This window comes from Pseudoalteromonas piratica (genome assembly GCF_000788395.1).
GTDB classification, from domain to species: domain Bacteria; phylum Pseudomonadota; class Gammaproteobacteria; order Enterobacterales; family Alteromonadaceae; genus Pseudoalteromonas; species Pseudoalteromonas piratica.
In genome coordinates this window covers 2,560,370-2,618,040 of the sequence record NZ_CP009888.1, presented here as the reverse complement: position 1 = coordinate 2,618,040, position 57,671 = coordinate 2,560,370, and the positions used below count along the sequence as shown (strand labels likewise).

49 protein-coding genes and 1 tRNA gene (1 of these 50 cut by a window edge) are annotated in these 57,671 nt (G+C 40.1%); 26 read left to right on the top strand and 24 right to left on the bottom strand.

The window, feature by feature from the left end; translation table 11 throughout:
• Positions 1-31: 31 nt before the first annotated feature.
• The 3 genes from OM33_RS12130 to OM33_RS12120 are packed head-to-tail and all read left to right on the top strand — an operon-like array spanning position 32 to position 4,360.
• On the top strand, positions 32-1,414 hold the full coding sequence (locus OM33_RS12130; RefSeq protein ID WP_038642065.1) for an MATE family efflux transporter: 1,383 nt from the start codon (positions 32-34) through the stop codon (positions 1,412-1,414).
• Between the two features lie 8 nt (positions 1,415-1,422).
• On the top strand, positions 1,423-3,438 hold the full coding sequence (uvrB, locus tag OM33_RS12125; RefSeq protein WP_038642063.1) for an excinuclease ABC subunit UvrB: 2,016 nt from the start codon (positions 1,423-1,425) through the stop codon (positions 3,436-3,438).
• A complete protein-coding gene (locus OM33_RS12120; protein ID WP_038642061.1) occupies positions 3,431-4,360 on the top strand; it encodes a class I SAM-dependent methyltransferase in 930 nt (309 codons plus the stop codon). The genes uvrB and OM33_RS12120 overlap by 8 nt, the downstream gene beginning before the upstream one ends.
• Positions 4,361-4,405: 45 nt before the next feature.
• Here OM33_RS12120 and OM33_RS12115 read toward each other — a convergent pair whose 3' ends face one another.
• The 3 genes from OM33_RS12115 to OM33_RS12105 all read right to left on the bottom strand — a co-directional run bounded on the left by OM33_RS12115 (position 4,406) and on the right by OM33_RS12105 (position 7,444).
• Positions 4,406-4,648 carry a hypothetical protein gene (locus OM33_RS12115; protein WP_038642059.1) on the bottom strand — a complete coding sequence of 81 codons (243 nt, stop codon included), beginning with the start codon at positions 4,646-4,648 and terminating at the stop codon, positions 4,406-4,408.
• Between the two features lie 79 nt (positions 4,649-4,727).
• A complete protein-coding gene (locus OM33_RS12110) occupies positions 4,728-6,077 on the bottom strand; it encodes a sigma-54-dependent transcriptional regulator (protein WP_038642058.1) in 1,350 nt (449 codons plus the stop codon).
• Positions 6,077-7,444 carry a HAMP domain-containing sensor histidine kinase gene (locus tag OM33_RS12105; protein ID WP_038642056.1) on the bottom strand — a complete coding sequence of 456 codons (1,368 nt, stop codon included), beginning with the start codon at positions 7,442-7,444 and terminating at the stop codon, positions 6,077-6,079. The genes OM33_RS12110 and OM33_RS12105 overlap by 1 nt, the downstream gene beginning before the upstream one ends.
• Before the next feature lie 324 nt (positions 7,445-7,768).
• Here OM33_RS12105 and OM33_RS12100 point away from each other — a divergent pair, with 324 nt between their 5' ends.
• From OM33_RS12100 to OM33_RS12090, 3 genes are all read left to right on the top strand, one after another.
• Complete coding sequence (locus OM33_RS12100; protein ID WP_038642054.1) at positions 7,769-8,314, top strand: hypothetical protein; 546 nt, start codon at positions 7,769-7,771, stop codon at positions 8,312-8,314.
• Between the two features lie 216 nt (positions 8,315-8,530).
• On the top strand, positions 8,531-8,866 hold the full coding sequence (locus OM33_RS12095; RefSeq protein WP_038642052.1) for a PadR family transcriptional regulator: 336 nt from the start codon (positions 8,531-8,533) through the stop codon (positions 8,864-8,866).
• Positions 8,859-9,533 (top strand): MotA/TolQ/ExbB proton channel family protein, encoded by a 675-nt coding sequence (locus tag OM33_RS12090; protein ID WP_038642051.1) that lies wholly within the window; start codon positions 8,859-8,861, stop codon positions 9,531-9,533. The genes OM33_RS12095 and OM33_RS12090 overlap by 8 nt, the downstream gene beginning before the upstream one ends.
• Before the next feature lie 64 nt (positions 9,534-9,597).
• On the opposite strand, the gene recR is transcribed toward OM33_RS12090, so the two are convergent.
• A complete protein-coding gene (recR, locus tag OM33_RS12085) occupies positions 9,598-10,200 on the bottom strand; it encodes a recombination mediator RecR (protein WP_038642049.1) in 603 nt (200 codons plus the stop codon).
• 58 nt (positions 10,201-10,258) lie between these two features.
• Positions 10,259-11,449, bottom strand: coding sequence for a hypothetical protein (locus OM33_RS12080; protein ID WP_038642047.1), 1,191 nt, complete (start codon positions 11,447-11,449; stop codon positions 10,259-10,261).
• 193 nt (positions 11,450-11,642) lie between these two features.
• On the opposite strand from OM33_RS12080, the gene htpG reads away from it, so the two are divergent.
• The gene (htpG, locus tag OM33_RS12075; protein ID WP_038642045.1) at positions 11,643-13,553 is read left to right on the top strand and encodes a molecular chaperone HtpG; all 1,911 of its coding nucleotides are present in this window, start codon (positions 11,643-11,645) and stop codon (positions 13,551-13,553) included.
• 72 nt (positions 13,554-13,625) lie between these two features.
• Here htpG and OM33_RS12070 read toward each other — a convergent pair whose 3' ends face one another.
• Complete coding sequence (locus OM33_RS12070) at positions 13,626-15,314, bottom strand: carbon starvation CstA family protein (RefSeq protein ID WP_038642043.1); 1,689 nt, start codon at positions 15,312-15,314, stop codon at positions 13,626-13,628.
• A 245-nt stretch (positions 15,315-15,559) separates the two neighbouring features.
• Here OM33_RS12070 and adk point away from each other — a divergent pair, with 245 nt between their 5' ends.
• Positions 15,560-16,204 carry an adenylate kinase gene (gene adk, locus OM33_RS12065; protein WP_038642041.1) on the top strand — a complete coding sequence of 215 codons (645 nt, stop codon included), beginning with the start codon at positions 15,560-15,562 and terminating at the stop codon, positions 16,202-16,204.
• Positions 16,205-16,257: 53 nt separating this feature from the next.
• Here the strand turns inward: adk and tpx are convergent, their stop codons facing one another.
• Positions 16,258-16,860 carry a thiol peroxidase gene (tpx, locus tag OM33_RS12060; protein ID WP_038642039.1) on the bottom strand — a complete coding sequence of 201 codons (603 nt, stop codon included), beginning with the start codon at positions 16,858-16,860 and terminating at the stop codon, positions 16,258-16,260.
• Positions 16,861-17,122: 262 nt separating this feature from the next.
• Here tpx and OM33_RS12055 point away from each other — a divergent pair, with 262 nt between their 5' ends.
• Both OM33_RS12055 and OM33_RS12050 read left to right on the top strand, forming a co-directional pair.
• Positions 17,123-18,127: a response regulator gene (locus tag OM33_RS12055; protein ID WP_038642038.1), complete on the top strand. Its 1,005-nt coding sequence runs from the start codon at positions 17,123-17,125 to the stop codon at positions 18,125-18,127.
• A 4-nt stretch (positions 18,128-18,131) separates the two neighbouring features.
• Positions 18,132-19,082, top strand: coding sequence for a sensor domain-containing diguanylate cyclase (locus OM33_RS12050; RefSeq protein ID WP_038642036.1), 951 nt, complete (start codon positions 18,132-18,134; stop codon positions 19,080-19,082).
• A gap of 45 nt (positions 19,083-19,127) precedes the next feature.
• On the opposite strand, the gene OM33_RS12045 is transcribed toward OM33_RS12050, so the two are convergent.
• Complete coding sequence (locus OM33_RS12045; protein WP_038643337.1) at positions 19,128-19,454, bottom strand: ribonuclease E inhibitor RraB; 327 nt, start codon at positions 19,452-19,454, stop codon at positions 19,128-19,130.
• Between the two features lie 142 nt (positions 19,455-19,596).
• On the opposite strand from OM33_RS12045, the gene OM33_RS12040 reads away from it, so the two are divergent.
• Genes OM33_RS12040 through OM33_RS12030 form a run of 3 tightly spaced genes read left to right on the top strand, consistent with a single transcriptional unit; the run spans position 19,597 to position 25,894 of the window.
• A complete protein-coding gene (locus tag OM33_RS12040; RefSeq protein WP_052140996.1) occupies positions 19,597-21,303 on the top strand; it encodes an autotransporter assembly complex protein TamA in 1,707 nt (568 codons plus the stop codon).
• A complete protein-coding gene (gene tamB, locus OM33_RS12035) occupies positions 21,300-24,998 on the top strand; it encodes an autotransporter assembly complex protein TamB (protein WP_038642032.1) in 3,699 nt (1,232 codons plus the stop codon). The genes OM33_RS12040 and tamB overlap by 4 nt, the downstream gene beginning before the upstream one ends.
• 2 nt (positions 24,999-25,000) lie before the next feature.
• Positions 25,001-25,894, top strand: coding sequence for a peptidylprolyl isomerase (locus OM33_RS12030; RefSeq protein ID WP_052140995.1), 894 nt, complete (start codon positions 25,001-25,003; stop codon positions 25,892-25,894).
• Between the two features lie 18 nt (positions 25,895-25,912).
• On the opposite strand, the gene queF is transcribed toward OM33_RS12030, so the two are convergent.
• A complete protein-coding gene (gene queF, locus OM33_RS12025) occupies positions 25,913-26,761 on the bottom strand; it encodes an NADPH-dependent 7-cyano-7-deazaguanine reductase QueF (RefSeq protein ID WP_038642030.1) in 849 nt (282 codons plus the stop codon).
• Positions 26,762-26,821: 60 nt separating this feature from the next.
• Here queF and syd point away from each other — a divergent pair, with 60 nt between their 5' ends.
• The gene (syd, locus tag OM33_RS12020) at positions 26,822-27,370 is read left to right on the top strand and encodes a SecY-interacting protein (protein WP_038642027.1); all 549 of its coding nucleotides are present in this window, start codon (positions 26,822-26,824) and stop codon (positions 27,368-27,370) included.
• Positions 27,371-27,402: 32 nt separating this feature from the next.
• On the opposite strand, the gene OM33_RS12015 is transcribed toward syd, so the two are convergent.
• Both OM33_RS12015 and OM33_RS12010 read right to left on the bottom strand, forming a co-directional pair.
• Complete coding sequence (locus tag OM33_RS12015; protein WP_038642026.1) at positions 27,403-28,176, bottom strand: Zn-ribbon-containing protein; 774 nt, start codon at positions 28,174-28,176, stop codon at positions 27,403-27,405.
• 6 nt (positions 28,177-28,182) lie between these two features.
• Positions 28,183-28,455, bottom strand: a complete 273-nt coding sequence (locus OM33_RS12010; protein ID WP_038642024.1) for a hypothetical protein — start codon at positions 28,453-28,455, stop codon at positions 28,183-28,185.
• 224 nt (positions 28,456-28,679) lie between these two features.
• On the opposite strand from OM33_RS12010, the gene OM33_RS12005 reads away from it, so the two are divergent.
• Complete coding sequence (locus OM33_RS12005; protein ID WP_038642022.1) at positions 28,680-29,342, top strand: GNAT family N-acetyltransferase; 663 nt, start codon at positions 28,680-28,682, stop codon at positions 29,340-29,342.
• Positions 29,343-29,941: 599 nt separating this feature from the next.
• Here OM33_RS12005 and OM33_RS11995 read toward each other — a convergent pair.
• Both OM33_RS11995 and OM33_RS11990 read right to left on the bottom strand, forming a co-directional pair.
• Positions 29,942-30,244, bottom strand: coding sequence for a DUF3301 domain-containing protein (locus OM33_RS11995; RefSeq protein ID WP_038642018.1), 303 nt, complete (start codon positions 30,242-30,244; stop codon positions 29,942-29,944).
• Positions 30,245-30,259: 15 nt separating this feature from the next.
• Complete coding sequence (locus tag OM33_RS11990) at positions 30,260-31,282, bottom strand: DUF3549 family protein (RefSeq protein ID WP_038642016.1); 1,023 nt, start codon at positions 31,280-31,282, stop codon at positions 30,260-30,262.
• A gap of 95 nt (positions 31,283-31,377) precedes the next feature.
• On the opposite strand from OM33_RS11990, the gene OM33_RS11985 reads away from it, so the two are divergent.
• The 3 genes from OM33_RS11985 to OM33_RS11975 are packed head-to-tail and all read left to right on the top strand — an operon-like array spanning position 31,378 to position 32,914.
• Positions 31,378-31,668, top strand: coding sequence for a YqcC family protein (locus OM33_RS11985; protein ID WP_038642014.1), 291 nt, complete (start codon positions 31,378-31,380; stop codon positions 31,666-31,668).
• A complete protein-coding gene (truC, locus tag OM33_RS11980) occupies positions 31,668-32,435 on the top strand; it encodes a tRNA pseudouridine(65) synthase TruC (RefSeq protein WP_038642012.1) in 768 nt (255 codons plus the stop codon). The genes OM33_RS11985 and truC overlap by 1 nt, the downstream gene beginning before the upstream one ends.
• 32 nt (positions 32,436-32,467) lie before the next feature.
• Positions 32,468-32,914 (top strand): flavodoxin domain-containing protein, encoded by a 447-nt coding sequence (locus OM33_RS11975; protein WP_038642010.1) that lies wholly within the window; start codon positions 32,468-32,470, stop codon positions 32,912-32,914.
• Between the two features lie 28 nt (positions 32,915-32,942).
• Here the strand turns inward: OM33_RS11975 and OM33_RS11970 are convergent, their stop codons facing one another.
• From OM33_RS11970 to OM33_RS11950, 5 genes are read right to left on the bottom strand one after another with little or no spacing between them, the layout of a single operon-like run.
• A complete protein-coding gene (locus OM33_RS11970; RefSeq protein ID WP_038642008.1) occupies positions 32,943-33,377 on the bottom strand; it encodes a DUF2069 domain-containing protein in 435 nt (144 codons plus the stop codon).
• On the bottom strand, positions 33,374-33,922 hold the full coding sequence (locus tag OM33_RS11965) for an NAD(P)H-dependent oxidoreductase (protein WP_407681039.1): 549 nt from the start codon (positions 33,920-33,922) through the stop codon (positions 33,374-33,376). The genes OM33_RS11970 and OM33_RS11965 overlap by 4 nt, the downstream gene beginning before the upstream one ends.
• The gene (gene arsC, locus OM33_RS11960; RefSeq protein WP_038642004.1) at positions 33,922-34,269 is read right to left on the bottom strand and encodes an arsenate reductase (glutaredoxin); all 348 of its coding nucleotides are present in this window, start codon (positions 34,267-34,269) and stop codon (positions 33,922-33,924) included. Before arsC ends, OM33_RS11965 begins: the two co-directional genes overlap by 1 nt.
• A gap of 51 nt (positions 34,270-34,320) precedes the next feature.
• Positions 34,321-35,769, bottom strand: coding sequence for a beta-barrel assembly-enhancing protease (gene bepA / locus OM33_RS11955; RefSeq protein WP_038642002.1), 1,449 nt, complete (start codon positions 35,767-35,769; stop codon positions 34,321-34,323).
• A gap of 1 nt (position 35,770) precedes the next feature.
• Entirely contained in the window at positions 35,771-36,439 is a 669-nt protein-coding gene (locus OM33_RS11950) for a hypothetical protein (protein WP_038642001.1), read from the bottom strand.
• Positions 36,440-36,820: 381 nt separating this feature from the next.
• Here OM33_RS11950 and OM33_RS11940 point away from each other — a divergent pair, with 381 nt between their 5' ends.
• Positions 36,821-37,891 carry an AI-2E family transporter gene (locus OM33_RS11940; RefSeq protein WP_038641996.1) on the top strand — a complete coding sequence of 357 codons (1,071 nt, stop codon included), beginning with the start codon at positions 36,821-36,823 and terminating at the stop codon, positions 37,889-37,891.
• A gap of 67 nt (positions 37,892-37,958) precedes the next feature.
• Here the strand turns inward: OM33_RS11940 and OM33_RS11935 are convergent, their stop codons facing one another.
• Positions 37,959-38,705 (bottom strand): YciK family oxidoreductase, encoded by a 747-nt coding sequence (locus tag OM33_RS11935; RefSeq protein ID WP_038641995.1) that lies wholly within the window; start codon positions 38,703-38,705, stop codon positions 37,959-37,961.
• A 207-nt stretch (positions 38,706-38,912) separates the two neighbouring features.
• On the opposite strand from OM33_RS11935, the gene OM33_RS11930 reads away from it, so the two are divergent.
• The gene (locus OM33_RS11930) at positions 38,913-41,360 is read left to right on the top strand and encodes a VolA/Pla-1 family phospholipase (RefSeq protein WP_038641993.1); all 2,448 of its coding nucleotides are present in this window, start codon (positions 38,913-38,915) and stop codon (positions 41,358-41,360) included.
• A 93-nt stretch (positions 41,361-41,453) separates the two neighbouring features.
• Positions 41,454-42,464, top strand: coding sequence for a protease SohB (gene sohB / locus OM33_RS11925; protein WP_038643335.1), 1,011 nt, complete (start codon positions 41,454-41,456; stop codon positions 42,462-42,464).
• Between the two features lie 49 nt (positions 42,465-42,513).
• Here the strand turns inward: sohB and OM33_RS11920 are convergent, their stop codons facing one another.
• Positions 42,514-43,845 (bottom strand): dicarboxylate/amino acid:cation symporter, encoded by a 1,332-nt coding sequence (locus OM33_RS11920; protein WP_038641991.1) that lies wholly within the window; start codon positions 43,843-43,845, stop codon positions 42,514-42,516.
• Between the two features lie 168 nt (positions 43,846-44,013).
• Here OM33_RS11920 and OM33_RS11915 point away from each other — a divergent pair, with 168 nt between their 5' ends.
• Both OM33_RS11915 and topA read left to right on the top strand, forming a co-directional pair.
• Positions 44,014-47,460, top strand: coding sequence for an Ig-like domain-containing protein (locus OM33_RS11915; RefSeq protein WP_038641990.1), 3,447 nt, complete (start codon positions 44,014-44,016; stop codon positions 47,458-47,460).
• Between the two features lie 364 nt (positions 47,461-47,824).
• Positions 47,825-50,485 carry a type I DNA topoisomerase gene (topA, locus tag OM33_RS11910; RefSeq protein ID WP_038641989.1) on the top strand — a complete coding sequence of 887 codons (2,661 nt, stop codon included), beginning with the start codon at positions 47,825-47,827 and terminating at the stop codon, positions 50,483-50,485.
• 277 nt (positions 50,486-50,762) lie between these two features.
• Here topA and OM33_RS11905 read toward each other — a convergent pair.
• Both OM33_RS11905 and OM33_RS11900 read right to left on the bottom strand, forming a co-directional pair.
• Positions 50,763-50,839 (bottom strand) — tRNA-Pro (locus OM33_RS11905).
• Between the two features lie 108 nt (positions 50,840-50,947).
• Positions 50,948-51,601 (bottom strand): arylesterase, encoded by a 654-nt coding sequence (locus OM33_RS11900; protein ID WP_038641988.1) that lies wholly within the window; start codon positions 51,599-51,601, stop codon positions 50,948-50,950.
• 10 nt (positions 51,602-51,611) lie between these two features.
• Here OM33_RS11900 and OM33_RS11895 point away from each other — a divergent pair, with 10 nt between their 5' ends.
• A complete protein-coding gene (locus tag OM33_RS11895; RefSeq protein WP_038641986.1) occupies positions 51,612-52,325 on the top strand; it encodes an ABC transporter ATP-binding protein in 714 nt (237 codons plus the stop codon).
• Positions 52,315-54,810, top strand: coding sequence for an ABC transporter permease (locus OM33_RS11890; protein ID WP_038641984.1), 2,496 nt, complete (start codon positions 52,315-52,317; stop codon positions 54,808-54,810). The genes OM33_RS11895 and OM33_RS11890 overlap by 11 nt, the downstream gene beginning before the upstream one ends.
• A gap of 11 nt (positions 54,811-54,821) precedes the next feature.
• Here the strand turns inward: OM33_RS11890 and OM33_RS11885 are convergent, their stop codons facing one another.
• Positions 54,822-55,718, bottom strand: coding sequence for a TIGR01777 family oxidoreductase (locus tag OM33_RS11885; RefSeq protein ID WP_038641983.1), 897 nt, complete (start codon positions 55,716-55,718; stop codon positions 54,822-54,824).
• Positions 55,719-55,807: 89 nt separating this feature from the next.
• On the opposite strand from OM33_RS11885, the gene OM33_RS11880 reads away from it, so the two are divergent.
• Complete coding sequence (locus tag OM33_RS11880; protein ID WP_038641980.1) at positions 55,808-56,857, top strand: AI-2E family transporter; 1,050 nt, start codon at positions 55,808-55,810, stop codon at positions 56,855-56,857.
• Between the two features lie 35 nt (positions 56,858-56,892).
• Here OM33_RS11880 and OM33_RS11875 read toward each other — a convergent pair whose 3' ends face one another.
• Positions 56,893-57,671: the 3' portion of a LysR family transcriptional regulator gene (locus tag OM33_RS11875; protein WP_038641978.1), read on the bottom strand. 106 nt of this gene lie beyond the right edge of the window; only the last 779 of its 885 coding nucleotides appear in the window; the start codon falls outside the window, past its right edge; the stop codon is at positions 56,893-56,895.

The window sequence follows — 57,671 nt, the reverse complement described above, 5'->3', positions numbered from 1 at the left end:
AGAATGTTGCAGTGCTTATATAAGGGTCCTCATGCAACAATCTAAATCGCAATCAGAAAATGGTGCCGCATCACTTCTTGAAGCGCCAATTGATAAAACACTTGTGAAAATGACCGTGCCAATGATCTTCGGCATGATCACCTTAATGTTATTCAATATTGTCGATACGTTTTTTGTCAGTATGCTCGGTACGGACCAATTAGCGGCGATTAGTTTTACTTTTCCTGTAACATTTACCGTTATTAGTTTGGCGATTGGTTTAAGTATTGCCACCTCAGCAATTATAGCGAAGGCTTTGGGTGCAAATAACAAAGCGGAAGCACGGTTCGATGGCGCAGTTGCATTAATAGTGTCTGCATTACTTGTGATTTTTACGTCATTTATTGGTTATCTATTAATTGATCCTATATTTAGCTTATTAGGAGCAACACCAGACCTGCTTGTCTACATTCGAGACTATATGGCTGTGTGGTTTATCGGTAGTGCATTATTAATTACCCCCATGATCGGCAATGCTGTTTTACGTGCCAGTGGTGACACAAAAACACCCAGTATTATTATGGGGGGAGCAGGGGTCATCAATGCTATTCTTGACCCTATCTTAATTTTTGGTTTTGGTCCCATACCTGCGCTTGGTATTCAGGGGGCCGCAATTGCAAGTGTAATTGCTTGGTCATTTGGTGTGGCATTTATACTTTATTTACTTATTATTAAACGCAAATTGGTGGCTTGGGAAAAGTGCCAACAAAGCTTTATGTCTGCCACCATGAAAATGCTTAAAATTGGTGTTCCTGCAGCAAGTGCAAATATGCTCACGCCCATTGCGATGGCAATTATGACCGCGATAGTTGCAACATATGGAGCACATGCTGTCGCAGCGTTTGGGGTTGGCAGTCGTATAGAATCAATTGCTAGTATTGTTGTACTAGCACTCTCAATGACCTTACCGCCTTTTATTAGTCAGAACTTTGGTGCCAACCGCTATGATCGTGTAGAACAGGCGTATTTGATCAGCCTGAAGTTTGTTCTCGTATGGCAATTTATCATTTATTTAGTGCTTATCGCACTCAGTGGTGTAATCGGCCATATTTTTGCTAAAGAGCAAAATGTTATCGATGTGATAAAGCTGTTTATTTATATTTTACCGCTGGGTTATGGCTTACAAGGTATCATTATCCTAACTAATTCTTCTTTAAATGCATTGCATAAGCCAATGCATGCACTGGTATTAAGTATTGTTCGCTTATTTGTATTTTATTTACCCTTTGCTTATGTAGGCAGTTTAATCGGTGATTTAAAAGGGCTCTTTATCGGTGCACTGATTGGTAATTTATGCACGGCTCTGGTGTCCTATAACTGGTTTAAAAAACAAATTACACAGTGCCAAAGTAATATTTCATCACAAACGGCTTAGGAGACACTATGAGTAAAGATGGAGTAACTGATTTTAAATTAGTATCGCCTTTTAAACCCAGTGGTGATCAACCAACTGCTATCACACAATTAGTGGATGGTTTAGAAGCGGGCCTTGCCCACCAAACCTTGTTGGGCGCAACGGGTACAGGTAAAACCTTTACCATGGCTAATGTTATCGCAGAGCTAAATCGCCCAACCATTATTTTGGCACATAACAAAACGCTTGCAGCTCAGCTTTATGGTGAAATGAAAGAGTTTTTCCCAGAAAATGCGGTAGAGTACTTTGTATCTTACTACGATTATTACCAACCAGAAGCCTATGTCGTTGCAAGCGATACCTTTATCGAAAAAGATGCTTCAATAAACGATCACATAGAGCAAATGCGTTTATCAGCCACCAAGGCTTTATTGGAACGCAAAGACGTTATTATTGTTGCATCAGTGTCTGCTATTTATGGTTTAGGCGATCCTGATTCTTATTTAAAGATGATGTTGCTAATCAAACAGGGCGATACGGTTGATCAGCGAGACTTACTGCGCAGGCTGGCAGAGTTGCAATACACACGCAATGATATCGACTTTCAACGCGGTACGTATCGAGTGCGTGGTGAAGTCATTGATATTTTCCCTGCTGAATCTGAAACCATGGCAATTCGGGTTGAAATGTTTGACGATGAAGTGGATAGGCTGAGCATTTTTGATCCGCTCACTGGTGCGGTGGAGAGGCATATTATTCGCGCCACGATTTATCCTAAAACTCACTATGTTACGCCGCGCGAAAAGATTTTAGCGGCCATTGACAATATTAAAGAAGAACTCAAGATCCGCCGTAAACAGCTGCTTGATAATAACCGTTTAGTCGAAGAACAAAGGGTTGCACAGCGCACCCAATACGATATTGAAATGATGAGTGAATTGGGGTACTGCTCTGGTATCGAAAACTACTCGCGTTATTTATCTGGTAGAGCACCTGGCGAGCCACCACCAACGTTGCTTGATTATTTACCTGATGAAGCTTTGATGATAATTGATGAATCACACGTTACAGTATCGCAGGTGGGTGCGATGTATCGTGGTGACCGCAGCCGAAAAGAAAACTTAGTTGAATATGGTTTTCGTCTGCCATCAGCGCTTGATAACCGTCCATTGAAGTTTGAAGAATTTGAAGCGATTTCACCGCAAACCATTTATGTGTCAGCGACCCCAGGGGATTACGAATTAGAGCGCTCTAATAACGAAGTGGCAGAGCAAGTGATTCGTCCAACAGGCTTACTCGATCCTGAGCTCGAAATTCGCCCTGTAGCCACGCAAGTTGATGATTTGCTCTCTGAGATTTACAAACGTGTTGAACTTAATGAACGCGTGTTGGTTACAACGCTTACTAAACGCATGGCTGAAGACTTATCTGATTACTTGAACGATCATGATGTCAAAGTACGCTATCTGCATTCAGATATAGATACCGTTGAACGTGTTGAGATTATTCGTGACTTACGTGCCGGTGTGTTTGATGTGTTGGTAGGTATTAACCTTCTTCGTGAAGGCTTAGACATGCCAGAAGTGTCTCTTGTTGCTATTTTAGATGCCGACAAGGAAGGTTTCTTACGCTCAACGCGATCTCTTATTCAGACGATAGGGCGTGCCGCGCGTCATATTAATGGCCGTGCCATTTTATATGCTGACAGAATTACAGATTCAATGAAACGCGCGATTGATGAAACTGAACGTCGCCGCAGCATTCAGCATCAGTACAATATTGATAATGGCATTACGCCACAGGCTCTCAATAAGAAAATCACTGATATTATGGATGTCGGCGAACAAGTTGACGAAAAAGACACTAAGCAACGTAAGTCGCCCACAGCGATTAACAAAGAAATTTTATCTGCGGATGAAATTAATAAGAAAATTAAACAACTGGAATCTGACATGTTGGCGTTTGCGCGCGACCTTGAATTTGAAAAGGCGGCAAAAGTACGTGATGAGATCCAGCAACTACATCAAGAACTAATTAATGCCTAAAATAGATTTAACCCATTTATTGGCCGCCATTGAAAAAGGTACGCCGTTTAGTGATGAAGTATGTCGCGTTTATCACGGTCGTGGTGATAGCCAAGGTGATACAAATTTCATTAACTTGGACTGGTATCCGCCGTATTTATTTTTAGCCTGCTACAACCCCATTGAAGATGATGTGCAAACTGAGTTAACACATGCCGTTTGGCAAGCACAGCAACAAGCTGGCTTTAATGCAAGTGGCCTAGTATTTCAATATCGAGCAGGGCGCGATACTCAGGTCTCTGTGCCATTTGGTGAAGTGCCAGAGCGGTTTGAGGTTAATGAGCTTGGTGCTAGCTATTGGGTGCAACTGACAAAAACACAAAATACCGGGATTTTTCCGGATATGCGCGAAGGACGTGCATTTGTTAAAAATAACAGTAAAGATGCAAAAGTACTTAACTTGTTTTCATATACCTGCGCATTTTCAGTGATTGCTAAATTGGGTGGTGCGCATCAAGTTATTAATATGGATATGAATAAGTCTGTGTTAAGAACCGGTGCTGATAATCATCGTTTAAACAATGTGGCTGAAAATATTAGTTATTTACCTCACGATATACTGAAATCCTTTGGTAAATTAAAAAAAGCTGCGCCATTTGATTTGATTGTGGTTGATCCGCCTAGCTTTCAAAAAGGCAGTTTTGTACTGACCAAAGATTATCAAAAAATACTGCGTCGTTTACCGGATCTGTGCCATAACGATACTCAGTTGTTGTTATGTGCAAATAGCCCAGATGTTAGCGAAAGCATGTTTATTGAGATGATAGAACTCGCCACTGAAGGTAAGCTAACACTGGTAGAGCGATTACCCGCGGCACCGCGCTTTGAAGAACAAGACGGTGCTAACTTAAAAGCCATGGTGTATCGGTTATCGATAAATTAGGATATTAGAATAAAAAAAGCGCTAAGTGCTTACTTAGCGCTTTTTTTATAACTTGTTAATCTCTTTGGCCACTTGGTAACCTTCATCAGTCACTATTTTTTCCAGTACTTGCACGCGTTCAGTTAGCTTGTTTATTTGTTGTTTTAGCTCATCGGTTTGTGCGTCACTTGCTTGATTATGCTTTAGGGTTTTTTCTTTAAACTTAATATGTTTGTTATACATATCAGCAAGTACACCAAAACCCACAGAGAAAAACACAATCATTACCACCATTGTTGTTCCGCTCATTGTCACTCCTAACTTTTTCTGAATGTTGTAATCAGCTTAATGCAAAACGGATTAGTAAGTGAAGTTTAATGATAAACGGCTATATTTGGTGTTTTTCGAGCCGATACAAAAAGGCTTTGTAGCTTAACCCTAATAATTTTGCTGCAGCGGTTTTGTTATTTTCGGCACGTTTACAAGCTTGCAGTAAGATAGCTCGTTCAAATTGATGCCAATCAATACCCTCATCTGGGATCACAAATTGCTCGCTTTGAGTAGCTGCCTGGCTGTTATGATTGAGGCTTTCGACTAATTCATTTTCATCACCAAGTAGGGCATATCGTTCAATACAATTAGACAGTTGCCTTACATTTCCTGGCCATGAATAACTGAGTAATTGTTTTAAAGTAGTTGCACTCAATTGCTGCTCTTGACTGCCATACTGCTGGCAAAATTTAGTTTTAAAGTGATGAATCAATTTACCAATATCTTCAGTACGCTCACGAAGCGCAGGCATATGAATAGGTACTACGTTTAAGCGGTAATATAAATCTTCACGAAAAAGGCCTTCTTCCACTTGTGCCAACAGCTGCTTATGGCTTGCTGCAATGACACGCACATCAACAGCGACTTCCTCGTGGCAACCAAGTGGGGTAATCACCCCCTCTTGTAGAAAACGAAGCAGTTTTGTTTGTAATTGTGGGCTTAGCTCGGCAACTTCATCCAAAAATAGTGTGCCACCATTTGCGGCGGCAAATTTACCGAGTTTATCTTGGTTTGCGCCGGTAAATGCGCCTTTTTTCGCACCAAATAGTTCTGCCTCTGCGATGGACTCAGGAATGGCGCCGCAGTTAATGGCTATAAAAGGGGAATCTTTGCGCGGTGATATTTTATGTAATGCGCGCGCGGCAAGCTCTTTACCCGTACCGCTTTCACCACTTATTAACACGGTTGCGCTGGTGGAGGCGACTTTTTCGATGCGCTGAAATACCTTTTGCATACAGGGCGCACTACCTATCAACTCGACCATGGTATCTTGCTGACTAAGTTGGCTATTGAGCGTTTGATTTGCCAAGCGAAGTTGATTGGCTTTGTTTGCTTTAGCCAGTGCCAGAAGCAATTCTTGGCGCTGAAAAGGCTTTGCTAAGTAATCATCTGCGCCTTTTTCAATTGCAAGTGCGGCGTGATCAATTGAGCCATAAGCGGTCGCAATCACAATACCAACAGGAAAATTATTGCTGCGCGCAAATTCAAGTAAATTAAGGCCACTTAATTGACCTAATTTCCAATCACTGAAGATTAAACTAATTTGGCTATTTGCTTTTAAAGCGACGATGGCTTCTTCTACGCTCGTTGTGGCCGTAACAATAAAGCCTTCAGCACTCAGCATTGATGCAATCAGTTCATTTTGCGCAATATCATCTTCTACCAATAAAATATGTGCATTTTCCATTACAGCTCTCTTTTAAAAATTGCGCGAAAGTGACTACCATGCTCATCACTATTGATGAGTAGAATATCACCACCGTAATATAAATTAATGATTTGCTTGGCAAGGTAAAGGCCGATACCAGCACCGTCTGGTTTATCACTAACGTGTGGGCTAAATAAATGGGGTTTTATCTCAGCGCATACCCCGTTGCCCTTATCCAAAACATCAAGGTGTATTTCATCACCTTGTTCACACACGTCTACTTTAATTGTGTTGTTATTCTTACCCGCTTCAACACCATTCACAATAAGCGTATGAAGAATACTGCGTATTTCTGTTTCTAATCCGGTTATTTTAAGGTCGTTATCACAATTAATGATGATAGGGGTTGCTTCGTTTAATAACTCTAATTTGATGTCATTAAGTACCGCATTAATAGGAACTGATAAGGTACGCTCAACTTTACCTTTCGATAAGGTAAGTAGGGCATTAATGTTTTTATCGATATGCTCAATTTTGGTATGTGCAATATGTTCAAGCTTAGCGCGATTTTTCTCTGGTGCTTTGAAATACTGATCAATGGTTAAATTAAGCGTATGCACTGGATTGCGAAGTGCATGGGCAATGCCTCGGCTTAGTTCACCGAGTTGAGCTAAATGCTTTTTCTGCTCCATTATGTGCTGCTCTTCAGCAAAATTGGCAAGCTTTGTACTCATAGAATTAAATTGCTGAGCACATCGTTTTAATTCGGTAACACCTTTGGGCGTAATTTGAATGCCTAATTTATCTTTGTCTAATTCATCCATGGCGCCGATTAATTGATTAATTGGTTGTGTAATTTTATTGGTAAGCCAAAGCGCTAATAACAGTGCTATTGCCGATGAAATTGCTATGCTCCAGAGAATCAAATGGGTAAAGCGCTCAAAGCTCGAGCTATCGGTTAGGTATTCTGTCGTCACTTGATGATGTAGTTGCATATTATCGAGGTTATCAACCGCCATAAATACCGCTTCAATCTGTTCCGCGTTTTTGCTAAAAATTTCAATACTGCGTTCGTTGTCTTGGTCGAGCACAATTTGTCGTTTCACAACGGTTGTATTGCCATCGACTAATTCATTTTCACTGTGTGAATCGCTTTCACTTTGACCGCTGATATGAAACTCAAATTTAACTTCTTTGTTGCTGCCATCGTTAGGTGCAATTTCAATTAACTTTTTGCGTACTTTATCTTTTGTGGTGGTTAAGATCTTTTCAGTTAATCGTTCACTTTTATCAACAATCTCATTTTCAATTTGTTGTTTAAAATAAATAGTCAAAGCCGTTTGCACTAATGCAACACTTGCAAACAAAAACACTAACGTAATGATCAACAGTTTACGAATACTCAAAAAGCTATTCCTTAAATTAGAAGAGGAGCAATCTACATTACAAACTTTGTACCATAATAGTTGCTCTCGTTTAAGAAGTTATAACACATTGAAAGTAAGATAATAATTCTTACAAAGCAAAGAAGTTATAGAACAAGCTAATCGTCACCAAGTTGATAAATCCCGATATCAGGATATTGCAACCGCATATCAGTATCTATTTAAAGATGCTCCCTAACTCATTTTTGTAAAAGCCAATAAAATCAACAGATTAAAACTTGGCATGGAATTTCCTAAAGAATTGGCTGTAACGATTTAACACAACCATAAAATAAGGAATTGATTATGTTACTGAAAAAAACACTGCTATTACCTTTTATTGCGACATTAACATTCGTAGGTGCGACTGCTATTGCTGGCGAGCAAGAGAAAAAAGTAAAAGTTGTTGAAATGAAAACAGACATTGAACTTGTGTCCGCTGATGGCGATCACGCACCAATAAAACTGGTGTTCGACGGTAAACCGAGTGAACAGGAATTAGAAGAGGCAATCGCCGAGCTCTCCCCTGAAAAACAGGAAAAAATACGTAACATTGTTAAAAACCTAGATGTTGAACACAGTGACGATGGTATTAAAGTATTTGCCTTTAAAACGGGTGATGCAGATGTTGAAAAGCATATTGAAATTCATTCAGATACAGACTTTACAACAACCGAAGGCAACAATGTGTTTGTAATGAGCGATGACACCAAGCATGCACAAGTGTTTAAGTTTAAATTTGAAGGAAATGAAGGGGATGGTGCGTTTAAAGCGATTAAACATTTGCTCGAGTCGAGTGATTTAACGCCGACTCAAATTGTTGAATTGCAAAATATCCTGAGCCAAAAGTAAAGTACACATCATAACGAATAATGCCAAGCTGCTTAAAAGCGCTTGGCTTTTTACATTTTCAAATTAGCTTCTTAATTTCTTTTAAGCGAAGTCGCTCACTTTTATTTAATCTCCGTTATCACGCTTTTTTCGTATATTAATACTACATTGTAGAATTAATTGGACGTATTACATTATTTACTCTACATTGTGATAAAAATAGCAATTCAATGCATTATGAAAGAAAAATATTTAGGCGAGTTCGAACAAATGGTGATGCTCGCCATTTTAAAATTAGCTGACAATGCGTATGGCGTTTCGATTCGAGAATTATTAGTCGAAGCCATTGAGCGAGATGTGAGTGTGGGAGCACTTTATACCACCTTAGAGCGCCTTGAAAAAAAAGGCTTATTAACAAGTTCACAAGGTGAGGCAATTGCGCAGCGTGGCGGGCGTGCCAAAAAATTCTATGTAGTATCTGGGCAGGGCAAGCAGGCATTAAACCGCTCTAAAAATGCGTTAGAGACACTTTGGCAAGGCATACAACTAAAACGAAAGGCTCTCTATGCATAACTCAGCGCCGATAAAACAGCGTGATGAAATGACGCTTGCGAACAAAATACTATCGTGGTCGCTCCCTGATACTCTGGTTGATGCGGTGATTGGCGATCTAGAAGAAACGTATTTTTTAAAACAACAACAAGGGCAAACAAGTATTGTTATTCAATACTGGTATTGGCAACAAACGTTGAATCTTGCATACCGATTTATGCCGACAACACAACGAGGGTTAATTATGTTTATACTGAGCTTAGTGGTATTTTTATCTATGATGGTATTTGGCATGGTAATGGGGGCGGATGTAACAGCCTTTATTGACGTACCATCTGCCATGTTGGTATTTCCGCCTGCAATTTTCTTTGCTATTGCTGCCACATCTTGGCAAGATTTTCTCTTTGCTTTTGGCTGTGTTGTAAGTGAAAAGGGGGAATTCAGTGAAGAAGAACTTATTCAATCTAGACGGGTTTTTTCAGTGCTGGGCAATACGGCGATTTGGTGTGGTGGTATTACAACGCTTATTGGTTGGGTTGCGATGGCATCAAATATTCGAGCGGAAGAATTTAGTAGTGTAATAGGGCCGGCATTTGCGGTGTCAATTTTGACTTTTTATTACGGTGCAATTGTAAAACTGATTTGTTATGTGGCTGAGCAGCGTATTGCGTCGAAAATGTTAAATTAATAGCTTATGTAACCTTTTATAAAAACCCATAACGTTTATCGCTATGGGCTTTTTTGTGGCAAATTTAGTTAACTTTTTTTCTGCCTGAGAAGGCATGCGATAAAGTCATGCCATCGACTAAATCAAGTTCTCCGCCAACTGGCACGCCATGGGCAATGCGCGATGCGCTGACGTCATGTTTTGCACACATGTCAGCAATAAAATGTGCTGTTGTTTCACCTTCCACTGTTGGGTTGGTGGCTAGAATAACTTCTTCAACAGCGCCAGATCTAAGCTGTTGTTCAAATATGTCTAAGCCAAGTTCCATCGGACCTATGCCATCAAGTGGTGATAAATGTCCCATTAACACAAAATAGCGACCTTGGAATTGACCTGTTTGTTCTATTGCAAGGATATCTGTTGGCGATTCTACTACGCAAATTAAACCGCTATCTTGTCGCTTTGCGCTTAAGCAGATGTCGCATTGCTCGCTTTCACAAAATGTGCGGCAACTTTTACAATGGCCAATATTTTCCATTGCAAAGGTGAGGCTTTGTCCTAATTGGCGACCACCATCACGGTCGTGCTCTAATAAATGAAATGCAATACGCTGCGCCGATTTTGGCCCGATGCCCGGTAAGCATCTTAATGCTTCTACAAGTTGGCTTACGCCTGAAGTTAATTTCATACAGAGTTTGTGTTTTTCAATTTTGCTATAACATACACTAAGTTAATACATCAGCCAATTATTCAAAGCTGAGATTGCTAGGGTTTGATAGTACGTTGCTATGTACTTTCACGGGAGTATACAGTAACTCAATGTGCGGGTTGCGCAGCCATAATTTACCACTACTTATCAGTAATGCACCAAATGAGATAATTTCTGCCTCTTCACTCAATGGCAGGACAACTTCAACATTTTGCCAGTCGCTGCTACCACCTGCACTTGAAAAGCGTAAATTATCGAAAGCCAGATTATTTTTGTCCTTATCTTCAATACGCAACCAAATACTTGCCATGCTTTTAACAAATTGATGTTTTATTTGAGCACTAAATTTTATGCCTTGAACATTCGGATTCTTAAACTGATAGCGTTTTAGAGCAACACCGAAGTGAGGTTCTTCTACAATACTTTCTAGTAATAATGCATTACCTTCTTGCGTGAGCGAATATTCACCTGCGAGGTCATCAGTTATCCACCAATCTTTTAGGTTTATGCTTTGATTGCCAACATTTAACTCACCAAAAGGGGGGGTGTTATAACCAACAATATTTAAGTACTTGGTACGTTCGGGGCTATCGCTTGCATGTTTAGGTTTTTGAAATCGAAGAGGTTCACTCGTGTCTTTAGCCCCGACAGGTGCGTCTGTTATATTAAAGTCATCAAACCAAACCTGACCTGAGCCAAGTAGCTGGGCAGAATAGCTTAGCGCTGATGCGTTGTCTGGAATTGATGCGATTACTGAAAAGCGTTGCCACTGTTGATCGGGGTCATTGGGTTGATAAACTGCCTTCGCTCTTCTGAATAATTCGTCATTGCCATCCATGATATCAAGTTCAAAAGTGACATCGCCTTTTAAATGGGCAGTTTTAAAATAACCAGAAAACTCAATTGTTTTACCTGAGAATTGCTCTGCTTTGATAGTTTGTCGTATCAAGCCAAACCCTTGTTCAATCGGTAATTTATTGACAATAAATACACTTGATTTACCGTGATAAATTTCATTTTTTGATACGCCGAAACGGTAATCGTTATATGGGTAAGCGTACAAAAGCCAATTTTTTACTTCTGGTTGGTTATTAACAGCAATAACTTGATGATTCGTTAAAAAGTTAAAATGACTTAGTTGCACACTGCGGTCGTGGATAGCAGTATAAATAATGGCTGTGCAGCATAAAATTATAAGGAAAATAAACGTACGAATAGCAGTTGTCATTATTGTTATTTTATCAATATGTAATAGCCAATGATTGTAGCGAGAATAGGAACCATTTAAAACAACTCGATGTTTGTTTGATGTTTAATTCAGCAATACAGTGAGAATTAAATTTTTTCCCTTGAAATCTAAAATCTCAACCTTATATAAGTTTGCATATTGGTTAAATACGAAGATTTTGACGGAGTTATCAATGTCTGCCCAAAAAGAAACATTCGGTTTTCAAACAGAAGTAAAGCAACTTCTACAGCTTATGATCCACTCTCTTTATTCAAATAAAGAGATCTTTTTACGCGAATTAGTATCAAATGCCTCGGATGCTGCTGATAAGTTACGTTTTTTAGCACTAGAAAATAATGACCTTTACGAAGGTAATGGTGAATTACGCGTTCGCATTAGTGCTGACAAAGACGCTAACACAGTGACGATTTCTGATAACGGCATCGGTATGACGCGTGATGAGGTTATCAGCTCTTTAGGTACCATTGCAAAATCAGGTACTGCCGAGTTTTTCCAAAACTTAACAGGTGACCAAGCTCGTGACTCACAATTAATCGGTCAGTTTGGTGTTGGTTTTTATTCAGCATTTATTGTTGCAGACAGTGTGACTGTTCGCACTCGCAAAGCTGGTGAAGCGCAAGCGACAGAATGGCACTCACAAGGAGAGGGTGAATACACGCTTGCTGATATTGATAAAGCCGAGCGTGGTACTGAAATTATTCTTCACCTACGTGACGATGAAAAAGAGTTCTTAGATGAATTCCGTTTACGTTCAATCGTTACTAAATACTCAGATCACGTTTCAATACCTGTAGAAATGTATCAAGCGCCAACAGAAGAGTCAGAAGGTCCTGATGGCGAGAAAATTCCTGCAACGCCAGGTGAGTGGCAAGCAATTAACAAAGCGACAGCACTTTGGACGCGCGATAAGTCAGAAATTTCTGATGAAGAGTACAAAGAGTTTTACAAGCACGTTGGTCACGATTGGGAAGAGCCTCTAACATGGGCACATAATAAAGTAGAAGGTAAAACAGAGTACACAAGCCTACTTTATATCCCGAAAAAAGCACCATTTGATATGTGGAACCGCGACCGTCAGCATGGTTTAAAACTGTATGTACAACGCGTATTCATCATGGATGATGCTGAGCAGTTTATGCCTAACTACTTACGTTTTGTAAAAGGTTTATTAGATTCAAATGATCTTCCACTTAACGTATCGCGCGAAATACTTCAAGATAACAAAGTAACGCAAGCAATTCGTAAAGGTTGTACATCACGCGTGCTTAAAATGCTTGACCGTATGGGTAAAAACAAGCCGGAAGAATATCAAACATTCTGGAATGAGTTTGGCCAAGTGATCAAAGAAGGTCCAGCGGAAGATATGACCAATAAAGAAGCAATTGCGAAGTTACTACGCTTTGCTTCTACTGATTCTGACCTAGAAACGCAAAATGTATCGCTTGAGCAATACATTGCACGTATGAAAGAAGGCCAGGATAAAATTTACTATGTAGTAGCGGATAGCTTCCAAGCAGCGAAAAGCTCGCCACATCTTGAGATCTTCCGTAAGAAAGGCATTGAAGTTTTACTGCTTTCTGACCGTGTCGATGAATGGATGATGAGCCATCTGACTGAATTTGACGGCAAACAACTTGCTTCAATCACCCGTGGTGATTTAGATCTTGGTGATCTGGATGATGAAGAGAGCAAAAAAGAGCAAGAAGCTTCTGAAAAAGAAGTCGAAGGCTTAATTGAGCGTGTTAAAACAGCATTAGGTGATAAAGTGAAAGAAGTTCGCTTTACTCACCGTTTAACTGACTCACCAGCTTGTGTGGTTGCCGATGAACACGACATGAGCTCGCAAATGCAAAAGCTCATGGAGCAAATCGGTCAACAAGCACCAGAAACGAAACCGGTATTTGAGTTAAATCCAGAGCACCAATTGGTGAAACATCTAAACAATGTTCAGGATGAGGATAATTTTGCACAATGGGCGGATGTATTGCTTGACCAAGCATTACTTGCAGAGCGCGGCAGCTTGAAAGACCCTGCGGGCTTTGTATCTCGCTTAAACAAACTAATGTTAGATTTAAGCAAGTAACCAGTTTTAGGTTAAAAGAAAAGGGCGCTTAGCGCCCTTTTTTATGAAACAAATTAACCCATTTGTAGTTTATTATTCAGTTGATTCATTTACGCTTGGCTCGATCTGCTTGTGTTGTTTTATCACGGTCCACGCTTCAAACATCACTAATACACACACTACAAGAACAATAATATCAAGACTTACAAGTAGCCAGTTACCTGCGCTGTAGTATTCTTGCAGCTTTAGCACACCTGCTAAAAATGCCATCACAAGTACAAACAGCATAGGTATTAAGGTATAACGGGCAGGGCGACCCATCTTAATCAGCATGACAGAAATAACCAGTAATGTAAGGCTAGCTAATATTTGATTTGTGGAGCCGAATAATGGCCAAATGATCATGCCGCCTGAGCCTGACGAACCGCCCGCACCAAAGGCCAATAGTAAACAACAGCCAACCGCAATTAGCGTTGCAATAATGCCATTTCTAAACGCACTGATTTGGTAAATTTCCCCCCATTCTTGAATGATATAGCGTTGAAGTCTGACACCAGAGTCCATTGTTGTACCGGCAAATAACACCACCATTACTGCAAGTAAGGTGGAGGCAAGTTCGGCAGGAATGCCCCAGCCTTGATAAATCAGGTTAGAGCCACCTTGAATAAATGCCCCAACACTGCCTGCGCCGAGGTGACTATATACTTCGTGCCATTCCTGTGGGCTCATTGCAAGCGTGACACCACTGACTGCAACAATAGTAATAAGCGCAAGCGAACCTTCGCCTACCGCGCCCAAGTAGCCAACAAAGCGGGCATCGGTGTCTTTATCTAATTGTTTAGAACTGGTTCCACTCGATACAATACCGTGGAAACCAGACACTGCACCACAGGCAATGGTAACAAACAGCAGCGGAATAATACTCGGAGTCGACTCCGCAACTTCGCTATTAAAAGCAGGCGCTGTGATGTCTGGCATAAACATAAATACTGCACCATAAAGTAATACCAAACCTACGAGCAGTTGTACGCCATTAATAAAGTCGCGCGGTTGCAGTAATACCCAAACCGGTAATAGTGATGCAATTGCGGCGTAAACAAATAGCAAAATAATCCAATTAGCTTTATCACTTAAACCAAACATTTCTTTTGGCAGTGCCATTGGCATTTCGCTGCCAGCATACACTGTGAGGTAAAGTGCAATGACACCTAACACACAAAGGAGCACAAGGTTGAAATTACGGCGAATTAACTGACCTATGATTAAGGCAAATACAATTGCAGCCCACGCAGGTAAAACCGCTGTTGGCTGGCTCACAAACGAGTTTGCGATAACTACGCCAAACACCGCGTTTACCATGAGCAGCACCAAAAAAACCACAATCATAAAAAGTGCACGGGTACGTTTACCGATCACCTCTTCAGACAACGCGCCAATAGACTTACCTTTATGGCGGCTACTTGCCCAAAGCGCGCCCATATCGTGAACGCCGGCAAAGAAAATGGTGCCTAATACAACCCAAATAACCGCAGGTACCCAGCCCCAGTATACAGCAATGGCTGGGCCGACAATTGGTGCAGCACCGGCGACGGAAGTAAAATGGTGACCCCAAAGAACGACTTTTTTGGTGGGAACAAAATCAACGCCATCATTAATTTGATGTGCAGGGGTAATGTATTTATCGTCCATTTGAAAAATACGCAAGGCGATGAATTTTGAGTAGACAAACCAGCCAAACAACATGCCGATAATGCCGAGTAACACTATAAACACGGATTGCATATAAGTTCCTTGTTATTGATTGTTATTTAATCCAAAGTCCAGCTTAAAGCAGCCTAAGATAAAAGCAAGCGAGAACAACTCGACTTTGGCATTAGTTAGCCTATTTAATTGCGTTCTTGTGCCGCAAAATGATGATTGCGTGATAGTAATTAAACAAAGATTAAACTTTTGGCTAATCACTATTGAGAATCAGTTGTCACTGTGAAAGAATCCACACAATTAAAAAAACATCTTGAGGAAAGGTCATGCGCATTATTCTTTTAGGAGCGCCAGGTGCAGGTAAAGGTACACAAGCACAATTTTTAATGGATAAGTACGGTATCCCACAAATTTCGACAGGCGATATGTTACGCGCTGCGATTAAAGAGGGTACACCACTTGGTCTTGAAGCTAAAAAAGTAATGGACGCAGGTCAACTTGTTTCTGATGAAATCATCATTGGCCTTGTTAAAGAACGAGTTGCAAAAGCTGATTGCGAAAACGGCTTCTTATTAGACGGTTTCCCACGCACAATTCCTCAAGCAGACGCAATGAAAGAAAATGGCATCACAGTTGATCACTGTATTGAATTTGATGTTGCTGATGAAATCATCGTAGAGCGTATGGGCGGCCGTCGAGTTCACCCAGGTTCTGGCCGTGTTTACCACGTTGTTTACAACCCACCTAAAACGGAAGGTAAAGATGACGTAACCGGTGAAGACTTAATCATTCGTGATGACGATGTTGAAGAGACAGTACGTAAGCGTTTAGCAATTTACCACGAGCAAACTAAGCCGCTAGTTGATTACTATCGTGCTGAAGCAGATGCGGGTAACACCCAGTACCACAAATTAGATGGTACACAAGCAGTTGAAGCAGTAAGTGCACAACTAGCCGAATTACTTGGTTAATAAGACCAAGCATAAAAAAACCGCCAATTGGCGGTTTTTTTTATGCTTATCGATTAGAGCTTTTTCAGTGCGGCTTCGACCGATATGTAATCAGGTTCTTTTGCAAGATTACTGACTAACTGTTTATAAACCAATTTATGTTCTTTATCTAAGATCATTACGCTGCGGGCAAGTAAACCCATATCCTCAATTAACAGACCATAGTTTTGTGCAAATTCGCGCCAAACAGCATCAGATAAGGTATGTAATTGCGTGATATTTTCTGTTTTACAAAAACGGCTCTGTGCAAATGGTAAATCCATACTAATCGTGAGCATCACGACATCACTGTAGTTATTCGCAATTTTATCATTAAAGTGTTTTGTTTGTAGGCTACAGATACCGGTGTCTAGACTCGGTACTGTGCTGATAAGCACTGCTTTACCTTCGAAATCAGAGAGTGATACAGGGGAAAATTTGTTATTTGCTGCTTTGAAATTGGGAGCAGGTTGGCCAAGCTCTACAGGGGTGCCGCGCAGCGTCAGTTTACTGTTGTTTGCAGACACTTTGCCTGAATCAATTTGATTTACGGGAAATTGAAATTGTTCTGCCAACACATTTGAAGAATAAATAAGAGTCGTGACTAGACTTGTCACAGAGATAAATTTTTTTAACATAATTCAACACGCCTAAAGTTAAAGTTGAATTAATTTAGCATAAGCCTAAGCTACTGTTAAAGGAATCGTTTTTTTAAAATACTCGTGTTATTTAGATGCTCAGGTCCTACCACATGATAATTATTAAGTTTTAGTTATTTTGTGAACTAATTTTTTGTAATTTGTTACATTTTTTAGCACAATAGTCGTAGATTTCATGCAGTGCTAGTGAAAACCAACTTCCTGCTCTAAACTTAAAAAGACTAATAACAAGAGTGATAGTATGGCTACCCCAGTTTTAATATGTGATGACTCGCGTTTGGCGCGACGACAACTTGCACGCTCTTTACCAGATGATTGGGACATACAAATAGAATACGCTGAGAATGGCTTGCACTGTTTAGAACAAATAAGAGCGATTCAACCAGAAATATTGTTCCTTGATCTTAATATGCCACAGATGGATGGCTACGAAGTGCTGCAAGCTATTCAAGAACAAAGTTTACATGTATTGGTCGTGGTTGTGTCTGGTGATATTCAACCGACTGCTCACGAGCGTGTTATGGCGTTAGGGGCAATCGATTTTATCAAAAAGCCTTGTGATGCAGCGAAACTGGAAGAAATCATTGAAAAGCATGGCATTAAAGATAAAGCCATGCGAGAGCGCCTGCAACATGCATTGGGTGAGCAACTCGACCCAGAGCTACGCGACATATACCAAGAGATTACCAACGTAGCTATGGGACAAGCGGGGGATTTATTAGCACGCTTGCTTAATGTATTTGTAGAGCTTCCGATCCCAAATGTTAATGTGCTGGAAGTGAATGAACTCTCCATGGCATTACAGTCAATTGATACCAACGCTTCGACATCAGGTGTATGCCAAGGGTTTATTGGCGGTGGTGTCTCTGGTGAAGCATTATTATTACTTAATGATTCCAGTTTTGTTGAGATTGCCTCATTAATGAATTATGAAGGTGAACTCAACCAAAAAGTTGAGTTAGAACTGTTAATGGATGTCGGTAACATCCTAATTGGCGCGGTACTAACAGGATTAGCAAAACAACTGGATATGCATTTCAGTCAAGGCCATCCTGTGGTGATGGGGCAACACTGTAACGTTGCCGATTTAGTCAGCACTAACCAAGACAGGTGGCAACGCACATTAGCCATTGAGATAAGTTATGGTATTGAAAACCATAATGTAAATTGTGACTTAATGCTGCTGTTCACGGAAGACTCATTAAAAACACTGAAGTTTAAAACTCAATATTTATTAGAAGACTAACACTATGAGCGCAGACTTTGAACTTAATGAAATTCACTGGATGATGGACATGTTTAACACCATCGATGTCGGTCTTGTGGTGTTAGATAGAAAATACAATATTTGTGTTTGGAATGGCTTTATGGAAGCGCATTCTGGCTTATTACCCAGTGCGGTTAAAGGGAAAGATGTGTTCGATGCATTTCCTGGTATCGATGAAGCGTGGTTTCGCTCAAAAGCAGAGTCGGTTTTTGTACTTAAAACGCGTTCGTTCACTATCTGGGAACAACACCCGTACATTTTTAAGTTTAAAAACTATCGCCCTATTACCGGTAAGGCCGATTATATGTACCAAAATGGTACGTTAATTCCCCTGACAAATACCACGGGTGAAGTGTCTCATTTATGTGTCATTATTTATGATGTAACAGACGAAGCGGTTAACAAGCTAGAACTTGAGCAGGCGAATGCGAAACTTGAAGAGCTAAGCCGTGTTGATAGACTCACTAACCTCTATAATCGTGGGTTTTGGGAAGAAAGCTTTAGTAAAGAATTTAAACGTCAACAACGCAGTCAAAACAAAAGCTCTTTGTTAATGTTCGATATTGATCATTTTAAGAAGATTAACGATCTTTATGGTCACCCGGGAGGGGATGCCGCGTTATGTTTTGTTTCTCAAACCTTGAAAAAAGTTTTACGAGAGTCTGATGTTGCTGGACGCTATGGTGGAGAAGAGTTTGCTGTCACCTTAGTTGATACAGATATTGAAGGCGCAAAAGTATTTGCTGAACGCCTGCGACAAACAATGGAAGAAGCAGTGATTCATTATGAAGAATCGGAAATCATGCTAACCATAAGTATAGGTATCGCGGAGTTTGACGGAAAATACACCAAATATGAACAATGGATTGAAGATGCAGACAAGGCCCTTTACCGGTCAAAAGAGTCTGGCCGTAATACCGTGAGCGTTGCTTAAAGGTTAAGAAGAGAGTAAGCGCAGTTTAGAATGCGCTTACTTAATTTACTCAGCTAAAATTCCCCAGCCGTCGCCATAGCCATTTAGTGGGTTGGCTATTGACTCTAAGTAGTTTTCCATATCAGTGATAAGCTGATGATCTGGTACCATTTCTATACTTACCAATACCTCAAACACGCCAGTATCTGGACATTTTTGATGTTTAGTCGCTGGTGCTAAGTCATCTTCACTAATTACCTTGGCAAATTTTTCTGCATCAGCTTGTTTTTCAAATAAAATGAAGAAATCGAGCGTGTGAGACTTATTTAAATCCACACCTTCTTGGTGCATCTCAGCTAATATTTGACCGTTATCGTCAGTTGGAAATTCCATCAAGCTACTCATGTATTTTAATTTAGGGGTAAGTTTACTGTGTGCGTTTGATGGGGTAAATAAGTAATCACGAATGTTTTTGTTTATTAGCATTATTTGTCGGGTTAGAATAATTTAACTTTATATTAATCGTGACTTTATCTTGTATCGCTATATTGTGTTTTTTGCTGTTGTTTTGTGGGGCTTTGCTTGTTCTGCATCACAAACAGTGACGCAAATCACCGTAAAAGCCAATGATGAAACGTTAAAACGAAACGTTGAGTTATACCTAAATGAGCTTAAACAACAAACATTCTCACCAAGCTTGCTTAAAAATGCCAAAACGCTTAGCCAAAATGCACTTAAACCATTTGGTTATTATTTGCCTCAAATAGACGTTAAAGCTGACGAAAGTGACGGTAAGGTCAAGTTACACGTTAGAGTTAAACCCAATCAACAAACTAAAATAAGCCAACTCGATATTCAGCTTTTAGGTGAGGGCGCGAAAGATCCCATCATTGAAGAACGAATATCAAAGCTCAACATATCTGTCGGTGATAGTTTAAATCACGGTGCTTATGAAAAGGCCAAAGCGTTAATAAACAATACCCTTTTTGATTTAGGCTATTTCGATACCAAATGGATAAGGCACACTATTGAGGTACGAAGAGGCACTGCATCTGCCATCATTCGTTTACATGTGGATTCTGGTAAGCGTTATCGCTTTGGTCCGATGATTTTAGATAGAGAAATAAAAGCAAATAACTTAGTTCATCGCATCAACCCAATGGTGGTTGGGAATTTTTACGATAACGCGATTGTCAGTGACTTTAATATTCGCCTTTCAAATATGCCCTATTTTAAAAGTGTGCGGGTTTACCCTGATATTATTAATCGCCAAAACGGGGAAGTGTCTGTAATAGTGCAACTTTTGCACAAACCTAAAAACAGCTTTGAGTTAGGTGGAGGTATTAGCACGGATGACAATGGCTTAAAGCTACGATTTAAGTGGACTAAACCATGGATTACAAATGAGGGTCATTATCTAGAAACCAATATTGAGGCCAGTCAGGTCGACCCTCAGGCGAGAATAAGTTATACCATTCCGGTGAACGATCCCAATAATGATGTGTGGCGTTTTGGCGCTGGGTATATTTATGATGACCTTAAAATGTCAAGAAAGCTAACAACACAAGCGCAGCGTCAGTGGCTTACTGAACACAATTGGGTGCGTACTGCGTTTGTTAAGTATGAAATCGAGAATTATGACATCAATAATATCAGTTATCACAGCAATATGGTGTTGCCGGGCATTAGCTACGCTCGTAAACACACGCTAGGAGGAACGACACCCTATTGGGGCGAACAACTGCTCGTGTCCACTGAATTTGCTAGTGAACATTTAGCCTCGGAAGTCGATCTCTTCAAGGTACAAATTTTAGGCCAACAGTTACGCACCTATGCCGATCGTCATATGTTCCTTGCGAGGGTAAATTTGGGCGCAATTGTGACGGAAGACATTAATGCTGTTCCTATATCAATGCGCTTTTTTGCCGGTGGTGACAAAAGTATTCGCGGTTATCGTTATGAGTCAATAGCACCAAAAATCGGTGATCAGGTTGTGGGTGGACAGTACTTAGTTACCGCCAGTGCAGAATACAATTATCGCTTCTTACCAAATTGGCGAGCAGCACTCTTTGTAGATGCGGGAACTGCAACCAATGACTTCGACGAAGAAATTCAAATAGGTACAGGTTTTGGTGTTCGTTGGCTTACACCAATTGGTCCAGTCAGGATTGATTATGCCTTTGCTGTTACTGATGAAAATCGCACAGGCCGCTTTAGTATTACCATAGGGCCTGAAATATGAATGATAAGGTGAAACACACACCATCACTAACAAAGCGAGTGCTTCGAGTTGTTAGAAATGCGTTTTGGGCGTTTCTAGTCTTATTGATAGGTGTAGTCGCATTACTTTTTAGTGGCATTGGTAACCAAGCACTTGTCTATGGCGTTAACCATTTAATACCTAATGTAACAGTTACGACAGACGGTAGACCGCTTCTGCGAGGAGGTATTTTCAATGTCGACTATGTTACCTCTGAAGTAACGTTGCAATTTAAAAACATGATGTTAGATGTGCGTTTTTTGACATGTGCAGATCTGTGTTTTGAAGCGTTAGAGGCAGAACTAGTTGCTGTTACCATACAAACAAATAGCCAAGCAGCTCAAAATGCAAACGCAGGGCCGCTCGAAGCAATAACATTGCCACTGTCAATTTCGGCTAAGTCAATCGCACTCCAGCAGTTCACTTTTTCGCAAGGTGATATACACGCATCCATTGATGATTTTTCATCGCGGTTCAGTATTTATGATAGTGATATCAATGTGCTTAAAACAGCGGTGCAAAAAGTAACAATAACATTACCGCCACAAAAAGATGAACAGCCTAAGCCTTCAGAGCCGTTACTGTTACCCGAAATTTCCCCCGTTACTTTTGTTACGCCTTTAAATTGGCAGATTGATGACTTAACGATCGAGCGGGTTGAATTGAATCGAGGGCAGCTCATTGAACACTTTGAACATATAAAACTCAAAGCGCAGCAGCAGGCAGACCAAATCAGTATTTCACAACTTTCTCTGGCCCATGAAGAGCTCAGCGCAAGCCTGCAGGGTAATATAGTACTGTCAGAAAATAACCCAATCTCACTTTTAGTGAACCTTGAAACAGATCAGCATCAACTGTCCAGTGAACTCAATGGTGACTTTTCAGAGCTTAGGCTAAACAGTGTGTTATCAGGTCTTTACAGTGCAAAACTTGAATTTCTGACCTCATTAGAAAACAAACAACTGCCTTTCACGCTATCAGTGGAGTCAGAACATCTTGAAATTGAAAAACAAGCCCAGAAAATTATTGTTGATGATATTGAAATAAAAGCGAATGGTGATTTAACGAGCTTTAAATACCAACTCAATACGGCTTTACACAATAATCAATTACCCGCACTACGAATTGAAAGTGAAGGCGAAGGCAGTTTTACGCAGCTTAATATACAGCATTTGTTGCTTTCGAGTCCTGCTAGCAATTTATCGTTAACTGGCACTGTTGATTGGCAACAGGGCATAGATGCATCATTTACCTTGTTATCCGATAAAATCAGTATTGAGGAATTTGAACCATCGATTGCTTCAGACGTCTCTTTAAAAGCGGCGCTTCAGTTTGTCTCAGATGGACAAAACTGGCGCCTTAACGTACCAGAACTCGCCGTTGCTGGGCAAATTAATAATGCACCGCTCGATGCTAATCTTGTGCTTGCGCTGGATGATAAATTACACGCTGAGATTTCAGAATTTACCATTGCAAGTGCGCAAAATGTGCTGAATCTATCCGGCAAGATAGATCAACAATGGCACATTAAAGGTGATCTTAATCTGGTGGATCCTGAAACAATCGACAGTCGCCTGTCAGGTCAAGGAAATGCTGATTTCACTATTACCGGTGAGGTTAAGACACCGTTATTAGGTTGGTCAATGGCACTCAAGCGACTTTCTCTTAAGAATTATCGCATTGATGAAATAGTCAGTAATGGCAACTTAGACGTTGCCAAAAATTACCTTGCAAATATTTCCCTTGAAGCTGCGGGTATTAATATCGATGAGCAAGCAATCAATCTTATTCAATTGGATGTAAACGGCGATTTGCAATCACACTCTCTTAAATTGAATCTAATCTCAGACACGCTAAATGTTAGTGCAAATTCACAGGGTGGGTTAACGCAACATCAATATAAAGGTCAAATTAATCAGCTTGCTTTCAAAAATGACAAAATTAACTTAAGCAATCAGCAAGCGATTAATTTTGATTATGATGTTAGCCAAGCAAGTGCAACTGTTGATCAGCATTGTTGGTTAGGCACCAATACATCATTTTGTTTAGATGCTTTAAGTGCCTCAACTGAGCAAGGTAATATCGCTCTAAACCTGACTCATTTAGATTTATCTGTATTAAGTTTAGTCATGCCGAAAACAATCTCACCTCATGGAGAGTTAAAAGGGCATTTCAATGCGAAGTGGCAACAAGGTAAGTTGTTAGCCATTGATAGTGAATTTCACTCAAATACGATCCACTTTGATATCAACGAAAGCTTTATTAAAACTGATGTACCCATTGAACAACTTTTCTTTAAGTTACAAGCCAATGAAGAGGCTATTGCGCTAGATACAGATATTCAGTCTTCAGTACTTGGTAATATCATCGGCGATATCGACATTAGCGAATTAACGGGCACGCGTCCATTAACAGGAAGGCTCGCTTTACAATCTCTTAGTTTTGCGAATTTAAAGGGCTTTAGCCAACAAATTGATAAGCTCAATGGCGAATTAAATGCCAATGTAACCCTCTCTGGCACGGCATTTTCACCGCAAATACAAGGTGAACTTACTTTAAGTGATTTGGCATTTTTGGCACCTTGGACACCACTTTTTATTGAGCAAGGTGATCTTAGTATTGCTTTTAACGATCACAGTGCCACTTTGACAGGTAAGCTTGCTGATAACAATCAGGGCACCTTAGCGCTTCAAGGAAATGCCGACTGGCAAAACGAGCCCGCGTTAAATGCACAAATCAATGGCGATAGCTTCAAAATTGCACTGGAACCTAACGTATGGTTTGCGCTATCACCTGATATTAGTATTGACTATGCAGATCAATTTGCCGACGTGAAAGGCAAGGTTCATGTGGTTGATGGACGCGTTAAAGTAAAAGAACTCCCTGAGGGGGCTGTCAGTGTTTCAGATGATGAACTCATTGTTGATGCCCCAAAGCAGCAAAAAAAATCAGCTCCTGTTGCTTATAGTGTTGATTTAGCAATTCTAATTGATGATAAAGTGCGCATTGATTCGTTTGGTCTGCGCTCAAAGTTGAAAGGGGATGTGCTATTTAAACAAGTTGATAATTCGCCGCTTATTGCTAGCGGTGAAATTGCCTTACTGGAAGGGGAATATCGCGCATTTGGCCAAGAGTTATTGATAGAAACGGGTCAGCTTATTTTTAATGGTGCCGTTGATAAACCGTTATTAAATGTGCGTGCTATTCGTAACCCAGACCTCACTGAAGATGGTGTAACTGCAGGTGTTAAATTAACGGGAAGTGTTGAGGAACCACGCTTAGATGTATTCTCGGACCCAAATATGGATCAAGCAATGGCGTTGTCCTATTTACTCTCTGGGCGAGCGCTGAGTGAATCCAACTCGGCCAGCGACGGTATGTTAACGCAATTATTGCTTGCAAGGGGACTTGCACGAGGCGAGGGAAGTATCAGTAAAATTGGTGAGGCAATAGGCATTGATGACGTTTCGTTATCCTCTCGTGGCAGTGGTGAAGACACCAAGGTTGAAATTTCAGGTTATGTGGCACCAGGTATTCAAGTGCGTTACAGTATTGGTATTTTTGATTCAATGAGTGAAGTTGCGGTGCGATATCAACTACTCCCTCGGTTATACATAGAGGCAATTAGTGGCCTCAACGATTCACTCGATATTCTTTATAAATTTGACTGGGATTAACAATGATAAAACTAACCCAATTTGTCTTAGCGACAAGTATTATTGCGCTCTTTTCATTACCTTTGTTCGCAAAAGAACGAGCGATGTCGCCAGCGGCAGTTATAGAAAACTCGACCAACGATGAGTGGCGTAGCCTTGATTTAGAAAACACGGTTATTTTATCGTTGAAAACGGGTGATGTGGTGATTGCTCTAAACCCGCAACTAGCGCCTAATCACGTTGCTAATTTTAAAAAGTTAGTGAGAGAGGGATTTTATAACGGGCTTAACATTTATCGTTTTGTTGAAGGGTTTGTTGCGCAAGGGGGCGACATTTCCGAGAAGAAGCAACCAAAAACGGGCAGTAAAACAGTCAATGCTGAATTTACAAAAGAAACTAAAAACCCAATTGCAATTCAATTAGTTGATGTAAATGATGGCTATGCTGATAAAACTGGCTTTTTAAACGGGTTTGCAGTTGCACAGAACGTCACAGGAACAGAAACTTGGCAAACTCATTGTACTGGAAATTTTGCCATGGCAAGAAGTAACAGTATCAACAGTGGGGGGACTGAGTTCTATGTGATTTTAGGTAATCACCGTTACCTTGATTTGAATATTACGTCGTTTGGTCGAGTTGTAACAGGTATGGAGCATATTCAACGATTAGCTCGCAAGCCAGAAACAACCATTGAAGATGTTAATTTCAATCCGATTGTTAATTTTGCTGTAGCATCGGACTTAGCTGATTCACCTGCCCATGATATTGAAGTTATGAAAACACAAAGCGCAAGTTTCAAGCAATATATTGAATCTAGGCGCAATCGTCCTGAGCCGTGGTTTCAACATCAAGCTAACTATATAGATGTATGTAGCTTGAGTGTGCCAATGCGTTCTAAAAAGTCTCTAAAAGGTTAATGTAAGGGTAAGTAACCGCTATTGGCGGTTACTTTTTAGTGTGAACTGAGTTGTGTCATAGTCGGTAGAGCGATAGGGGTTGATATCTAGGCCGCCGCGACGTGTATAGCGCGCATATACTTCAAGTTTGCTTAGAGCAAACTTACATTGCAAATCACAGAACAAACGCTCCACACATTGCTCGTGGAATTCATTGTGGTTTCTAAATGAGATTAAATACTTTAACAGGCTTTCGTGATTGATTTTTTTACCGGTATAACGGATCACAACAGATGCCCAGTCAGGTTGAGAGGTAATTAAACAATTCGACTTAAGTAAGTGGCTATAGAGTGTTTCTGTCACAACCTCGTCATTGTCATCTGCAGTGAGCAATTCAGTATTTAAATCGTATTGTGATACTTCAATGTCCAATTCATCTAAGCAAATACCATTAAAAGGTGTTGGCATTAAGCAGTCAAAGTGATCAGCATTAAATAACTTCACAATGACATTACAGTTTGCCGCGTTTGATAAATCTTGTGTAAGAACCGCTTCAACCTCAGCCATCGAATCAAACTTGGTTTGATTGAAGCTATTTAAATAAAGCTTGAATGACTTTGACTCAATAATATGACTGCTGGTGGCAGGAAAAATAAATTCAGCAACGGCAACAACAGGTTTTCCTTTTTGATTCAACCAAGAAAGCTCATAGCCTGTCCAAGTGTCTTCACCCTTAAATGGCAATGCGTTTTCATCTATATTTAAATCGTCGCGATTAAGTTTACGGGCAATCGGAAACAGTAAAGAGGCATCATAACTATCTTTGTATTCGGTTTGTTGGCCGAGTAAAGCACCTTTTAGCTCAGGTGCATCTTGGTAATGTGACATAATCAGATTAAAATCGATAAAATATTTACTATTGTAACGAATAAATTAGGCAAAGGCAGTATGTCAATTAGCGAAAACTTACAACGCATTTATACCGAGATTACCCAATTAGCAGAACAAAAAACGGGCGGTGCACCTCGTGTCTTTCATGATACTGAATGGCCGAGCCCATGTGAGATCCCAAATTCGGTTGAAAATAAGAGTGTGGCTTGGCAGCAAGTAGCGCAGCAAGGCAGTTTAGATAAACTGGAAAAAGCCCTCGAAACACAATTCCCACAACAATTAAAAGAATACTTTGCTAGCTTTTATAGTGATAATTTATTTGCTAATTATCAGGAGCATAACTTGTGCTTATTACAAGCGTGGAGTGAACAAGATTTTGATCGCTTACAGCAAAATATTACAGGCCACGTGTTAATGAAGCGCAGATTGAAGCAGGCGGATACTGTTTTTTTTGCAACCTGTGAAGAGGATGATCTATTACTTGTAATGGATTTAGCTGATGGCAGTATTTGGTTGGAGTATTTAGGTAAAGCACCGCATCACAAATTAGCAGATTCGATGGCTGCGTTTTTAAGTGAGTGTAAAGGGCTTTATTACGTTCAATAAATGCGTAATAAAAAATAAGGCGCATTTGCGCCTTATTGAAAATCCCATGAAATGTTTGATATCAACTCGCAATCATCGCAGCGAAAATCAAATAAACCAAACCATGGCTCAGCTAAACGCCAATCACCGTTACATTTAGGACATTTTCGACTTAGTTCTTGTTCTTTAGACAACCCACCAACACGGTATAAATAGTAATAAACCGGTTTCTTGGTTAGAAAGCGAATACGTTTAGAAAGATCCATTCCGCGTCTAAATAAGTCACTATCTACATCAGCCAATTCTTTGATGGCAGCAAATTCACAACGAGTAGCCCCATTAATTTGAATTTGATCGCATGCTTGCCAATCTTCTTGCCATTTTAATAATGCTTTAAAATCACCATTGGCAACTGCTGGCACTTTATAAAGTGGTACAGGCATAAAGTCGTCGCCACAGTAGAGAGGACTGCATGTGTGAAGATATGTCGTGTATAAAATATAGCTTGATGGTGACGTGCAGCTATCTGAGCCGTTAGAGTGAATATCTTGACCAATCACTTTCACTTTCGGTTGTAATAAACCGGCTTCATTTAATTTATCTAAACTAAATTTAACAAAAGGGCTATGGTTTAAAGGATGAAGTGCATCTTCTTCAGGGCACATTACTCGAGTAATAAAAAAGCCATCTTTTAACGTTGTTGGAAACTCTTCACCAATAATTTGACCGTTAAAGCGAAGCGCATTAACAAGGCGAACGATAGCTTGTTCAGCAGCTTCAAGGGTCGTGTCTTGGTAGCAGTCAAAGGTTAAATCAACAATATACATAAATGATTATTTATTTTCTAAAAGTGAAAGAAGTTTATCGAGTTTTGCCTCGATGCGGTCAAGCTGGCTCTGTGAGTGTGCTGTTTGCACAGTTGGCTTTGTCGTTTGTTCTGCAGCATTTTTTTCAAAATCTGAGGGGTTTTGTTTAAAGCGTGCTAACACATCAATAATGACTGGCATTGGTACGGGTTGGGATAGATTCGCTTTCACTAAGGCAACATTAGGTTGTTTCTTTGCCGCTAAAAGTTTGCTGATGGCAGCAATAACGATGTCTTGCATGTGCTTATCCTACAAAAATAATTGTCCAAGTTTACTGTAATCTAGCAAAGTTCGCTATTAAGCTGCTGCTGATTTTACATCTAATTCTTCAGTCAATGGGGAAATGGTTAAAGCGTCTTTTAAGGTAAATAGGATATGGTGCATTTAAAACACTAAATTATTGTAGAATAGCGCAAATTTTGTGCTAACTTGAGATGTGTAAAAACAATAATAAGGGGCACAACATGAACGATGAATTATTAGCACAGGATGGACCGACTACTGAGTTAAAAGCAAGTTATCTCACAGCTGAAGATTGTAACATTGCAGCTAGCGTATTGTATCAGGCATATCACGACGATGAATTGTTTCAACAAATTTTATCATTTGATAGTAAATCCCCTGCAACCTATGAAAAAAAGCTCAGACTGCTTATTAGAGAAGAGTTAGCAAGCTTTTGGCAAAGTCATCAGCACATTATAGGGGTCTTTTCAGGCAATAATTTAATAGCGGTAAGTTGTGTACAAAAAGCGAATGACTCGCTCGCAGCAGATAGAGTATGGCATTGGCGATTAAAGTTGATGCTTAATACCGGTATGATTTCAACAAAACAATTAATTGAAAAAGAAAAGGCGATTCATCAGGCCGTCACTCAGTTTCCTAATTGCTGCTTTATTAGTTTATTTGCTGTTGACCCACATGTGCAGCATCAAGGCATTGGCCGTTTTTTACTTCGTGCAATTGATGATTTGGTCAATACAGATAATGCCGATCACAGTGCGATATTTATTACTCAAGATAAACATTGCGCGCTTTTTGAAAGTGAAGGATACCGAAGTGAACAGGCGTTGACGTTCACCAAAGTGACAGGCCAATTGTTTGTAAAGTCAAAAGTAGAAAATGGGTAATTAGTGTGTAGGAAATATCTTACATCAATGTGAGTTTGTTATGTTTAAGTATGCTGAAATAGGTCTATAAAACCACCTAACAGCTTGTTTAATATAAAAAAGTTAAATATTACTAAAATATTTAGTAATTTTATTTCGTTTCAGCTTATTAAACTTAAGACCATTTGCTCCTATTATTTACACATCAAGGAAGCGGACATAACGGATTTATGTTCATCTTGCCAAGGAATGGACTTAGGCATTGATACAGGGCGTATCAAAGGATCAAAGGACAGGGACGCAAGGAAGACTGTGCGCTAAATGAATTAGCGTTTTGCTGGAAGCAATAAGGACAAACGCAGGAGCGTTTAATGGATGGTTTAGGATAAACCAAACTACATGGAAAGGCTTGGATGCGAAGGGACACCTCAGGAAGAGGTTTGGAATTGGGACATGGATAGCAAGGGGATCAAGGAATGGTTTCCTTCAATGGATGAAAAAGGAGTGCTTAGGCACGGTTTGGAAACGGATGACCATAGAAAAAAGGATATTTTTTCTGATTTGAGGCGCGACATTATGTTGCGCCTTAGTTTTTTGTGGTACTAGATAAAGCTAACTTATTAGCTGATTTTATGCGGTGGTACGTCAACACCGATAATTTTGTCATTCTCAAGATGGACGACTCCTGTATAGCTATCTTGCCCATTACTTGAAAACTCCCAAGCAAAGCTTGATTTTAAGCCTGGTTTACCATTTTTCAAAATACCCACACGCTTGTTTATGCATGCAATACTTAAAAACTGTACGTTAAGTTGTTTACTATGGCGATTGGCATACTCTCGTGCACTTTCTGCTGCTTGTCGGTCAATCCAAAAGAAATAAATAACACATGTTACACCGAGAATAAGCCAAATTGACGCCATAGAATTACCACATTTTTATTGTTGAAATAGTTTACCAATTGCTCGTGAAAGTTGTTCACTGCGATCTTGCATTCGGATCATAGCTAACATATGAGGGCGCAAACTTGGAATTGCAACTAGGTCGGCAAAAATACCACTGAATATATCTTGCGATTGTTCTGTGGCTAAGTATTCCATTAGGGCAACTAAATGTGACTCCAACACATGCCAGCAGCGACCTGTAAGGGTGAGCACTATATCGAGGTTAAGCGCTTTTTTATCAGCCATGATATCAGCTACAGCACGTTGTAAAATTCCGAGGGCTGTTGTGTTTGACATCATGCGTAAATAATTAATGATATTTTCGCTATCTTGATTTTTTAACGCTTTTTCAAATTCGTTATAAAGTGCCTCAGTTAAAATTACCGAAATATTGCTGTGCTCTAACGTTGCGGCAAGTGACTGGACTACAGGTTGCGGTAGCTTCCCAAAAGCATCAATAAGGTTTTGTTGATTAGGCTCAGTAAGGCGAATTGCAAAATCAGCGATACCTTGCAAACCAAGGTGCTGCCAATCATCAAATCCTAATTTACCACTAAAATAAAGTTCGACATGTTCATAATATGCAGACGCGCTTTGTTTTAATTCATTTTTAATAATTGCATTAAAAGCAGCAAGTTTATTTGCATTTGGCGTGAACACATAGGGGTTATTATCAAGTTCACTCTGTGCTTCGTCATTACCTGTAAGTTGATTTCCTAATGCTTCCATAACCATAGATGCAAAATGGTTACGGCTTGCTTGAATGAGTTTACTTTGTTCATCCAGTGGCATTTTTAAGAACCAGATATACGGTGTGTGTGATTCTTGGCTATTCCAAAACTGAATAGCTAAAAAAGCATGTTGTTGTAATGGGAAGGGATAGGGAATCTGATTATTTTCTATCTGGATAAACGTTGATTTATCAATTTTTTGGATTCGTCGTCCCATGTCGTAAACACGCCAGGTAGTACCGGCATTATCAAGGAGTTCGGCTAGGCTTGAAATAGATTGTTGCATTAAAAAGACCCATAACTGCGTTTTGGCTATTATACAATGAAATGCCCGCAATTTTTGATAAAATGCCGCGATATAATTTCAATTAAGGCGTGAAAATGATAGCCGCATTATTAATAGAACTTGAAGCAACCATGAAAGCTAGCGGTCTTTGGGCAAAAAACCCACCGAAAGCTGAGGCGTTTATGTCAGCAGCACCGTTTTGCTACGACACCATGCCATTTGAAAACTGGTTACAATATGTTTTTATTGAACGTGTGCAACAGTTACTCGCATCGAATCAGGCCCTTCCAACAGGAGCAAGTATTTCACCAATGGCTGAGCAAATGATCCCAAAACATGCTGCTGTCATTAGTATCATTAAAAAAATAGATAAGGCGATGAGTTAATGTTTGGTGAATTAACTATTTTATATCGTGATGAGTACTTTATTGCGGTTGATAAACCATCAGGCTTACTCGTACATCGCTCCTTTTTAGATAAACGCGAAGTCTATTTTGCCATGCAGATGTTACGCGACCAAATTGGTCAACATGTATTTCCACTTCACCGTTTAGACAGACCAACCTCTGGCGTGCTTTTATTTGCGCTCAGCAGTGAGGTGGCACGCATAGCGAGTTCGTTATTTTCTGAACATAAAATTAGCAAACGCTATTTAGCACTGACCCGTGGTTTCGCGCCAACGTCAATTGAAGTCGATCATCCACTTAAGTTTAAGCATGATAAAATTGCAGATAAGTTTGCCGATAAAGATAAACCTGCTCAGGAAGCGCAGACTACCTTTAATTGTTTGCATCAGGCAGTAATTAATAAGCCATTGGGCAAGTTTCCCACAGTGCGTTATTCGTTAGTTGAATGTTTTCCTAAGACTGGACGGAAACATCAAATTAGACGCCATTTAAATCATATTAATCACCCCATTTTAAATGATGCGAATTATGGAGATAACAAACAGAATCATTTCTTTCAGCGCGAATTTGAAATGAATCGTCTGATGTTATTTGCCAAAGATTTAACCTTTGTTCACCCAATTACAGAGAGGTCTGTTCATATAGCAGCGTCGATTGGAGAGCAAGAACTGGCGTTATTTGAGAAACTGGGGTGGCCACATCAAGAAGATGCGTATCAGTTGGAAAAAACAGACGAGCCAACTTAAACTTAGCTAAGGTATTAAATCAAGGAAAGAATATGGCAAAGATTAAGTGCTTTATAGGTACAGTGTATGGTGCGGCTGAATCGTTAGCGGAAGAATTAAAACCAGTTGCAGAAAAGCATGGGCATGACTTAGCGCTATTTAACCCAGGTACTATTACTGATTTGCTAGAAAGTGATGTTATTTTGATACTGACATCAACGACAGGTCAGGGCGATATTCCTTATGAGCTTGAATCGTTGTTTATAGCGTTAGAATCAGAAAAACCAGCTATCTTGAATAAACCATTTGCGGTTATTGCAATGGGTGATAGTAATTATGGTGAGACGTTTTGTGGTGCAGGCAGAAAATTTCGCGAACTTTTAGCATCACTAGCAGGTAGAGAAGTACAACCAATGTTGCAAATAGATGCAACTGAAAACAGTGACCCTGTTCCAGTAGCTATGCCATGGTTTGAGTCATTTTTAAAAGCACTAAATTAAAAAAAAGCGGCAAATGCCGCTTCTAGTTCTATTCTTTATCTTCAAAAGCGGCTTTTTCTTCAGCCAGTTCGTCTTTTAGCTTTCTAATTTTAAGGCCTAACTCTTGACCCCGATAGCGGGCATAGTAAGTGCAGCCAATAAACATACAACTAGCAAAAAGCAACTCTAACAGTACAAAAAGTAATTCACCCTCAGCAATCCATAACGAGGTAAAGCCATGAAGAAAATAAATGATAACGATAAAGTTAGCCCAAGCATAAGTATAAGGTTTATCTTGAATAAACCCCTTTAGCGGCAGCAGCAGTGGTACGATATATAACCCAATGACGAAGCCTGTGCTATAACCTTCACGCGGCATTAACCATAATAACCACACAGGCATAAGAATTAACAGTCCAACATAGCCAACTAACGCTATTTTTTGGTACCGCTTGGTGATTGCTTTTTTTTCTATATTGCTCATTGTAATTGCTTAATAAGTTTTGCAAGGCGAGCGCCTACGCTTTGGCAAATGCTGAGTTCCTCAGCACTCAATTGGCTTGAATTAGTTAACCCTGAGACATGACTTGCTCCATAAGGAGTGCCCCCAGTTTTAGTCGAGCTTAGCGCAGGGACGTCATAAGGTACGCCACATAACAACATCCCATGATGCAATAAGGGCAGAGACATGCTCAGTAATGTTGCTTCATTGCCTCCATGTAGGCTACTCGATGAAGTAAATACTGCTGCTGGTTTATCGATAAGTTCACCTGAAAGCCAAACATCGCTAGTGGTTTCCCAGAATTGTTTGGCGCTAGATGCCATCATACCAAAACGAGTCGGGCTACCAAATGCAAGCCCCGCGCAATGTTTTAGGTCATCAATTGTCACAGCTAAATCATCACTATCATCACTGAAACAGCGTATCTTTACGTCTATTCCGTCATGCTGTGCTGCATCGCCAATTTCGTATGCCATGTTTTTAACGGAATCAGTACGAGAGTGATACAACACTAATAAATAGGACATTATATAATCGCTAACACGTTTTCTGGTGGACGACCAACTGCAGCTTTGTCACCGTTTACAACAACAGGGCGCTCAATCAACTTAGGATGTGCAACCATTGCATCGATTAACTTAGACTCGTCATTTTCAGTACTTAACGCAAGGTCTTTGTAGATAGTCTCTTTAGTGCGAATTAACTGGCGCGCTGAGTCAAAATTTAACATTGTTAGTAGTTGCTTAATGTCGTCAACACTCGGTACATCTTTTAGGTATTCAATAATTTCAGGTGTAACACCGTTTTGTTCAAGTAATGCAAGGGTTTCACGGGATTTCGAGCAGCGTGGATTGTGGTAAATTTTTATTGTCATAAAGTTCTCAAATCAATTTTTAGCGTGATTGTAATGCGACTGTGCTTTAAATTAAAGTTTAGCGAGTTCTTTTTGCATCAAGCGATATTCTTTTAACCGCGCTTTTAAGCGTTGTTGTTTAATATCGTCGGAAGTGTCAACATGGTTTAATGCTTTTTGTACCTCATTAGAGGCCTGAGAGTAAGCGCCGTAATCGGTGAAAATACTGGCTCTTAACTCATGGTATGACGCTTTATCATCTTGTTCTTTGTAGGTTTTCGCAAGTAATTCTTTACCTAGCACATGGTCAGGTTTTTCAAGGAGAAAATACTTTAACAGTTTGTTGGCGAGATCTAATTCACCTGCGGTAATGGCAGCATTCGCATAATTAAGAGTAACGACTTGGTTGTTTGGTTGACGCTGATATTCTGCTTTCAGCATTCTAAGAGCTTCTTCATATTTTTCTTGACCAAGTAATAAGTCAGTTTGCGCGTCTAGTATAAATAAACTTCCCGGTACTTTTTTTTCCAATGCAGTGAGTAAGTTAGCGGCCTCATTATATTTTTTTTGATCGATTAATGTGATGGCAAGACCATATTCAGCAGCAGTTGTATGGGCAAAGCGATTGATACGTAGATATTTTCTAAATTCTTGCTCAGCTTTATCACTGTCTTGACCGTATCGAGCGATTACCCGTGCTTTTGCAAGTGAAAAATCGATAGAAGAATCAATGAACCTTTCTGGATACTGTAAAGCACGCATACGTACGTCGGAGACACGCGAGTCTGGCAGTGGGTGAGTAAGTAAAAATGCTGGGGGCTTTGGCATATGACGAAGTTGATCCGCTAATTTAGACAAAAACTCACTAGACTCTCTCGGATCAAACCCTGCATTGTTTAAAATTTGCATTCCAATTCGATCGGCTTCTTGCTCAGCACCACGACTGTGTGTTAATTGGCTTAGTTGCGACTGTGTTTGACTGGCTGCAAGGATTGCCATACCCGCATCTGGGGCAACCATGGTGGTTAAAATGCCAGCAATCATTCCTGCAATAGTTAAGCCTTGGTTATCTCTCGCTTTTTGAAGACGTCTTGCCAAGTGACGTTGTGTTACGTGAGCGATTTCGTGTCCTACAACAGAAGCGAGCTGACTTTCGTTATCGGCATTGATAATAAGACCGGTATGAACACCGACATGGCCACCATAAAACGCAAAGGCGTTAATGTCATTATTATCAATCCAGAAAAATTCAAACGGAAAACGAATGTCATCGGCGTGGGCAACTAAACGGTTTCCGATGTTAGTTAGATATTCATCAAGAACGGGATCTTGCAAAACGCGGGAAGTTCCACGAATTTGCATCATCATTACATCACCGACTGCTCGCTCTTTTTCAATTGATAAAACTTGCACTGCCGAGGTGCCTAAGTCAGGCAATTTAAAGTTATTTTGCGCGACGACTGGCAGTGAGAGCGCAAAACAAAAACAAGCTAGTTTTTTTAAAAGAGTCGGTTTTGGCATGTTAGTCCTTTTTTTGTTGCATTTCATTTGCCATTAATTGTGCGAGCGCTAATTCATCTTCACATGCGGCCGCTGTTCGTTCTGCTTTTTGGTAGTAGTCTTTAATTGACACGCCAGATAACTTGACGACGTTCAGCTCACTTTTCAAATATTCAATGGTTTTATGCACTACTTTATGTGAATGCAGTATTAATGCTTTGTCAGCTTCATCACCGCGTTGGAAATAAAACTGAATGTATTTGTGTAATTGATTGATACGAAGTATGTTTCTCATGCTGTGTGGGTCCCAAACATGAAATTCCATCAATCGGTTGTCTTTTACATATTGGTCAATTTCTTTTTCTTTGGCATAGGGGTAGGCAAAAAGTTCAAAACCACGTTCTGTAAATACTTGATAGAGTGCAATGCGAGGTGGGTTATCACAGATTATTTCACCAGAATCAAGCTCTTCGCCTCCCAGTAAACCAAGGTTCCAATTTCGTTTATCGGTGATGCGTTTAATTGCGTTGTCAAAGCCATGACTGAAAATACCTTCAGCTTCACTCACAGATGCCGCTACCATATGATAAAAGGGAGGGAGCTCACCCCAATTAAGTTGTTTTTTAAACCAGTTAATATCTTTTAACGTGGGATTTTTAGGTAATTCAATTTTTTTTGTTGGTTTGCTCATACACAAAAACTATAGCGAGAAACGATACCTTATATATCCTGAATTTAGCATATTCATCATTAACTTGCTTGCGGTTTGTTAAGAATTACCAGATGTATGAGAGTTAGTAATGTAACAGACTATATAATGTGTTAATTTAGCCCAGAAATATTAAATTGAATTATGAAATATGTATGATTTGACACGCTACGTTTGCCCACAACTTTTTGTCCAATTTAAACTCATACTGAAAAATCATAATCGTTCTGAAGACATGGTGTTTATATTTGCAGAAAATGCACAAATAAGTGATGTTTTTCGTTACCTAGATAATCAACAAATAGATTATTCATGGTATGAAAATCAATTAACCGTGGTTAACTCGTTGAAGGAAAAAGTTTAGTGCTCAATATTTTCAAACAGTGGTATACCCGAAAGTTCTCCGACCCGAATGCTATTACCTTATTAATGCTTACTATTGGGCTAGCAGCGGCGCTTTATTTTTTTGGCACGTATATTATTCCAGTGATGGTGGCATTAATCATTGCATATTTACTTGATTGGCCGGTATCCAAATTAATGCAGTTTGGCACCAGTCGTGTGGTTTCAAGCTCTATCGTGATGCTTCTTTTTAGTGGTTTGGTCGTGTCAATTGTTGTCGGGATCATGCCTGTTTTATGGCAGCAATTATCTAACTTTGTGCAAGATGTGCCTTCGATGCTTGAAAAGGGCAGAGTTTACTTATTAGCGCTGCCAAAGGATTATCCTGAGCTTGTTAACCCTGACCAAGTAAAAGTGATTATGTCTAATGTAGAAGGGCACATTGTCACGATTGGCCAAACAGTGCTTTCTACCTCACTCAATTCATTAAAAGACCTAGTAGCCTGGCTTGTGTATTTAATATTAGTGCCGTTGTTAGTGTTTTTTATGCTGAAAGACAAGCAAGTGTTAGTTGCTGGCTTTGAACAATTTATTCCAAATGAAAGAAAGCTAATTAGCCAAGTGTGGCAAGAAATGAATCAACAAATTATGAATTATATTCGCGGTAAAATTTTTGAAATTTTAATTGTCGGTTCAACTACTTTTATCACCTTTACCATTCTTGACTTAAGGTATGCGGCTTTATTGGGCACGCTAGTTGGTTTTTCTGTCTTAATTCCATTTGTTGGTGCAGCATTAGTCACAATACCGGTTGCGTTAGTTGCTCTTTTCCAATTTGGAGTGGGCAGTGAGTTTTGGTATGTCATTATTGCTTATGGTGTGATTCAAGCATTAGATGGCAACTTGTTAGTGCCAATCTTGTTCTCAGAGGCTGTTGATTTACATCCAGTTTATATTATTGTGGCAGTGTTATTCTTTGGTGGTTTATGGGGGTTTTGGGGAGTGTTTTTTGCAATTCCATTGGCTTCATTAGTAAGAGCGCTTTTGAATGCGTGGTCGTTATCAAGTCATGAAAAAGCCGCAAGTGCATAATTTGGTAAATTAAAGGTATTAAAAAAGCGCATATTTTTATATGCGCTTTTTTTGTCAAATCAAAAAATTAATTTTTTGGCTGAGCATCAATTGACTGACCGTTCACCCCAATTGAATCGTCAGACATCATATAAAGATAAGTAGGCATTAAATCTGCTGGCGTTTTTAATTTATCTTTGTCTTCGCCTGGGAAAGCAATAGCACGCATAGCTGTGCGCGTAGCACCAGGATTAATACAGTTAATACGAATATTGGTTTTGCCAACTTCTTTTGACCAAGTTTGCATCATGCCTTCTGTGGCAAATTTTGAGATTGCATACGCGCCCCAAAATTCACGACCTTCTCTACCAACACCGCTTGAGGTAAACACAATAGAAGCATGCGGGGCTTTACGTAGTAATGGAAAAAGTGATTTGGTTAAAACTGCTTGGGCAGTCACATTCACTTTCATGATGTTTTCAAATGTAGATACGCAAAAGTGCTCTAGCGGGCCAAGTGAGCCAATAATCGACGCATTGTTTAACAATCCATCTAAGCGACCAAATTCATTCTCAATGGTTGCAGCTAAATCGCGATAGTGTTGTTTAGTTGCGCCTTTCATATCTAATGGAACGATTGCAGGTTGCGGAGCACCAAGGGCAACAATTTCATCGTAAACAGCTTCTAATTTAGCAACTGTTTTACCCAAAAGAATTACAGTAGCGCCATGCTTGGCATATTCGATTGCCGCAACTTTACCGATGCCATCTCCGGCACCCGTTACGAGAATGACTTTTTCCTTTAAAGCGTCATTACTTGCTTGATAATCATGCATATTAGTTATGGTACTTGAAATTTTTCGGTATCATAACATAGTCAAGTAAAATAGTTTTGCGATTTATTTAAATTTAGGTGGAGAAATTGCTTTGTTTAAGTTAACTTTAACTGGTCTAATGTCTTAATAATAACCACCGACAAATTAAATTTTGGTTTTAAATGGCCAAAAACACACAATAAAAAAGATCGGGTTTGGAGCAATAAAATGAAAAAAGTGCTACTCACAATGGCAATCACAACAGCGCTATACGGCTGTGGTGAAAGCTTAGAAGATGTTAAAAATGAGTCAGAAACAGTTGTACCTACAGTCGCTGGTTCTGTCGCATTTGATCCCTCAAACGGAGTTGTCTCGGTACCTAATGATTTACTTTTCTTAGGCACGACCGATGGTACATTAAATATGCCAGGTGAAGACGCCGACGAAATCGATTATTCAGACCCACAAACGTCACTTGGTGCGCTTGATGGTTGGTCAACACAATCACCTTATCAAATTGCACTGGATGTGCCAGCAAGCTTAACCCTTGATGCAAGCACGGTTAACGGTGATTCAGTTCGATTATTTGAAGTTGTAATGGGTGCGAGCATCACAGATGCTGAATGCTCTCAGGTACCAGCTGGCATTGCATGTAAATTCGTAAAAGAACTTACATTCGGTGTAGATTATTTTGCACAGGCGAATGGCAATAATATTGCAATTGTGCCTTTAAAACCTTTTAATCAAGGCTCTTCATACATCAATGTAGTGACAAACTCATTGCGAGATACCCGCGGCGAGTCATTTGCACCTTCTGAAACATATGGTCTTGTTAAGCTCGATATTAACTCGCTACCGCTTGTTACTGAAGATCAAAAAGCGCTTCAAGCAGTAATTAACAGCTATGAGAATACGGTTATTCAGTCTGGCTCACTTACCAAAGAAGACATTATTTACTCAGGTGCGATGACCATTCAGTCTGCTGGCTCTGTAATGAGCATGGTAAAAAATGTGTATGCAATGAGTGCTGCGACACAACAAAATATGCCTCAATTAATGATGGGCCCATCAACGGGGATGACTGTTGGTGATGTGCTTTTCCGTTCGCAAGGGGCTCAGCCACCATCACCGGTATTTGATCAAATAAAATATGAGCGCGGCTCAGTTGTTTTACCGCATTACTTAAAAACACCTCAAGGCACTGAAGATTCAGCGCTAAATAACACTTACTGGAAAGGTTTGTGTGACAGTGCAGCAACGCTTGCTGGTTTTAAAGCACAAGGTGGAACAGTTCCTGCAGAACCGATTAATGAAAAAGATGCGATTTGCTTTAATGCGACAAACGGTCTTTTACGTGACCTTGGTTTAGATGAGCAACGCCATTTAACTAAATTTAATCCACTGCCAATGCCACATAGTTATGCCAACGTTCCAGTTCAGGTAACTACACCTGCTGACGACCTAACTGTGTTAAACGTAGTGCGTTCGCAATTAGGTTTACCAGCATTAGAAATGCCAGCAACGGGTTGGCCTGTAGTTATGCTTCAACATGGTATTACTAGTACAAAAGAAAGCATGCTGGCAATAACCGCAGCATTAACGCTTCAAGGTTTTGTGACAGTTGCTATTGACCATCCGATTCACGGTGAACGTGGTATTGATGTTGATGGTGACGGTGAGTTTGACTTTATCGCATCAGGCGATGACGGCAATGTGCTTCACTATATGAATCTGTCATCAAACTTAGTTGCTCGTGATAACTTACGTCAATCAATGGCTGATTTACTTGGTCTTCGCTTATCACTTGCTGCGACAAACTTACAAGGTATTAACCCAACAGATGTAAGTTTTGTAGGTCACTCGCTTGGTGCGGTTGTTGCACCTGGCTTTTTAGCAGCTGCCAATGAATCTGTTGCACCATTAGTTGGTGAACAAGCTGCGGCAATGATTGATCCGTTATTCAAAGTAAATACGGTTGCACTTGCAAGTGGTAGTGGTGGTTTAGCTGGTTTCTTACTTGAGTCAGGTTCATTTGGTAATGTGATCAAAGGTTCAGTGCTCGCTGCTGCCGGTACTGCTGAGTCAGCTGAATTTATCGCGTTTATGCAATCTGAAGAAGCTATTCAAGCGTGTGCTCAGTTCGCGGGCTCTCAAAGTGATTACGCTGGTTGTGCATTTGTTGCTTACACAACTAAGTTAACTTTGGCAGGTGAAACTGAAAAACTAGCTAACATTTCAGGTACAATTAGTCAGTTTGCTTTTGCAATTCAAACAGCGGTTGATGCTGCTGATTCAAACTCATTAGCAAGTAAAGTAGCGTCTCAAGGCGCTGCTATATACCAAAACGTTGTTGTTGGTGATGGCGAGGGGAACCCAGCTGATACTGTAATTCCACCTTATTCAACGGTTAGCCCAGTATCAGGTACCGTGCCTTCTGGCCAGCTAATGGGCCTTATGCCAGTTGCTACCTCACAGGTATCTGCAGAGCCAATGAGTTATTTAGTTAAATTTACTAAGGGTCACCATGGCTCAGTATTAACACCAGCTCCAGCATACGGTGTTACACCAGCTGATGCAGCAGCTGCTAACGCTGAAATGCAAGGCCAAGTAGCATCTTTCTTAGCAAGCAGAGGTTTAATGCTTCAAGTTGCTAATGAATCTGTTGTTACTGAGTAATCAAAATAAATAAAAAAGCCGCACATCTTGTGCGGCTTTTTTTTTGTTTGTAATTTCATTAGAGTACGCAAAACAGTTTTGATGGAGTTTAAGTTGGAATTTTTATACGAGTATGGATTGTTTTTTGCGAAAACAGTGACCTTTGTGATCGCCTTTGCCATTATCGCAGCCCTCATTGTTGGGGCATCTGCAAAGCCAAAAAGCGGCAAAGGCGAACTAACAATGGAAAATCTAAGTGAGCAATTAAATAACCAAAAAAAAGAGTTATTAAATGTAGCCCTTGATAAAGAGGCTTTTAAAGCATTTGAAAAGTCTGAAAAGAAAAAATTAAAGGATAAAAAGACTGAGCCTAAAAATAAGGTATTTGTGCTGACTTTTAAAGGCGGCATCGATGCAAAGGAAGTCGAGTCGTTGAGAAAAGAAGTGACCGCAATTATTCAAATTGCACAGTCTAACGACAAAGTGGTTGTTAAGTTGGAAAGCGGTGGTGGGGTTGTGCATGGTTATGGTCTTGCTGCATCACAATTAGCGAGGCTTAAACAGGCCGGTTTAGAACTTATTGTAAGTGTCGATAAAATCGCTGCCAGTGGTGGTTATATGATGGCGTGTGTATCTGATAAATTTGTTTGTGCACCCTTTGCTATGATTGGCAGTATTGGCGTAATCGCACAATTACCAAACTTCAATAAATTACTGAAAAAAAATAGTGTAGAGTTTGAACAAATCACAGCGGGTGAGTTTAAACGCACATTAACAATGTTTGGTGAAAACACTGAAAGTGGACGCGAAAAGTTTAAGCAAGAGCTAGAGCAAATCCATGCGCTATTTCGAGATCATGTTCAAGTTGCAAGACCAACACTTGATGTTGAAAAAGTTGCTACAGGGGAAACCTGGTTTGGTACAGATGCATTAAAAATGGGATTAGTAGATGAAATACAAACGAGTGATGACTTATTGCTTAGTTTAAATAATCAGTTTGAGTTATATCATGTTGCCTATAAGAGTAAAAAAGGACTTTCCGATAGAATTGGCTTAGGTGCGAGCAGTTTACTAGATAATGTAGCTGAAAAAATATTGTCAAAAACAAAAGAATTGTACCATTAAATTAAAAAAGCCGCGTCAGCGGCTTTTTTAATGTAAAGACAAAATTGAATTATTTTAACTTTTCAAATTCTTGCCCAGCATTTACATCATTAAAGGTTGTTTCATCAAGCTCACCTTCTGATTTCGCTACGATACATGTCACCATACAATCACCTGTAACGTTGACAGCGGTTCTGGTCATATCGAGCAAGCGGTCAACACCGATGATAATTGCAATACCTTCTACTGGTAATCCTACCTGATTTAAAACCATGGCTAACATAATTAACCCAACGCCAGGAACACCTGCGGTACCTACTGAAGCAAGCGTAGCGGTTAAAATCACCATTAAGTAATCAGTGAAGCTTAAATCCACAGCGAAAACCTGTGCGATAAATACGGTCGCAACGCCTTGCATAATGGCTGTACCATCCATATTGATGGTTGCGCCGAGAGGCACTGTGAATGATGCCACCTTGTTATCAGCCCCAAGCTTTTTAGTAGTGGTTTCAAGGGTAACTGGCATGGTTGCACTTGAGCTAGAGGTACTAAAAGCAAATATGGACAGTTCTTTTATCTTGTTTAAGAAAACAGCAGGGCTTAAACCTGTAAAAGTTTTAAGCAGTGTAGGGTAGACAATTAATGCATGAACAAATAGGGCAAATAAAACGGTTCCAAAGTAAAAAATCAACTTAACAATTAAATCACCATCAATGTAGCTGAATAACTTTGCCATTAGGAAGAACACACCGTAAGGGGCAATGTTCATTAAAATGGTTACTAGCTTTAAGATAATCGTATTTAAGTCTTCAAAGACTGCTGTTAAGCGTTTACCTGCGTCACCACTCAATGCCATTGCAATGCCGAATAGTAATGCAAAAACAATAACTTGCAGCATGTTTCCGCTAGACATTGCGTTAATGGGATTTGTTGGGAACATATTGATGATTACATCAACTAATGTAGGGGCTTGCTTAGGGTCAAAAGTCGATGTGGTTGGCATATTAATGCCTTCACCTGGGTTGATGACTAATGCCAGCGTCATAGCAATTGTGATTGCGATAGCAGTCGTAAGTAAATAAAGCCCAATTGATTTACCGCCCAATCGACCAAGCTTTTTTGGATCACTTAAACTGCATGTACCGCAAACTAAAGAAATAAATACCAAAGGCACTACAAGCATTTTTAAACTGTTGACAAAAATTTGTCCACCGATATGAAAAATACCGTCAACAAAGAAACCTTTAAATGAAAAGGTAAATTCACCCAATGATAATGTGAAATCACCCGATTCTGCCATAAGAGCTTTGAAAATAAATCCGGTGATAATCCCCATCACCATACCGATGAGAATTTTGCCAGTAAGTCCCATTCCTTTTGGCTGTAATGTGCTGGTTGTCATAATTTAGTATGTATATTTATTGTGATTTTGTGCATAGCCTACCAGTGAACGTAAAAAATTAAAGGAAATACGGTAAGTTTTTTTAAAAATGCTATGATTTTTGTTGGAATATTAGTTTAATATAGATTACATAACTCTAATTATAATTATTTACGCAAGGGAGAAGTCATGCCTTCGATCCGATTACTCTTCGCTTTGCTGTGTAGTTTTATACTTACAGCATGTGGCGGTGGTGGTAGCCTAGAGACACCTGATGGTGGTTCCTCTAACAGCTATGAGCTTAAAGTCACACTCCATTCATCTGATGGCGGCAACGGTATCTCACAAGTTTCGGCTGCACAACCAGGTTTATTACGCGCAGAGCTTAAGCAGAATGGAAAAGCGTATGCAAACCAACTTATTACATTTACTCTAACCGAATTTGATAGCGGAACCGTTGGAACTCTAGACCCAGAAATCGGTACGGCACAAACTGATGCCAGTGGTATCGCTGAAATTACTTTAAGAGCTGGTTCAATTGCAGGTTCTGGCCAAGTGACTGCTGTCTTTAACCCAAGTGACAGAGACGATGACCTAGAAGTGCCACTTACGTTTACTAGTTTAGGTGATGATGGCGACACTGGTTCTGTTGGTAATAAAGTCATTACTGTTACTGTTCTGGACAAAAACAATAATACTTTTACTGATGAGAACCCAATTACGAAAGATAATTTAGGCACAGTAACAGCTACTGTAACGCAAGAAGGCACGCCAATTACAAATGGTATTGTTGTTTTCTCAACGCAATATACTGGTCGTATACTTTCTGAAACTGGTACGGCTGCTTTGAACGCGCAAGGCCAGGCCCGAGTTCAACTTAGTTCTGGTGACTTTAAGGGCGCAGGTAAAATTACTGCTACTCTTGATGGCGAAGAGTTAAGTCAATCTGCTTTTTATTACTCATCTGGAGATGATTCTTCAGTAGAGCAAGCAGAAGCAACTGTTGATATTAAATTACTTACAGGCTGTAATGAAGACTGGACAAAAGATCGAGATCTTGTGAAGTTAGACCCAACAGACCCTAGCTCTGGCTGTACAGTTATCAACCGTGATATTTCATCTGACCAACTGGGTACTGTATTTGTGTCAGCAGCTAACGCAAGCACAGGTGACGGTTTTAATGGCATGCTAGTTGATGTTGTTACTACTGTTGGTAAATTATCGCCAGAGTCGGGTAAAGCAGTTGCTGACAGTTTTGGTGTAGCATTACTAACCTTACAACCTGGTACTACAAACGAAGCAGGTACTCTCACTGCGACAGCCAAAGGTGTATCTGCGTCAAAAGCGTTTAACGTAGGTGTAGCTGAATTTACCTTAAATATGGAAAATGGCCTTGATTTAAAACCGGGTAGTCAGACTGAATATCAACCATTGGCATCAGGCGCTACAACTGTAATTACTGTTAATTTAATTGACACGGATGGCTCACCATTAACGCTCCCTCTTGATGTTGAGTTTTCATCAAATTGTACTCAGGCAGGTGGTTCAGAACTTGACGCTTCTGTGACAAGTATTGGCGGCAAGGCTGAAGCGACTTATCGCTCTTTAGGTTGTAATGGTAACCCAGAAGATACTGTAACTGCGGTTGTAAATGGTAAGACCGTTAGCTCTTTGATTCCTTTATCGAGCTCAGCAGTAGCATCAATTGAGTTTGTTGACTCAACACAAACTGTGATTGCGTTAAAAGGTACGGGTGGTAAATCTCGTTCAGAATCTTCAAACATTTCATTTAAACTTAAAGATGAGCTAGGTCAGCCGGTTGCTAATAGCAGACTCGATTTTAAACTTAATTCATACAACGGTGGTGTTGCTTTAAACCGTAAATCTGTTGATACAAACAGTGAAGGCATTGCAGAAGTGACGGTAACTGCTGGCACAGTACCTATGCCACTTCGTGTTCAGGCCTGTTATGTTCCAAGTGACCAAATCCCTGCTAATTTCCCTGTTGATGATGTAACATGCTGGAAAGAAATCTATGATCGTTGCCAAGCAGATAAATCAGATTCTGTTTGTCCAGATGGCACATTGTCTTTAGTGAATCTTGATGCACAAATAGCAAGTGTTTCTGACTTGTTAACTATTTCGTCAGGTTTGCCGGATAATGACAGCTTCACTTTATCTTCAACTATTTATAATGTTGAAGCACTAAATTACGTAAATGAAACAGTTGATATTTCGGTATATCTTGCAGACCACTTTAATAACTTTGTTCCGGATGGTACATCAGTGCATATTCGTGCTGAAGGCGGTGCAGTTGGTACAATCGATGGCACACAGTTTACGCCATTACAGCAATGTGAAACTACTGATGGTACATGTACAGTACAATGGCGCAGTCAAAACCCTCAACCATACACAGATCCTATTTGGGGCAACGCGATAAATGCAAATAACCCAAATACAGGTCAAATCAACTGTGATAATTATTTTGGTTCTCCAGCGCCATGTGCTAACGGGTTAAAACGTGCAAATAGCAACACAACCAATACTCCAGCAAGTGAACGTGGTGTACCTTTAGCTGCTAGGGTTACACTTCTTGCCACTGCTGTAGGTGAAGAAAGTTACATCGACCGTAACGGTAACGGTGTATTCGATGCAGGTGAATATTATAGTCTTTATGATTTACCAGAAGCGTTCTTAGATAACAACGAGAATGGCGTTTTTGATGGTAACGTTGACTGTAGCACTGGCCAAAACTGTACACCCACGACCACAAATGGTGGTGAATTGGAAGAGTTCTTAGCAAACTTCGATGATAGCAATGATGATGGTGTTTGGAATTCGGCAGATGGTATTTTTAACGGTTTAGTTTGTACTGAAGAAGCTGAGGCTGCTGGTGCTTGTAACAGAAGTCTTGTTCACTTACGTCGCAATATTGAAGTTGTTATGTCAGGCAGCACAGCATATGGTCGCTATGCTATCCGCGATGACTTTTTAAATTGGCAACGTAATTTAACAGCAGAAGATGGTACAAATCTCGGGTTAGAAGGCATTACTGCACAATGTAGTGACGTATACCTTACAGCCCCTTCTGGCACTAATCCAAGATGGGTATTCCAAAGTGCTCAGCCAACCCAACCAATCTTAAGGTTAGAGCCATCAGACAGTGAATTACCTAATTATACTGGCTACGCAGGTGTGTATTGTGATGTTGCATCAGTTGATCTGTCGGTTTACCTTGTACATGTAGATGATGATAATGATCCAGATACACCACATAATTGTGATGGTCGAAATGCAGATTATAATGCTGCAGAAGAAACTTGTAACGCTACTGACACAGCAATTGACCTTGGTATTTCAGCTATTTCGCCAGTATTTTACTTTACTGATATTTATGGCAACCCAATGCCTTCACAGACAAATGTTGAACCTAGTTCTACTAATGGCGACTTTGGCGGTTCTGATTCTTTCTTAATGCCAAGCACAAATACAACACGACCAACTTTTGTTGGTGTTGGTGTTGGTCGTGAAGGAACGCCAAATAAAAAGACCTTTGGTGTGTTATCGGTTAAGTTTACAACTCCAAAAGGTAATATTAGTCAAGTAACAATGGATGTTTATGATGATGGCTAATTCTATCAAATAGTACTAATTCACAAATTAAAAGCCTGTTGATATCAAACAGGCTTTTTTTATTGAAATTAAAAGCTGATTTTATTTCGTATTATGACTTTTTAAATCACATAAATAGATAGAAAAAAGCAAACGCTGTGAAGTAACGTCTTTTTTAAATGTTAACTTCACGCTGAAAGATATTTCTTTTTTAATTATTCATTTTTTAACCAGAGCGAACATTTTTAAAGCTAACGCATGTAAAAATAGTGAGTTTTTTTTAAAATATGCTTGTCACACTGGCACTTTGTCGATATACCTTTAATAATAGCGCCCAAAATGGGTTAACAGATTAAATCGCACTGCGTAAGTAAAATAGGCAAATATGGGTAAGTCGTTAGTTATTGTAGAGTCACCAGCCAAGGCGAAAACAATCAATAAATATTTAGGCAAGGATTTTGTTGTGAAATCCAGTGTTGGTCACATTCGTGATTTGCCAACATCTGGTAATGCTAATAAGGCCGCCACTAAATCGCCAGCTGAAGTACGCAAGATGTCTCCGGAGGAGAAGGCTAAATATCGTAAAGAGAAAGATTACGCTAATTTAGTTTCGCGTATGGGGATTGACCCTAATAAGGGCTGGCATCCTCATTATGAAGTGTTGCCGGGCAAGGAAAAAGTTGTCGCAGAGCTGCAAAAACTCGCAAAAGATGCAGATTATGTTTATCTCGCAACCGATTTGGATAGAGAGGGGGAAGCAATTGCTTGGCACCTTGAGCAAGTAATCGGTGGTGAAGAGTCAAAATACAAGCGTGTTGTATTTAATGAAATCACTAAAAATGCAATTCAAAATGCATTTTCTGAACCGGGTGAGCTTAACCTTGATATGGTTAATGCCCAACAGGCACGTCGTTTTCTAGACCGTGTTGTAGGTTTTATGGTTTCACCATTGTTATGGGCGAAAGTAGCTCGAGGTTTATCTGCGGGACGTGTTCAATCAGTAGCTGTTCGTCTGCTCGTCGAAAGGGAGCGTGAAATCAAAGCATTTGTTCCTGAAGAATTTTGGGATATACATGCTGAACTTAAGTCACAGGAAGAACAAATCCGTTTTGCAGTTGCCAAATATTTAGGTAAAGCATTTGAGCCTAAAAACAAAGCGGAAACTGATACAGCAATCTCAGCACTAAAAAGTGCGTCTTACACAGTTGCTGATACAGAACAAAAACCGAGCAAAAGTAAGCCATCAGCTCCTTTTATTACGTCTACGATGCAGCAAGCAGCGAGTACACGTTTAGGTTATGGTGTTAAAAAGACCATGATGCTGGCTCAGCGTCTCTATGAGGCCGGTTTTATTACATACATGCGTACTGACTCAACAAACTTATCAAATGATGCTGTAGAAGCGTGTAGAGGCTATATTGAAAATGAATTTGGTGAAAAGTATTTACCTGCTTCGCCAATTCGTTATTCATCAAAAGATGGGGCGCAAGAGGCGCACGAAGCGATTCGTCCTTCAAACGTTGAAATCTTATCAGGCCACTTAGATGGCGTAGAAGCTGATGCAAAAAAATTATATGAGTTAATCTGGCGTCAGTTCGTTGCATGTCAAATGACTCCTGCAGAGTATGACCTAACAACCATTACACTTGCAGCAGGGGACTATACCCTTAAAGCAAAAGGGCGTGTGCTTAAATTTGATGGTTGGACACGTGTGCAGCCATCAGTTAAAAAGAAAAACCAAGAAGAGCAAGCACTGCCTCCAGTCTCAAAAGGAGATGTGCTCAATTTAGTTGAACTGGATCCAAAACAACACTTTACCAAGCCACCTGCTCGTTTTAGTGAAGCAAGTCTAGTTAGAGAACTCGAAAAGCGCGGTATTGGCCGCCCATCTACTTATGCATCGATCATATCAACAATCCAAGATCGAGGTTATGTCCGCGTTGAAAATCGCCGTTTCTTTGCCGAAAAAATGGGAGAAATTGTTAACGAACGTTTAGTTGAAAGTTTTAGTGATTTAATGAACTTTGACTTTACTGCAAAAATGGAAGAACGTTTGGATGACATTGCGGCAGGTGAACGTGAATGGACTCAAGTCCTTGATAAGTTCTACCAAGAGTTCTCAGCCAACCTAGAAAAGGCTGGCTCAGAAGAAGCCGAAGGTGGTATGCGTACCAACCAAGTAGTTGAAATTGACTTATCATGTCCAACTTGTAGTCGTAACATGGGTATACGTACTGCGAGTACCGGCGTATTCTTGGGCTGTACAGGTTATGCATTGCCTCCTAAAGAGCGCTGTACACAAACCATGAACCTAGTGCCTGGTGAAGAAGCAGTTGCTGCAGATGTTGAGGACGAAGAAACAGAAGTACTTCGCCAAATGAAACGTTGTCCTAAGTGTGAAACAGCAATGGATTCATACTTAATTGATGAATCACGTAAGTTACATGTTTGCGGAAACAATCCAGACTGTGATGGCTATCTAATTGAACAAGGTAGCTTTAAAATAAAAGGTTATGACGGTCCTGTTATTGAATGTGACAAGTGTCAGTCAGATATGCAATTAAAATCAGGTCGATTTGGTAAATACTTCGGATGTACAAACGAAGAGTGTAAAAACACACGTAAGTTACTTAAAAATGGTGAAGCTGCACCACCGAAAGAAGATCCTGTTCATTTACCTGAACTTCTTTGTGAAAAATCAGAAGCGTACTTTGTATTACGTGATGGTGCTTCGGGGATCTTTATGGCTGCATCTACTTTCCCGAAATCACGTGAAACGCGTGCACCCAAAGTTTCAGAGCTGAAGCGCTTCCGTGAGCGTATTTCACCAAAATTTTATTACTTAGCAGATGCCCCTGAAAAAGATCCTGAAGGTAATGAAGCTGTGGTTCGATATAGCAGGAAAGCGAAAGAGCAGTATGTCATGTCCGAGGTTGAAGGCAAGGCAACAGGGTGGACTGCTCATTTCGTAAATGGCAAATGGGTTGAAGAATCTAAAGCCAAGGCAAAGCCTAAAGCGAAAGCTAAACCCAAAGCCAAGAGCTAAGCTTAACCAATAATAAAACGCAGCGAATACGCTGCGTTTTTTTATTTCAGATTCAAAATAGATAATCAAGATTTAGGTTTATAAATGATTACGCAATTTTATTGATTTCACATATCTAAGAGAGATGTATAACCTGTTGAATATTTTGCGTGAAAAAGAGAAACAGAAAGTAACTATCAACTACTGTATAATGGGACGTTGCTGGTACATTAATGGTACGCTTTAGAGGCGATTAATTTTTAATTGATTGTAACTTATTGAAAGGGTTTAGGAAAAATGGTCGGCATAGCAGGATTTGAACCTGCGACCCCTGACACCCCATGACAGTGCGCTACCAAGCTGCGCTATATGCCGACATTTGTTGCTAGTGTATTCTCGCTATTTGTTAAAATCAACTACTGTGTGCTTTAACTGCGTGATTAATAAACGATTTCAAGGAGAAAGTTGTCGTTAATCTCAGTTTTAGTCACTTTGTAAAATGATATCCGCAAAATGCTGCTTCATTTTTTCACTCAGTAGTGGCTGAGCCTCTGCATTTGGGTGGATGCCGTCTGGCAACATTAAATTAGCATCGGTCACAACAGATGTAATAAAAAATGGAATAAGTGGTACGTTTTTCTCATTTGCAACTTGCTGATAAGCCCCCTTAAACAGAGTGGCATACCGTTTACCCAGGTTTGGTGTAATTTCTATTTCCATCAATAAAACCTTGGCGTCAGCAGCAATACTTTTATCGACGATTTGGCTTAAATTTTGTTTCAGTAATTTAACTGGATAACCACGTAAACCATCATTGCCGCCAATCTCAACTAACACCCAATCAGGTGAGTGTTCGGCCAATAAAGCGGGTAAACGTTGCAATGCGCCACCACTTGTTTCACCGCTTATACTTGCATTTATCAACAAGATAGGTGATTTTTCTTGTTCGTACGCATTTTGTAACAACTGAGCCCATGCTTGGTCTTGTTTTAGTCCATAGCCTGCGCTTAAGCTGTCACCTAAGATGAGAATTTTAGTTGTTTGCTTACTATGGGTTTTCGCATCACTGTGATCGGTGTTGGCAGTAACCGAGTAACTAATAACGAAAAAGATAACAAATAAACTACGTAATAACATTGAGAGTCCTATGAATAAACTTTCGCAAATGAATGTGATTCAGGTTAAAGACCTTGGAAAAACTGTCGCAACACTTGATGGCGACCTAACTATCCTCTCTGGCATCAGTTTTAATGTCAAGCCAGGTGAGTCAATTGCGATTGTTGGTGCGTCAGGTTCAGGTAAATCTACTTTGCTTGCACTTCTTGCTGGGCTTGACAGTGTCACGCAAGGGGAGATTTTTCTCGATGGCGAACCGCTTCATAATTTAGATGAAGAACAACGCGCTGCTGTAAGGGCAAAAAGTGTCGGTTTTATTTTTCAATCATTTATGTTGGTGCAAAGCTTAACGGCCCTTGAAAATGTCATGCTGCCTGCGGAATTAGCAGGTGAAAGTAATGCAGAAGAAAAAGCAAAAGAGTTACTTGATAAAGTAGGCCTTTCTCATCGCCTTCATCATTTCCCATCGCAGCTCTCCGGTGGTGAGCAGCAACGCGTTGCTATTGCACGTGCTTATATTGGTGAACCAAAGGTACTTTTTGCAGATGAGCCATCAGCTAACCTCGACAGCAAAAATGGTCGCATCATTGAAGAGTTGTTATTTGATTTAAACAAAGTAGCAGGTACAACCTTAGTGCTTGTAACTCATGACGAACATTTAGCTGAAAAATGTCAACGCACCATTCATATTGATGCTGGGCAACTTATCGATGATCGTATCGGAGTGCAGGCTGATGTGGGCTAAATTAGCGTTTAAACTCTTTCGTCAGGAGTTAAAGCGTGGCGAACTTAATATTATTTTATTGGCGATTGCACTTGCTGTTATGACAGTGATGACATTGTCATCCATTACTGACCGAATTGGCCTTTCAATAAATCAAAAGAGTAGTGAGTTTATTGCGGCCGATCGCGGTCTACAGAGCAATCATAAGCTACCAGAAGAGTTTCTTACCAAAGCAATCGATGATGGTTTACGCACTGCTACTTGGTATGGCTTTGATAGCATGTTGTTTGCCAAAGATGAAATGCAAATAGCCTATATCAAAGCAACGGATGAAGGGTATCCGTTAAAAGGCCAACTAAAACTAAAAGATAGTTTTGATGGTGAAGAATATGTAACAGATGCTCACCCCGAGCCAGGTAATATCTGGCTATCTGACACAGTATTTTACAGCCTAAATATTGAAGTAGGGGATGAAGTTGAGATCGGTGAGGCTATTTTTGTTGCTGAAAAAATACTAGCTGAAGAGCCAGATGCACCTTTTGCCATTTTTTCGAGTTCACGCCGCGTGTTAATGAACATTGCTGATGTTGAAAAAACTCAAGTTATTCAACCAGGTAGTCGCGTTTCATATCGCTATTTATATGCCGGAACCGAGCAGCAGTTAGACGACTACTATGCCTGGTTGAAACCACAACTTCTTGAAAATCAGCGATGGTATGGGGTTAAAGACCGACAAGGCCCAGTGTCAGACTCGGTAAACCGTGCAGAGCGCTTCTTACTGCTAGCAGGTTTGTTAGGAATTATGTTGGCTGCAGTGGCTATTGCGGTATCAGCAAGACGTTACTGCGAACGTCAGTATGATCCCGTGGCTATGATGAAAACACTGGGTGGTTCACGTGTCACAATCCGTAATATTTACATCATTCATTTGCTTTTAGTAACGCTCTTTTCTGTTGCAATTGGTTTATTATTTGGCTTTGTGTTGCAAGTGGTTGCAATTGATTTACTTAGTGAAAAGATGGGTAAAGCATTACCAGCAGCATCATTTTGGCCAATGGCACTTGCCACATTCACCGGTGTTATTTGTGCGGTGATGTTCTCACTTAAACCATTAATGGATTTATTTGATATTCCACCAATGCGGGTATTACGCCGTAATCTAGGCGATTCACTTAAAGTTTCGAAACTGCACTTGTTGTTAGCAACACTTACGGTGTTTGCATTAATGTGTCTATTTAGTCGCAGCATTATGATCGCAGGCATTATGTTTGTCTCCTGTGCCTTACTTGCTGCCATGTTATTTGGTCTAAGCCGTTTACTCTTTACCTCATCTCGCAAACTAGGCTTAAAACCGGGCAATAGCTGGTCGTTAGCAATTGCTTCATTGCAAAAACGTGCAAATGCAAATGCGGTCCAAGTGATTAGTTTTGCTTTGGCAATCAAACTAATTCTGTTTTTAGTTGTTATGAAAAACGATTTAATCGCAGACTGGCAATCGCAGCTACCTGAAAACGCGCCGAATGGTTTTTTAGTTAATATCAGTGAATACGAACGTACTGATATTGCTAATTTCCTCGCTGAGAATAATATTCAGCAAACTGACTTCTACGCAGTAGTGCGTGGGCGCGTAAACAGCATTAATGGCGAGTTAGTTGCGCGTTCAGTTTCTGCTGAAGAAAATGAAAAACGTGATGAAGAAGCGCGCTCAGGTGTAGGGCGTGAACTAAATTTAACATGGCGTGATACTTTGCCAAATCACAATACCATTGTTAAAGGCGAGTGGCTGAACCCAGAAGAAAATGAGCTCTCTATGGAAGAGTCAATGGCTGAGCGTTTGGGTGTTGATATTGGCGATGAGCTCGAATTTTTAATTGGTTCACAACGTTTTAGTGCCAAAATCACCAGCTTACGAGAAGTTAACTGGTCTACCATGCAGCCAAATTTCTTTATTATTTTAAGCCCTAAAGTGCTGTCTCAGTTTCCAGCTACTTATATTTCCGCGGTGAGCACACCGACCGAATCTAAACGTGCACTGCAACAACTAGTTCGCAATCATCCAAGCGTTAGTATCATAGATGTGGACTCAATGATTAAACAAGTGCGATCTACCATTGATCAGGTTGCAACAGCAATTAGCTTTGTGCTGGTTATTGTCGTGATATGTGGTGCATTGGTGTTGGTGTCGCAAGTGCAAGCGAGCCTTCATGATCGTATGCAAGAAGTGGTGATACTTCGTACGCTGGGTGCAAAAGCAACGCTAATTAAAAATGCAGTGCTTTATGAATTTGTATTGCTTGGCTTATTTGCAGGTATTGCAGCAGCACTTTTCAGTGATGTAGCGCTTCTTATAGTGCAATATCGTATGTTTGAACAGCTTGGTAATCTTCACCCAGCTATGTGGGTATATGGACCTGTGGTTGGTGCGATTTTTGTTGCTTTGCTAGGCTATGGTTTAGTGGCGAAAACGTTGCGTAAAAATACCCAAGGCTTAGTGCGTGCATTATAAAAAAGTGGGCGTTATCGCCCACTTAATACATTTTCTAATGCGGGTTTTAGTTCAGGATATTGAAATTTAAAACCTGCGTCATTCATTGCCTTAGGTAAGACCGCTTGGCCAAATACCAGCAAATCAGCCATTTCGCCAAATAGCAAGCGTAATACAAATTCAGGCATTCTCAATAAACTCGGTCGATTGAGCGCATTACCTAGGCTTTTGCTAAATTCATTATTTGTTACAGGATTTGGTGCTGTCGCATTAAACACCCCTTGCATTGATTGGTTTTCGATTAAAAACAAAATAATGTTCACCATGTCGTTAATATGGATCCACGACATATATTGCTTGCCGTCTGCAATTGGGCCACCAAGATAAAATTGAAAGGGCGGTACCATTTTACCCAGTGCTCCCCCTTTTTTCGCAAGTACAATACCAGTTCTTAGAATACAAACACGGGTTTTGTCCGAAGCAGTGTTTAAAGCTAGTTGCTCCCATTTTTTACATAACTGGTGGCTATATTCATCAAATGGCTGATTATCGTGTTCGGTAACGGGCTCGTTTTGTCTGCCATAAAAACCAATCGCACTGCCAGAAATAAAAGTGTGCGGAGGTGTGGTTGCAGCATTAATTTTTTCAGCAATTTGTTCTGTAATGTGCCAGCGACTCGCTTCTATTTTGTTTTTTTGAGAGGCTGTCCAGCGTTTGTCTGCAATTGGCTCACCTGCGAGATTAATCACGCAGTCGATATTATTAAAATCAATATCATCAAGTGATTCATGGGCATCAATATGATGGCCTAAAGTAGTAAAGGCTTTTTCTTTACGACGCGTTAGTACCACCAATTTGTGATGGTTTGCAAGGTGCTTACACAGGTGTGAACCAATCAGGCCTGTGGCCCCAGTTATTAAAATATTCATAGATAAATCAAATAGCTTCCTATTTGCCACGCTTATACTGTAGCATAGCCTTAATTAGAACAATGTCATAATACGAACTAAGGATAGCCATGGTTCAGCAAAATTTAACCGGCGCCAGTAAAAGCTTGTTAGTGTTTGCAGCGCTGATTGTCGTACTTGCAGGGTTAAAGTTAGCAAGCGCAATCGTCGTACCTTTTCTTCTGTCTGTTTTTATCGCCATAATTTGTAGCCCACTGATTGAATTATTAGGGCGCTATCGCGTACCGAAAGGGTTAGCAATCACCATTGTTATCCTACTAATACTATTGGTTGTAGTAAGTTTGGCAGGGCTTGTAGGTCAGTCAGTAAATGGCTTTTCGCAAAATGTGCCGGTTTACAAAGCACAACTGCAAAATGAGTTTTCCGGTTTATTATCTACCTTAGCAAAATACAATATATTGATTGACAAAGAACGCATTATGTCGTTCTTAGATCCCGGTAAACTAATTGATGTAGCGGCCAATACCCTTGCAGGTGTAGGCGGTATCATGGCAGATTTATTTCTGATTATTCTAACGGTGGTTTTTATGTTACTTGAAGCCCCATATATTGGCAAAAAAGTACACTTAGCGTTAGACGATCCAGAGATGAAGCAAAAACAAATCGATTTATTTTTAGACTCGGTTAATTCCTATCTCGCAATAAAAACCTTAGTCAGCCTGGCGACTGGCTTGCTAGTAACCTTGATGCTTTGGGCATTTAATATTGATTACTTTATACTTTGGGGAGTGCTTGCGTTCTTCTTAAATTATATTCCGAATATAGGATCAATCATCGCTGCAATTCCCGCGGTATTACTTGCTGTTGTACTTCAAGGGGTAGGTGTTGCAGGCGTTATTGCTGCAGGATATATGGCAATTAATACTGTTATGGGCAATATGATAGAACCGCGTTTTATGGGCAAAGGCTTAGGTTTGTCGCCCCTTGTGGTGTTCTTGTCGTTATTGTTTTGGGGTTGGTTGCTAGGTACGGTTGGCATGTTATTGTCTGTGCCATTAACCATGGTTGTGAAAATAGCCTTAGAAAATAGCGAAGAAGGTAAATGGCTTGCGGTACTGTTAGGAGGTGAAGAGCAGGTCAATGAAGAAATTGAACAATAAATAACGGTATAAAAAAGAAAAGGGTTAGCACGTGGCTAACCCTTTTTTTGTTTACAGGTATTTAAGAAATGACGATAAACTGGATTCTCGCTCATGGTTTTCTTCATGGCTAAGTACATAGGTCTTGATAAACCAAGTGCGCCTAATGGAATTGATTTAATCAATCCTTGGCTTTCATAAGGTGTTACTAGCCAATCTGGCAATGCAGCAACGCCCATGCCTGCACTAACTAGTTGGAAAATCAACAAACCTTGATCAACAGTCTTTAAAGTACCGTCAAAACGGGCGTTTTGGATAAAGTGTTTAAATATGTCTTGGCGCTCACGCGGGATAGGGTATGAGATTATCGTCTCGTCTTTTAAGTCGAGCGCTGTTACATATGCTTTTTTTGCAAGCGGATGATCCGGGCTCACAATCAGCTTTAATTTAAAATCAAATAAATGAGCATATTCAAGACGTTCTGTTTCGCGAATATCTGATGTTAACACTAAATCCAACTCATCATTTAATAGCTCAGGAATCGCGTCGTAGCTAAAGCCACGCTCATAATCGACTTTAATATCTGGCCAAAAATTGTTGAATTCTTTGATAGTTGGTAATAACCAATGAAAACACGCATGACACTCAACACTTAATCGTAACTGCGAAATAGGCTGATTTAAACTTTCCTTCAAACGACATTTAGTCGCTTCGACCTTAGGCAAGACATCATGAGCAAGTTCTAATAGTAACATGCCTTGAGGTGTAAAACGTACGGGGTGGGTTTTACGCTCAAATAACTGACAATCAAGTTTATTCTCTAAGTCTTTGATTT

Excerpts from the sequence above, each read along its gene's own strand:
- OM33_RS12130 (WP_038642065.1), top strand. The coding sequence starts at position 32 with ATGCAACAATCTAAATCGCAATCAGAAAATGGTGCCGCATCACTTCTT.
- uvrB (WP_038642063.1), top strand. The coding sequence starts at position 1,423 with ATGAGTAAAGATGGAGTAACTGATTTTAAATTAGTATCGCCTTTTAAA.
- OM33_RS12120 (WP_038642061.1), top strand. The coding sequence starts at position 3,431 with ATGCCTAAAATAGATTTAACCCATTTATTGGCCGCCATTGAAAAAGGT.
- OM33_RS12115 (WP_038642059.1), bottom strand. The coding sequence starts at position 4,648 with ATGAGCGGAACAACAATGGTGGTAATGATTGTGTTTTTCTCTGTGGGT.
- OM33_RS12110 (WP_038642058.1), bottom strand. The coding sequence starts at position 6,077 with ATGGAAAATGCACATATTTTATTGGTAGAAGATGATATTGCGCAAAAT.
- OM33_RS12100 (WP_038642054.1), top strand. The coding sequence starts at position 7,769 with ATGTTACTGAAAAAAACACTGCTATTACCTTTTATTGCGACATTAACA.
- OM33_RS12095 (WP_038642052.1), top strand. The coding sequence starts at position 8,531 with ATGAAAGAAAAATATTTAGGCGAGTTCGAACAAATGGTGATGCTCGCC.
- OM33_RS12090 (WP_038642051.1), top strand. The coding sequence starts at position 8,859 with ATGCATAACTCAGCGCCGATAAAACAGCGTGATGAAATGACGCTTGCG.
- recR (WP_038642049.1), bottom strand. The coding sequence starts at position 10,200 with ATGAAATTAACTTCAGGCGTAAGCCAACTTGTAGAAGCATTAAGATGC.
- OM33_RS12080 (WP_038642047.1), bottom strand. The coding sequence starts at position 11,449 with ATGACAACTGCTATTCGTACGTTTATTTTCCTTATAATTTTATGCTGC.
- htpG (WP_038642045.1), top strand. The coding sequence starts at position 11,643 with ATGTCTGCCCAAAAAGAAACATTCGGTTTTCAAACAGAAGTAAAGCAA.
- OM33_RS12070 (WP_038642043.1), bottom strand. The coding sequence starts at position 15,314 with ATGCAATCCGTGTTTATAGTGTTACTCGGCATTATCGGCATGTTGTTT.
- adk (WP_038642041.1), top strand. The coding sequence starts at position 15,560 with ATGCGCATTATTCTTTTAGGAGCGCCAGGTGCAGGTAAAGGTACACAA.
- tpx (WP_038642039.1), bottom strand. The coding sequence starts at position 16,860 with ATGTTAAAAAAATTTATCTCTGTGACAAGTCTAGTCACGACTCTTATT.
- OM33_RS12055 (WP_038642038.1), top strand. The coding sequence starts at position 17,123 with ATGGCTACCCCAGTTTTAATATGTGATGACTCGCGTTTGGCGCGACGA.
- OM33_RS12050 (WP_038642036.1), top strand. The coding sequence starts at position 18,132 with ATGAGCGCAGACTTTGAACTTAATGAAATTCACTGGATGATGGACATG.
- OM33_RS12045 (WP_038643337.1), bottom strand. The coding sequence starts at position 19,454 with ATGGAATTTCCAACTGACGATAACGGTCAAATATTAGCTGAGATGCAC.
- tamB (WP_038642032.1), top strand. The coding sequence starts at position 21,300 with ATGAATGATAAGGTGAAACACACACCATCACTAACAAAGCGAGTGCTT.
- OM33_RS12030 (WP_052140995.1), top strand. The coding sequence starts at position 25,001 with ATGATAAAACTAACCCAATTTGTCTTAGCGACAAGTATTATTGCGCTC.
- queF (WP_038642030.1), bottom strand. The coding sequence starts at position 26,761 with ATGTCACATTACCAAGATGCACCTGAGCTAAAAGGTGCTTTACTCGGC.
- syd (WP_038642027.1), top strand. The coding sequence starts at position 26,822 with ATGTCAATTAGCGAAAACTTACAACGCATTTATACCGAGATTACCCAA.
- OM33_RS12015 (WP_038642026.1), bottom strand. The coding sequence starts at position 28,176 with ATGTATATTGTTGATTTAACCTTTGACTGCTACCAAGACACGACCCTT.
- OM33_RS12010 (WP_038642024.1), bottom strand. The coding sequence starts at position 28,455 with ATGCAAGACATCGTTATTGCTGCCATCAGCAAACTTTTAGCGGCAAAG.
- OM33_RS12005 (WP_038642022.1), top strand. The coding sequence starts at position 28,680 with ATGAACGATGAATTATTAGCACAGGATGGACCGACTACTGAGTTAAAA.
- OM33_RS11995 (WP_038642018.1), bottom strand. The coding sequence starts at position 30,244 with ATGGCGTCAATTTGGCTTATTCTCGGTGTAACATGTGTTATTTATTTC.
- OM33_RS11990 (WP_038642016.1), bottom strand. The coding sequence starts at position 31,282 with ATGCAACAATCTATTTCAAGCCTAGCCGAACTCCTTGATAATGCCGGT.
- OM33_RS11985 (WP_038642014.1), top strand. The coding sequence starts at position 31,378 with ATGATAGCCGCATTATTAATAGAACTTGAAGCAACCATGAAAGCTAGC.
- truC (WP_038642012.1), top strand. The coding sequence starts at position 31,668 with ATGTTTGGTGAATTAACTATTTTATATCGTGATGAGTACTTTATTGCG.
- OM33_RS11975 (WP_038642010.1), top strand. The coding sequence starts at position 32,468 with ATGGCAAAGATTAAGTGCTTTATAGGTACAGTGTATGGTGCGGCTGAA.
- OM33_RS11970 (WP_038642008.1), bottom strand. The coding sequence starts at position 33,377 with ATGAGCAATATAGAAAAAAAAGCAATCACCAAGCGGTACCAAAAAATA.
- OM33_RS11965 (WP_407681039.1), bottom strand. The coding sequence starts at position 33,922 with ATGTCCTATTTATTAGTGTTGTATCACTCTCGTACTGATTCCGTTAAA.
- arsC (WP_038642004.1), bottom strand. The coding sequence starts at position 34,269 with ATGACAATAAAAATTTACCACAATCCACGCTGCTCGAAATCCCGTGAA.
- bepA (WP_038642002.1), bottom strand. The coding sequence starts at position 35,769 with ATGCCAAAACCGACTCTTTTAAAAAAACTAGCTTGTTTTTGTTTTGCG.
- OM33_RS11950 (WP_038642001.1), bottom strand. The coding sequence starts at position 36,439 with ATGAGCAAACCAACAAAAAAAATTGAATTACCTAAAAATCCCACGTTA.
- OM33_RS11935 (WP_038641995.1), bottom strand. The coding sequence starts at position 38,705 with ATGCATGATTATCAAGCAAGTAATGACGCTTTAAAGGAAAAAGTCATT.
- OM33_RS11930 (WP_038641993.1), top strand. The coding sequence starts at position 38,913 with ATGAAAAAAGTGCTACTCACAATGGCAATCACAACAGCGCTATACGGC.
- OM33_RS11920 (WP_038641991.1), bottom strand. The coding sequence starts at position 43,845 with ATGACAACCAGCACATTACAGCCAAAAGGAATGGGACTTACTGGCAAA.
- OM33_RS11915 (WP_038641990.1), top strand. The coding sequence starts at position 44,014 with ATGCCTTCGATCCGATTACTCTTCGCTTTGCTGTGTAGTTTTATACTT.
- topA (WP_038641989.1), top strand. The coding sequence starts at position 47,825 with ATGGGTAAGTCGTTAGTTATTGTAGAGTCACCAGCCAAGGCGAAAACA.
- OM33_RS11900 (WP_038641988.1), bottom strand. The coding sequence starts at position 51,601 with ATGTTATTACGTAGTTTATTTGTTATCTTTTTCGTTATTAGTTACTCG.
- OM33_RS11895 (WP_038641986.1), top strand. The coding sequence starts at position 51,612 with ATGAATAAACTTTCGCAAATGAATGTGATTCAGGTTAAAGACCTTGGA.
- OM33_RS11890 (WP_038641984.1), top strand. The coding sequence starts at position 52,315 with ATGTGGGCTAAATTAGCGTTTAAACTCTTTCGTCAGGAGTTAAAGCGT.
- OM33_RS11885 (WP_038641983.1), bottom strand. The coding sequence starts at position 55,718 with ATGAATATTTTAATAACTGGGGCCACAGGCCTGATTGGTTCACACCTG.
- OM33_RS11880 (WP_038641980.1), top strand. The coding sequence starts at position 55,808 with ATGGTTCAGCAAAATTTAACCGGCGCCAGTAAAAGCTTGTTAGTGTTT.